This is a genomic window from Desulfovibrio sp. TomC, assembly GCF_000801335.2.
Classification (GTDB): Bacteria; Desulfobacterota; Desulfovibrionia; order Desulfovibrionales; family Desulfovibrionaceae; genus Solidesulfovibrio.
In genome coordinates, this window is record NZ_JSEH01000007.1 from 1 (window position 1) to 55,206 (window position 55,206).

The 55,206-nt window shown below is 63.8% G+C and carries 58 protein-coding genes and 1 tRNA gene; 29 read left to right on the plus strand and 30 right to left on the minus strand.

Translation table 11 applies throughout. The annotated features are described in order from the left end of the window. The 5 genes from NY78_RS07955 to NY78_RS07975 all read right to left on the minus strand — a co-directional run. Positions 1–959 (minus strand): GDP-mannose 4,6-dehydratase (locus tag NY78_RS07955; protein ID WP_043634119.1); only part of this gene is annotated, 959 nt, incomplete at its 3' end. 48 nt (positions 960–1,007) lie between these two features. Next, on the minus strand, positions 1,008–1,496 hold the full coding sequence (locus NY78_RS07960) for a Fur family transcriptional regulator (protein ID WP_053062159.1): 489 nt from the start codon (positions 1,494–1,496) through the stop codon (positions 1,008–1,010). 4 nt (positions 1,497–1,500) lie between these two features. Continuing rightward, positions 1,501–2,316 carry a metal ABC transporter permease gene (locus tag NY78_RS07965; RefSeq protein WP_043634120.1) on the minus strand — a complete coding sequence of 272 codons (816 nt, stop codon included), beginning with the start codon at positions 2,314–2,316 and terminating at the stop codon, positions 1,501–1,503. Further along, on the minus strand, positions 2,313–3,104 hold the full coding sequence (locus tag NY78_RS07970) for a metal ABC transporter ATP-binding protein (protein WP_043634121.1): 792 nt from the start codon (positions 3,102–3,104) through the stop codon (positions 2,313–2,315). The genes NY78_RS07965 and NY78_RS07970 overlap by 4 nt, the downstream gene beginning before the upstream one ends. Continuing rightward, on the minus strand, positions 3,101–4,081 hold the full coding sequence (locus tag NY78_RS07975; RefSeq protein ID WP_043634123.1) for a metal ABC transporter solute-binding protein, Zn/Mn family: 981 nt from the start codon (positions 4,079–4,081) through the stop codon (positions 3,101–3,103). The genes NY78_RS07970 and NY78_RS07975 overlap by 4 nt, the downstream gene beginning before the upstream one ends. A 140-nt stretch (positions 4,082–4,221) precedes the next feature. Between NY78_RS07975 and NY78_RS07980 the strand changes: the two genes are divergently transcribed. The 4 genes from NY78_RS07980 to NY78_RS08000 all read left to right on the plus strand — a co-directional run bounded on the left by NY78_RS07980 (position 4,222) and on the right by NY78_RS08000 (position 8,785). Then, positions 4,222–4,728 (plus strand): hypothetical protein, encoded by a 507-nt coding sequence (locus NY78_RS07980; RefSeq protein WP_043634126.1) that lies wholly within the window; start codon positions 4,222–4,224, stop codon positions 4,726–4,728. Between the two features lie 9 nt (positions 4,729–4,737). Next, a complete protein-coding gene (locus NY78_RS07985) occupies positions 4,738–5,874 on the plus strand; it encodes an acyltransferase family protein (RefSeq protein ID WP_082139922.1) in 1,137 nt (378 codons plus the stop codon). Positions 5,875–6,303: 429 nt separating this feature from the next. Continuing rightward, positions 6,304–7,182 carry a 4-hydroxy-tetrahydrodipicolinate synthase gene (dapA, locus tag NY78_RS07995; protein WP_043634132.1) on the plus strand — a complete coding sequence of 293 codons (879 nt, stop codon included), beginning with the start codon at positions 6,304–6,306 and terminating at the stop codon, positions 7,180–7,182. Between the two features lie 91 nt (positions 7,183–7,273). Then, complete coding sequence (locus tag NY78_RS08000; RefSeq protein WP_043634135.1) at positions 7,274–8,785, plus strand: ATP-binding cassette domain-containing protein; 1,512 nt, start codon at positions 7,274–7,276, stop codon at positions 8,783–8,785. Here NY78_RS08000 and NY78_RS08005 read toward each other — a convergent pair. The 7 genes from NY78_RS08005 to NY78_RS08035 form a co-directional block, all read right to left on the minus strand. Further along, on the minus strand, positions 8,751–9,638 hold the full coding sequence (locus tag NY78_RS08005) for a mechanosensitive ion channel domain-containing protein (RefSeq protein ID WP_043634138.1): 888 nt from the start codon (positions 9,636–9,638) through the stop codon (positions 8,751–8,753). The two genes, NY78_RS08000 and NY78_RS08005, sit on opposite strands and share 35 nt — an antisense overlap. A gap of 112 nt (positions 9,639–9,750) precedes the next feature. Continuing rightward, positions 9,751–10,347 carry an O-methyltransferase gene (locus NY78_RS08010; protein WP_043634141.1) on the minus strand — a complete coding sequence of 199 codons (597 nt, stop codon included), beginning with the start codon at positions 10,345–10,347 and terminating at the stop codon, positions 9,751–9,753. A gap of 33 nt (positions 10,348–10,380) precedes the next feature. Beyond that, the gene (locus NY78_RS08015) at positions 10,381–10,827 is read right to left on the minus strand and encodes a flagellar basal body-associated FliL family protein (RefSeq protein WP_043634144.1); all 447 of its coding nucleotides are present in this window, start codon (positions 10,825–10,827) and stop codon (positions 10,381–10,383) included. 157 nt (positions 10,828–10,984) lie between these two features. Further along, positions 10,985–13,156 carry a malate synthase G gene (locus NY78_RS08020; RefSeq protein ID WP_043634147.1) on the minus strand — a complete coding sequence of 724 codons (2,172 nt, stop codon included), beginning with the start codon at positions 13,154–13,156 and terminating at the stop codon, positions 10,985–10,987. Positions 13,157–13,279: 123 nt separating this feature from the next. After that, positions 13,280–13,900 (minus strand): nitroreductase family protein, encoded by a 621-nt coding sequence (locus NY78_RS08025; RefSeq protein WP_043634149.1) that lies wholly within the window; start codon positions 13,898–13,900, stop codon positions 13,280–13,282. Positions 13,901–14,053: 153 nt separating this feature from the next. Further along, the gene (locus tag NY78_RS08030; RefSeq protein ID WP_043634151.1) at positions 14,054–14,812 is read right to left on the minus strand and encodes a TlyA family RNA methyltransferase; all 759 of its coding nucleotides are present in this window, start codon (positions 14,810–14,812) and stop codon (positions 14,054–14,056) included. Between the two features lie 75 nt (positions 14,813–14,887). Next, positions 14,888–16,225 carry a sigma-54 interaction domain-containing protein gene (locus tag NY78_RS08035; RefSeq protein WP_043634154.1) on the minus strand — a complete coding sequence of 446 codons (1,338 nt, stop codon included), beginning with the start codon at positions 16,223–16,225 and terminating at the stop codon, positions 14,888–14,890. A gap of 229 nt (positions 16,226–16,454) precedes the next feature. Between NY78_RS08035 and NY78_RS08040 the strand changes: the two genes are divergently transcribed. Beyond that, positions 16,455–17,024, plus strand: coding sequence for a hypothetical protein (locus NY78_RS08040; RefSeq protein ID WP_043634156.1), 570 nt, complete (start codon positions 16,455–16,457; stop codon positions 17,022–17,024). A 512-nt stretch (positions 17,025–17,536) separates the two neighbouring features. Here the strand turns inward: NY78_RS08040 and thrC are convergent. From thrC to rpsF, 7 genes are all read right to left on the minus strand, one after another. Continuing rightward, a complete protein-coding gene (gene thrC / locus NY78_RS08045) occupies positions 17,537–18,988 on the minus strand; it encodes a threonine synthase (protein WP_043634158.1) in 1,452 nt (483 codons plus the stop codon). 13 nt (positions 18,989–19,001) lie between these two features. Then, positions 19,002–19,508 carry a DUF456 domain-containing protein gene (locus NY78_RS08050; protein ID WP_043634161.1) on the minus strand — a complete coding sequence of 169 codons (507 nt, stop codon included), beginning with the start codon at positions 19,506–19,508 and terminating at the stop codon, positions 19,002–19,004. Next, entirely contained in the window at positions 19,505–20,803 is a 1,299-nt protein-coding gene (locus NY78_RS08055) for a phenylacetate--CoA ligase family protein (RefSeq protein WP_043634164.1), read from the minus strand. The genes NY78_RS08050 and NY78_RS08055 overlap by 4 nt, the downstream gene beginning before the upstream one ends. 303 nt (positions 20,804–21,106) lie before the next feature. Further along, on the minus strand, positions 21,107–22,564 hold the full coding sequence (gene dnaB / locus NY78_RS08060) for a replicative DNA helicase (RefSeq protein WP_043634167.1): 1,458 nt from the start codon (positions 22,562–22,564) through the stop codon (positions 21,107–21,109). Then, positions 22,536–23,063: a 50S ribosomal protein L9 gene (rplI, locus tag NY78_RS08065; RefSeq protein WP_043634170.1), complete on the minus strand. Its 528-nt coding sequence runs from the start codon at positions 23,061–23,063 to the stop codon at positions 22,536–22,538. Before rplI ends, dnaB begins: the two co-directional genes overlap by 29 nt. 12 nt (positions 23,064–23,075) lie before the next feature. Then, complete coding sequence (gene rpsR / locus NY78_RS08070) at positions 23,076–23,333, minus strand: 30S ribosomal protein S18 (RefSeq protein ID WP_024826324.1); 258 nt, start codon at positions 23,331–23,333, stop codon at positions 23,076–23,078. 3 nt (positions 23,334–23,336) lie between these two features. Then, positions 23,337–23,651 (minus strand): 30S ribosomal protein S6, encoded by a 315-nt coding sequence (gene rpsF / locus NY78_RS08075; RefSeq protein WP_043634173.1) that lies wholly within the window; start codon positions 23,649–23,651, stop codon positions 23,337–23,339. A gap of 210 nt (positions 23,652–23,861) precedes the next feature. On the opposite strand from rpsF, the gene NY78_RS08080 reads away from it, so the two are divergent. After that, a complete protein-coding gene (locus tag NY78_RS08080; RefSeq protein ID WP_043634175.1) occupies positions 23,862–25,892 on the plus strand; it encodes a SpoIIE family protein phosphatase in 2,031 nt (676 codons plus the stop codon). 5 nt (positions 25,893–25,897) lie between these two features. On the opposite strand, the gene NY78_RS08085 is transcribed toward NY78_RS08080, so the two are convergent. Next, positions 25,898–26,680, minus strand: a complete 783-nt coding sequence (locus tag NY78_RS08085) for a nitroreductase family protein (RefSeq protein ID WP_043634177.1) — start codon at positions 26,678–26,680, stop codon at positions 25,898–25,900. A 215-nt stretch (positions 26,681–26,895) separates the two neighbouring features. Here NY78_RS08085 and NY78_RS08090 point away from each other — a divergent pair, with 215 nt between their 5' ends. Together NY78_RS08090 and NY78_RS08095 are read left to right on the plus strand one after the other, a co-directional pair. Next, entirely contained in the window at positions 26,896–27,291 is a 396-nt protein-coding gene (locus NY78_RS08090; protein WP_043634179.1) for a response regulator, read from the plus strand. A gap of 104 nt (positions 27,292–27,395) precedes the next feature. Then, a complete protein-coding gene (locus NY78_RS08095) occupies positions 27,396–27,797 on the plus strand; it encodes a thermonuclease family protein (RefSeq protein WP_043634181.1) in 402 nt (133 codons plus the stop codon). A gap of 307 nt (positions 27,798–28,104) precedes the next feature. Here NY78_RS08095 and NY78_RS08100 read toward each other — a convergent pair whose 3' ends face one another. From NY78_RS08100 to NY78_RS08115, 4 genes are read right to left on the minus strand one after another with little or no spacing between them, the layout of a single operon-like run. Beyond that, positions 28,105–29,814 carry a dynamin family protein gene (locus tag NY78_RS08100; RefSeq protein ID WP_043634184.1) on the minus strand — a complete coding sequence of 570 codons (1,710 nt, stop codon included), beginning with the start codon at positions 29,812–29,814 and terminating at the stop codon, positions 28,105–28,107. 23 nt (positions 29,815–29,837) lie between these two features. Next, entirely contained in the window at positions 29,838–30,482 is a 645-nt protein-coding gene (locus NY78_RS08105) for a hypothetical protein (RefSeq protein WP_043634187.1), read from the minus strand. 22 nt (positions 30,483–30,504) lie between these two features. Then, positions 30,505–30,840 carry an STAS domain-containing protein gene (locus NY78_RS08110; RefSeq protein ID WP_043634190.1) on the minus strand — a complete coding sequence of 112 codons (336 nt, stop codon included), beginning with the start codon at positions 30,838–30,840 and terminating at the stop codon, positions 30,505–30,507. Between the two features lie 19 nt (positions 30,841–30,859). Beyond that, the gene (locus NY78_RS08115) at positions 30,860–31,276 is read right to left on the minus strand and encodes an ATP-binding protein (RefSeq protein WP_043634193.1); all 417 of its coding nucleotides are present in this window, start codon (positions 31,274–31,276) and stop codon (positions 30,860–30,862) included. Between the two features lie 247 nt (positions 31,277–31,523). Between NY78_RS08115 and NY78_RS08120 the strand changes: the two genes are divergently transcribed. The 3 genes from NY78_RS08120 (at position 31,524) to NY78_RS08130 (ending at position 33,533) form a co-directional block, all read left to right on the plus strand. Next, positions 31,524–32,330, plus strand: a complete 807-nt coding sequence (locus tag NY78_RS08120; protein ID WP_043634197.1) for a YkgJ family cysteine cluster protein — start codon at positions 31,524–31,526, stop codon at positions 32,328–32,330. Continuing rightward, the gene (gene rfaE2 / locus NY78_RS08125) at positions 32,320–32,811 is read left to right on the plus strand and encodes a D-glycero-beta-D-manno-heptose 1-phosphate adenylyltransferase (protein WP_043634200.1); all 492 of its coding nucleotides are present in this window, start codon (positions 32,320–32,322) and stop codon (positions 32,809–32,811) included. The genes NY78_RS08120 and rfaE2 overlap by 11 nt, the downstream gene beginning before the upstream one ends. Before the next feature lie 242 nt (positions 32,812–33,053). Next, positions 33,054–33,533 (plus strand): hypothetical protein, encoded by a 480-nt coding sequence (locus NY78_RS08130; protein WP_043634203.1) that lies wholly within the window; start codon positions 33,054–33,056, stop codon positions 33,531–33,533. A gap of 1 nt (position 33,534) precedes the next feature. Here NY78_RS08130 and NY78_RS08135 read toward each other — a convergent pair whose 3' ends face one another. Next, on the minus strand, positions 33,535–34,668 hold the full coding sequence (locus NY78_RS08135; protein WP_156180888.1) for a hypothetical protein: 1,134 nt from the start codon (positions 34,666–34,668) through the stop codon (positions 33,535–33,537). Between the two features lie 116 nt (positions 34,669–34,784). Beyond that, positions 34,785–35,291 (minus strand): hypothetical protein, encoded by a 507-nt coding sequence (locus NY78_RS08140; protein ID WP_043634206.1) that lies wholly within the window; start codon positions 35,289–35,291, stop codon positions 34,785–34,787. Between the two features lie 230 nt (positions 35,292–35,521). Here NY78_RS08140 and NY78_RS08145 point away from each other — a divergent pair, with 230 nt between their 5' ends. The 5 genes from NY78_RS08145 to NY78_RS08165 all read left to right on the plus strand — a co-directional run bounded on the left by NY78_RS08145 (position 35,522) and on the right by NY78_RS08165 (position 41,213). Continuing rightward, the gene (locus tag NY78_RS08145) at positions 35,522–36,067 is read left to right on the plus strand and encodes a chemotaxis protein CheW (protein ID WP_043634209.1); all 546 of its coding nucleotides are present in this window, start codon (positions 35,522–35,524) and stop codon (positions 36,065–36,067) included. A 124-nt stretch (positions 36,068–36,191) separates the two neighbouring features. Continuing rightward, on the plus strand, positions 36,192–38,285 hold the full coding sequence (locus NY78_RS08150; RefSeq protein ID WP_043634212.1) for a HAMP domain-containing methyl-accepting chemotaxis protein: 2,094 nt from the start codon (positions 36,192–36,194) through the stop codon (positions 38,283–38,285). Between the two features lie 53 nt (positions 38,286–38,338). Continuing rightward, positions 38,339–40,504: a chemotaxis protein CheA gene (locus NY78_RS08155; RefSeq protein ID WP_043634214.1), complete on the plus strand. Its 2,166-nt coding sequence runs from the start codon at positions 38,339–38,341 to the stop codon at positions 40,502–40,504. A 21-nt stretch (positions 40,505–40,525) separates the two neighbouring features. Beyond that, the gene (locus NY78_RS08160) at positions 40,526–40,858 is read left to right on the plus strand and encodes an STAS domain-containing protein (protein WP_043634217.1); all 333 of its coding nucleotides are present in this window, start codon (positions 40,526–40,528) and stop codon (positions 40,856–40,858) included. After that, on the plus strand, positions 40,851–41,213 hold the full coding sequence (locus NY78_RS08165; RefSeq protein ID WP_043634220.1) for a response regulator: 363 nt from the start codon (positions 40,851–40,853) through the stop codon (positions 41,211–41,213). The genes NY78_RS08160 and NY78_RS08165 overlap by 8 nt, the downstream gene beginning before the upstream one ends. A gap of 135 nt (positions 41,214–41,348) precedes the next feature. Here the strand turns inward: NY78_RS08165 and NY78_RS08170 are convergent. Further along, a tRNA-His gene (locus tag NY78_RS08170) sits at positions 41,349–41,424 on the minus strand. Positions 41,425–41,578: 154 nt separating this feature from the next. Here NY78_RS08170 and murA point away from each other — a divergent pair. The 3 genes from murA (at position 41,579) to NY78_RS08185 (ending at position 44,284) form a co-directional block, all read left to right on the plus strand. Beyond that, positions 41,579–42,829 (plus strand): UDP-N-acetylglucosamine 1-carboxyvinyltransferase, encoded by a 1,251-nt coding sequence (gene murA / locus NY78_RS08175; protein WP_043634223.1) that lies wholly within the window; start codon positions 41,579–41,581, stop codon positions 42,827–42,829. A 20-nt stretch (positions 42,830–42,849) separates the two neighbouring features. Further along, on the plus strand, positions 42,850–43,236 hold the full coding sequence (locus NY78_RS08180) for a hypothetical protein (protein WP_043634226.1): 387 nt from the start codon (positions 42,850–42,852) through the stop codon (positions 43,234–43,236). Positions 43,237–43,480: 244 nt separating this feature from the next. Next, positions 43,481–44,284: a 2-amino-3,7-dideoxy-D-threo-hept-6-ulosonate synthase gene (locus NY78_RS08185; protein WP_043634228.1), complete on the plus strand. Its 804-nt coding sequence runs from the start codon at positions 43,481–43,483 to the stop codon at positions 44,282–44,284. A gap of 211 nt (positions 44,285–44,495) precedes the next feature. Here the strand turns inward: NY78_RS08185 and bioD are convergent, their stop codons facing one another. Together bioD and bioA are read right to left on the minus strand one after the other, a co-directional pair. Further along, positions 44,496–45,092, minus strand: coding sequence for a dethiobiotin synthase (gene bioD, locus NY78_RS08190; RefSeq protein WP_043634231.1), 597 nt, complete (start codon positions 45,090–45,092; stop codon positions 44,496–44,498). Next, positions 45,089–46,432, minus strand: coding sequence for an adenosylmethionine--8-amino-7-oxononanoate transaminase (bioA, locus tag NY78_RS08195; RefSeq protein WP_231583848.1), 1,344 nt, complete (start codon positions 46,430–46,432; stop codon positions 45,089–45,091). The genes bioD and bioA overlap by 4 nt, the downstream gene beginning before the upstream one ends. On the opposite strand from bioA, the gene bioF reads away from it, so the two are divergent. Genes bioF through NY78_RS08210 form a run of 3 tightly spaced genes read left to right on the plus strand, consistent with a single transcriptional unit; the run spans position 46,431 to position 48,978 of the window. Next, a complete protein-coding gene (gene bioF, locus NY78_RS08200) occupies positions 46,431–47,609 on the plus strand; it encodes an 8-amino-7-oxononanoate synthase (RefSeq protein ID WP_043634235.1) in 1,179 nt (392 codons plus the stop codon). The genes bioA and bioF overlap by 2 nt on opposite strands. Further along, positions 47,606–48,208 carry an alpha/beta fold hydrolase gene (locus NY78_RS08205; protein WP_043634237.1) on the plus strand — a complete coding sequence of 201 codons (603 nt, stop codon included), beginning with the start codon at positions 47,606–47,608 and terminating at the stop codon, positions 48,206–48,208. The genes bioF and NY78_RS08205 overlap by 4 nt, the downstream gene beginning before the upstream one ends. Next, on the plus strand, positions 48,208–48,978 hold the full coding sequence (locus NY78_RS08210; protein WP_043634559.1) for a methyltransferase domain-containing protein: 771 nt from the start codon (positions 48,208–48,210) through the stop codon (positions 48,976–48,978). Before NY78_RS08205 ends, NY78_RS08210 begins: the two co-directional genes overlap by 1 nt. Here the strand turns inward: NY78_RS08210 and NY78_RS08215 are convergent. Next, positions 48,953–49,402 carry a hypothetical protein gene (locus NY78_RS08215; RefSeq protein ID WP_043634239.1) on the minus strand — a complete coding sequence of 150 codons (450 nt, stop codon included), beginning with the start codon at positions 49,400–49,402 and terminating at the stop codon, positions 48,953–48,955. The two genes, NY78_RS08210 and NY78_RS08215, sit on opposite strands and share 26 nt — an antisense overlap. A 140-nt stretch (positions 49,403–49,542) precedes the next feature. On the opposite strand from NY78_RS08215, the gene NY78_RS08220 reads away from it, so the two are divergent. The 7 genes from NY78_RS08220 to NY78_RS08250 all read left to right on the plus strand — a co-directional run bounded on the left by NY78_RS08220 (position 49,543) and on the right by NY78_RS08250 (position 55,059). Continuing rightward, positions 49,543–50,961, plus strand: a complete 1,419-nt coding sequence (locus tag NY78_RS08220; protein ID WP_043634241.1) for a sigma-54-dependent transcriptional regulator — start codon at positions 49,543–49,545, stop codon at positions 50,959–50,961. Between the two features lie 36 nt (positions 50,962–50,997). Then, entirely contained in the window at positions 50,998–51,333 is a 336-nt protein-coding gene (gene cutA, locus NY78_RS08225; RefSeq protein ID WP_043634244.1) for a divalent-cation tolerance protein CutA, read from the plus strand. A gap of 14 nt (positions 51,334–51,347) precedes the next feature. Then, positions 51,348–52,280 carry a carbohydrate kinase family protein gene (locus tag NY78_RS08230; protein WP_043634247.1) on the plus strand — a complete coding sequence of 311 codons (933 nt, stop codon included), beginning with the start codon at positions 51,348–51,350 and terminating at the stop codon, positions 52,278–52,280. A gap of 75 nt (positions 52,281–52,355) precedes the next feature. Next, positions 52,356–53,318 (plus strand): thiamine-phosphate kinase, encoded by a 963-nt coding sequence (thiL, locus tag NY78_RS08235; protein WP_043634250.1) that lies wholly within the window; start codon positions 52,356–52,358, stop codon positions 53,316–53,318. Between the two features lie 3 nt (positions 53,319–53,321). Continuing rightward, complete coding sequence (locus NY78_RS08240) at positions 53,322–54,173, plus strand: DMT family transporter (RefSeq protein ID WP_043634253.1); 852 nt, start codon at positions 53,322–53,324, stop codon at positions 54,171–54,173. Between the two features lie 196 nt (positions 54,174–54,369). Next, the gene (locus NY78_RS08245) at positions 54,370–54,675 is read left to right on the plus strand and encodes an SAM-dependent methyltransferase (RefSeq protein WP_231583849.1); all 306 of its coding nucleotides are present in this window, start codon (positions 54,370–54,372) and stop codon (positions 54,673–54,675) included. Positions 54,676–54,798: 123 nt separating this feature from the next. Further along, positions 54,799–55,059, plus strand: coding sequence for a hypothetical protein (locus NY78_RS08250; protein WP_043634255.1), 261 nt, complete (start codon positions 54,799–54,801; stop codon positions 55,057–55,059). Positions 55,060–55,206: the final 147 nt, after the last annotated feature.

Here is a 55,206-nt window from a genome sequence, read left to right on the forward strand (position 1 = left end):
AGGATCTCCTGTTGTTCGTGGACAGCCATGGCCCGGGCCACGTCAGCCGGGGACATGGTCGCCTTCCAGCCGAGATCGCGTTCGGCCTTGGCCGGATTGGCCCGGCTGACGGCGATGTCGGCGGGCCGGAAAAGTTCGGGATCGACAAGCACATGTTCACGCCAGTCGAGGCCAAGGGCGGCAAAGGCCTCGGCCACAAATTCGCGCAGGGTGATGGTGTGGCCGGTGGCGATGACGTAATCCTCGGGCGTGTCGCGCTGGAGCATGCGCCACATGGCCTCGACATACTGCGGGGCGTAGCCCCAGTCCCGGGCCACGTCGATGTTGCCCAGGCCAAGGGTCTCCCCGGAGCCGGCGGCAATGCGGGCGGCCGCAGCCACGATCTTGCGGGTGACGAAGCGCTTGGGCCGCAGCGGCGACTCGTGATTGAACAGGATGCCGTTGCAGGCATAGAGATTGTAGGCCTCGCGGTAGTTGCCCACCTCGAAATGGGCGGCGGCCTTGGCCACGGCATAGGGACTGCGCGGGGCAAAGGGGGTCAGTTCGGTGGCCGGCTCCCCGCCGGTGTCGCCGAAGCAGTCGCTGGAGGAGGCGTGGTACAGCCGGGCCGGCACGCCGAGAAAACGCACGGCTTCGAGCAGATTGAGCGTGCCCACGCCAATGGACATGAAGGTTTCCACGGGCTGGTCAAAGGACAGCCCGACCGAGGACTGGCCGGCCAGATGGTAGATCTCGTCGGGCTTGACCGTGTTCAGCACGGTCAGCACGCTGCGAAAGTCGGTCAGGGTCACGGAATGCACCGCCACCCGCTCCCGGATGCCCAGGGCGGCGAGGCTGCCAAGCGACGCCATCTGGGCGTCCCGGGACGTACCGGCCACCTCGTAGCCCTTCTCCAGCAGCAGTTGCGCCAGATAGGCTCCATCCTGGCCTGAAACGCCGAAAATGAGGGCTTGCTTCATAAATTTTGTGAAAGGCATCCAGGGAGCAGTATAGCGTGAACCGGGAATTTAGGAGTTTCCCGCGCCAACGTCAACAGCCGCGCCATCCGGGGAGGATTGTCGCCGACAACTGGCACACACGCCGTCGATACGCACTTCCACGGCCATCACGTCCATGGCCAGCATCGGCCCCAGGGCGGCCACATCCACCACCCCAAGAGCCGCCGGCAGGCACTCCATGCGGCCGCAACGCACGCAGTAGGCATGGCAGTGCGGCCGGTCGGAGAAGCCCGGCTCCAGGCAGTACCGCAACGCCCGATCGCCGGAACTGTGGCGTCTGGCCAGTCCTTTTTCCACAAACAGATCCAGAATGCGATAGAGCGTCACCTTGTTGGCCTGGTGCTGCCGACGAACAAGCGTAAGGATATCGCCGGCCGGCAGCGCCCGGCCCTCCCCGGCCAGCACCTCGGCTACGGCCAGCCGCAACGGCGTGGGGTCGATGCCGGCCCGCGTCAGCATGGTCTTGCCCCCGATTGTTCCCAGGTTGTCCATGCCCATACCGTCAGGCTCCCTGCCGCCGACGGGCAAGGCCCGGGGCCAGGGAAACAAAAAAGACCGTGGCCGCCACGGCAATGATGGCCGCGCCGGAAGTCAGATTGAATTGGTAGGCCAAAAGCAGACCGGACAAGCAGAAGACGGTATTGAGCAAGGAAGCCCAGACCATGGCCCGTCCGAGCGAGGCCGAGCGGCGGACAGCCAGACTCGGAGCCACTGACAAAAGCGCAATGATGAGAATAAGCCCGGCCACCCGAATAAGCAGTACCACCGCAACCGCAGCCAGGGCGGTCAGCAGACAGTGCAAAAAGCCCACCGGCACGCCGCGCACCGCGGCAAACTCCCGGTCAAAGGCCATGGCCACAAACCCATTGTAATGACGAAGCGTGGTTCCCAGAAGCACCACGTCCAGACCGGCCAGGGCGTAGAGGTCGGCCGTCGGCACGCTGATGATGCTGCCAAAGAGGTAGCTCATGAGATCGGGCTTATACCCCGGGGTCAGGTCGAGCAGAATGATGCCAAAGGCCATGCCGGCAGCCCACAGGACACCGATGACCGTGTCGGTATCCTCAATGTGGCGCAGGGTGATGGCGGCCATGGCCAGGGCGGCGGCCACGGTAAAAACCACGGTGACCGGCAGGACAGGGAGGGCCAGAAAATAGGCCAGCCCCACGCCGCCGTAAGCGGCATGGGCCGCGCCGCCGGCCAGAAAGACCATGCGGTTGGCGACCACCAGGGTGCCGACAATCCCGCAGCACACGGCAGCCAGCAACGCCGCCAGCAGGGCGTTTTGCATAAACGGCAGGGCCAGATCCTCAATCATCGCGTCTCCAACGGGGTCAGCCCGGCCAAATCAGGCGGCATGCGGCGCAAAAAGGCGTCCATGGGACAGGTGTGGCGGTGGATGCCATAGAGCAGGTCCATCATGTCCTGGTTGAGCCTCGGTTCAGGGGCATAGGCCATACGGCCGTTGACGCAGGCCACTGCCGTCACCCCGGCGGCCAGGATGCTCAAGTCGTGGCTGACCACCAGCGAAGTGACGCCCTCGCCGATGCGGGCCAGGACTTCGTAGAGACAGAACTTGCCCTGAGGATCGATATTGGCGGTCGGCTCGTCGAGAATGAGCAGCCCCGGATCGGCCACCAAGGCCCGGGCAATGAGCGTTCGCTGCTTCTGGCCGCCGGACAGTTCGCAAAACCGTCGATGGGCCTGCCCGACCATCTCCACCCGGGTAAGCGTTGCCTCAGCCCGGTCGATCTCCTCGGCCGTGTAGCGAAACCCGCGCCGTCCCGGGGACAGCAGCCCCATGAGCACCACCTCGCGCACCAGCACCGGCAGGTCCTTGCGCTCGGCCACGCCGTCCAGGCGCTGGGGCACATAGCCAATGCGAGCGCTCTGGCGGCCCGGGGCCTCGCCAAACACCCGGATAGTCCCGGTGGTCGGGGTCAGGATGCCAAGCAACAGCTTTAAAAGCGTGGTTTTGCCCCCGCCGTTGGGACCAAGGACCGCCAGACGCTGCCCGGCGGCAACGGCCAGGGTGATGCCCGAAAGCACCTCCTGGCCGTTGTAGGCAAAGGTCAGCTCACGAATATCGATGACCGGTTGCGTCACTTGGCCTCCGTTTGGCCGACAAGTCCCTGGTGAAGCGCCGTGGCTGCGCCGAGCAGGCCGGCCGGCCAGTCCTCGGCCAGAGGATCAAGGGACGCCGTCGCGCCGCCAATGCCCTTGGCAATGCTCGCCGCCTGGGTCGCACTCATTTGGGGTTGGACGAAAACGACCTTGACCCCGTCGGCCTTGGCCTCTTTGACCAGGGCAGCCAGGACCTTGGGTCCGGGTTCACGGCCAAGCTGCTCAATTGGCTCTTGGGTCAGGCCGTAGTCCCGGGCGAAATACCCCCAGGACGGGTGAAACACCATAAATTTATGTTCCCCGGCCGGCAGATCAGCAAAGATTTTTTTGATATCAGCGTCCAGGGCGTCGCACGCGGCGGCAAAACGGGCATAGCCGGCGGCATAGGCCGACGAGCCCTGGGGATCGGCCTGTATCAGGGCGTCGCGCATGGACGCGCCAATGACCTTGGCCAGCTGTGGCGACAGCCAGACATGGGGGTCTGGTTCGCCGTCATGATGCTCGTGCCCCTGGCCGGCCTCGGCCTTGTCGTGGCCGGCCTTTGCAGCGGCCCCGGCCGCATCGTGGTCCTTGCCGGCCTTGGCGTTGTCATGGCCATGTCCCTCGGCCTCATGGTCGTGGGCCGTCATGGGAATCTTCTCGATCCCGGCGTCGGTGTGGACAATGGCCATCTTTCCATTGACCGCTGCGAACCGGGGCAGCCAGGCGTCTTCGAAATCCATGCCCACGGCGAAATAAACGGCCGCCTTGGCCAGCTCCGCCAACTGTCGGGGTTTGGGCTCATAGGTGTGGGCGTCGGCCCCGGCGGGCACCATGACCACCACATCGGCCCGGTCCCCGGCGATCTGCCGCAGAAAATAGGCCTGGGGGGCAATACTGACCGCAGCCAGAAGTTTGGCCTGGGCCGGGCCGGCAGCCATGAAAAGCAATCCCAGGATCAAAAGGGTCACGCGTTGCATAGGTACAGCTCCTTGCCGTCGCTTGGGACGGCGCAGCCGGCAATGCAACAAAGTTGCACAACGAAGTCAAGCGCGCCTGTTCGCCGGGCCGGCATAATATCCTTGTCTTCTCCGGACAACCCTTCTACTCCTAGGCCTCCATGTCTGAGGTATCGTCCACCAAACTCTCCAGCCAGGGGTTCACGCGCCTGATCGGGACAGTGCTCGTCGTCCTGGCGGCCCTGGCCGTCTGGCATTATCTGGCCGTCTTTCGACCCTGGTACACGACCCAGCGCGCCGGCCTGTACCAGCAGCGCCAAAGCGACCTGGCCGCCATGCGCCAAGCCCTGGCCGCCTACCACGCCAAGTTCGGACGCTACCCGGCCACGCCCGGTTTTACCGGGGCCGTGACGGCCGCCGGGACCCGGACCAACGACTGGTTGCCGGGACTGGCCGGGGAATTTCTGCCCCAGCTGCCGCGCGATCCGGCCCAATCCAACGATCCCAACAAACAATACCTCTACTACTCCGACGGTACAGATTACAAACTCCTGGCCCATGGCTCCGGCGATTGCGCCCTGGCCCGCAAAGACCACCCCGAACTGGTCGATCCGGCCCGCAACTGCTGGGCTTATGGCTACTGGACTCCGGCTGCCGCCGCCTGGTGATTTGCCCGTATGCCCCACGCAGACACCTCTTCTTCGGCCATGGCCCGCCTGCGCAGCTTCCTTGCGGCCTTTGGCGACGTCTTCCAACTGCAGGCCTCACGCATCCCGGCCCTGGACGGCATTCGCGGCTGGGCCATTCTCATGGTGTTTAACGTCCATTTCTTCGCCCGCTACCAGCCGCAGTTCTATTTCACCGAACCGGACAGCCCCCCGTGGACCATGCTCACCATCCTCCACGCCGGCAGTTTCGGCGTGGATCTGTTTTTCTTTTTAAGCGGCCTGCTGGTGTACAAGAGCATCACGGCCAAGAAACCCGGTGCGCTGCACTTTCTCTACGACCGGTATCGCCGCCTGCTGCCGGTCATCATTTTCATCACCCTCTATGTGGCTGCCGACACAAAGCCCGCGCGCCTTTTTGACAATTTATTCTTTCTCAATATCTTCGATTTGCCGCCCATTCACTTTTTCACCTGGCCGCTGGTCTATGAGATGTATTTCTACGTCCTGTGTGCTGGCGTCTTCATTGCCTTGCGGCGTTTTCGACTCGTTTCGGGCTGGCCGTTTTTTTTCGTCCTGATCCTCGCCTGCGTCGTTTGCGAGTTTGCGTTTCACTTTCGCATTTCGTTCAGCCGATTTCTGGGATTTTTCTGGGGGGTGGCCCTGGCCCGGTTGCTTGGCACTGCCACCGGTCGCGATTTCCTCCAGCGCCTGCCCGGCTGGACCTGGATGCTTGGACTTGGCCTGTTCCTCTATTGCCGCTGGCTGTGGGGATCGGGTTATTTCATGGCTGCCGGGGGCAATGAACACGTCAAAAACCTGCTCTTTTTCGGGGCCGTCGATGCTTCGCTCTTTTGCATCGTCGCCTCGGCGCTGACCCGGGAATCGATCCTGACCCGGATTTTTTCCTTCCCGCCGCTGCGCTTTCTCGGCATCATCAGCTATTCCCTGTTCATGACCCATATGTTGTCCATGCAGATCGCCCAGAATGTGCTGGGCATTTCGGTCACCGGAGTCTGGTCCATGCTGGCCAACCACGCCGCCACCCTGGTTTTCGCTCTGGGACTGGCCATGTTTTCGTTTTACTATCTGGAGCGTCCGTACTTCGCGCGCCCGGCATCCCCCACCCCAATGGCCCCTCCTCGGTAACGGGGCCGTCAGGAGCAATCGCATGACGACTACGGCGATTCCCGGCTTGACCACCGGTCAAGCAGCCAATCTGCTTGCATTCTGAGTTCCCTGGCCTGCATCGGCTGCGGCTGGTGCTGTCTGTCGGACCCGTGCGTGGAGTCGCATATCCGGTATGGCTATCTGCCGCGCTGCCCGGATCTCTACTGGGATGATGGCACAGGCTGTTACCGCTGCCGGCTGGCGGAAGATCCCGAACACGGGGAGCGGTTCCGCTTTTTGCTCGGCGTCGGACATGGCTGTTGCGCCCCGCTCAACTCCTTCCGGAACAATCTTCGCTGCCGCGACGCGCCAGAGCCTCCCCGACACGCGTGTGACAATTTGCCGCACTTGCCGCCGCGCCAAAAACATTCTAGGAAATGACGGGGTTTCACTTCCAAGGAGGATCGTATGGAGTTTCGCGGCGCAATCACGGCGTTGGTGACGCCATTTCGAAACGGCGAAGTCGATGAAGAGGCATTTCGCGCGTTTATCGAATGGCAGATCGAGCAGGGCATCCACGGGCTTGTCCCCTGCGGTACGACAGGCGAATCCGCCACGCTGTCCCACGAGGAGCATAAACGGGTCATCCGCATCTGCGTCGACCAGGTCAAAGGCCGCGTGCCTGTCCTGGCTGGGGCCGGCTCCAACAATACCCGCGAGGCCATCGAGCTGACGCAAGACGCCAAGGATGCCAAGGCCGACGGCGCACTGCTCATTACGCCCTACTACAACAAACCCACCCAGGCCGGCCTGGTGGCCCATTTCAAGGCCATCGGCGAGCGGGTGGACATGCCCTTTATCGTCTACAACGTGCCGAGCCGCACCGCCGTCAACCTGCTGCCCGAGACCCTGGCCATTCTCAAAAAGGAAATCCGGCAGGTCATCGGCGTCAAGGAAGCCACGGGCGACCTCAATCAGGTATCGCGGGTGCTGGAATTTTGCGGCGAGGATTTCCAGGTCCTGTCCGGCGACGATTTCACGGCCCTGCCCACCATGGCTATCGGCGGACGCGGCGTCATCTCGGTCGTTTCCAACTTCGTGCCCAAGATGATGTCCGACATGTGCGAGGCGGTCTTTGCCGGCGACCTGACCGCAGCCAAGGCCCGACATTATGCGATGAGTCCGCTCTACCGGGCGGCCTTTATCGAAACCAACCCCGTGCCCGCCAAGGTCGCCCTGGACCTTATGGGCCGTTTCCCCTTTGAGGCGCGCCTGCCCCTGGTTCCCCTGGAGCCGGGCAACAAGGCCAAATTGCAAGCAGTCCTTACCGCCGCCGGCCTCATCTGAGCCGACCGGGTATGCCTTTCGCCACGGGCCTTCCAACCGGAAGGCCCGTCTGTTTTTGCCCACTCCGCAACCCAGCCGGAAAGCCACGCCCATGCCCATCAACCTTACTCATGCCAGCGTCACCCTTGGCGGCGTCAAAGCCCTGTCCGACATCTCGCTGACCCTCAACACCGGCGAGACGCTCCTGGTGCTCGGGGCCAACGGCTCGGGAAAATCGACCCTGCTTCGCCTCCTTCGCGGCGACATCTGGCCCGATGACGACGGCCGGGGCAGCCGGACCTACCGCTCCGGCGACGGTCCCGGCCGGGCCTCGCCCATTGGGCTGCGCCACCGTTTCGGCATCGTGTCCCCGGAAATCCAGCGGGCGACCAAACGCATCTGGGGCCATCTCGAAGCCCAGACCGTCATCCTGTCCGGTCCCCGCGACGCCATGTACGTCCAGGGCGGCCCTACTGCGGCCGAATCCGCCGTCCTCGCCGACGTTGTGGCCCGGCTCGGCATCGGCCACCTGCGCCATGCCGCCGTGGCGTCGCTTTCCAACGGCCAATTGCGGGCGGTGCTCCTGGCCCGGGCCTTGGCTTGCCGGCCGGCGGTCCTTTTTCTCGATGAATTTCTCGATGGACTCGACGCCGCCGCCACCGTGGCCGCCACCCGGGCCATGGCCGAAGCGGCCGCCGGCGGCGCGTCCATTGTCCTGACCAGCCACCAAGGCGACTCCCTGCCCCCAGGCGAGTCCCAGGGCATTGTTCTGGCCGGCGGCCGGCTTGTCCACGCCGGGACGGCCGCATCGGCCCGGGAGCACTGCCGCAAGACCCAGGCCTCCCAGGTCTCCGCCCGGAAGGTCGAACTGTCCGGGCGCCCGGAGACCGCGCCGGTCCTGGAAGATGCCGCCGGCTATCAGGGCCTGCCCCTGGTCGTCATCGAACACGCCTCGGTTTTTCTGGAACGCCGGGAGATCCTCCATGATGTCCATCTGACCGTGCCGCCCGGGGGACACCTGGCGGTGCTTGGCCCCAACGGATCGGGCAAATCCACGCTGTTTAAGCTCATCGCCGGGGAACACCATCCGGCCCTTGGCGGGCGGGTCAGCCGGCCGGGGCTGACTGCGCCCGAAGGATTGACCGATCTGCGCGACATTCGCCGGCGCATCGGCCTGGTGTCTTTTGAGCTGGAGGCCGACTACGACAAGGCCATTACCGCCCTGGAAGTGGTGGTATCCGGCATCCAGGCCAGCATTGGCCTGTATGCCGCGCCAACAGACAAGGAATTGGCGGCCGGGAAACGGTGGATGGAATTTTTCAGCGTGGCCGCTGTGGCGGACAGACAGCTTGGAGCGCTTTCCGCCGGCCAGACGCGACGGGTTTTTCTGGCCCGGGCCATGGTGGCCGAACCCCGGCTGTTGCTGCTCGACGAACCTTTCTCAGGCCTGGACGCGGCCTCGCGGCCGGTGGCAATGGCGGCTGTGTCGGCAGCCGCCCGCTCCGGGACGACGATCTTGTGCGCCGTGCACCATGCCGGCGACATCATCCCGGAAATCGAGACGATTGCCAGCCTGGACCAGGGGCGGCTCAGTCTCGATGCGACCGCTTGCCGGCGTTCTTAGTCCCGGCCTTGGCCACCACGACAATCTCGCCGGCTGCCTTGGCATTGGGAACGAACACCGTTTCCCCGGCCTCGGAGCGAATGGCCACGTAACAGCCGCCAATCCCCTCCACCCGGCCAGCAATACCGGCCAGCATCACCGCATCGCCGGGACGAAACGGCCGCAACACCCGCAACGTCAGCCCGGCAGCCAGATTCCCCAGCACGCCTTGCAAAACAAGCACCAGGGCCGCGACGAGGCCAACACCTCCGACAATACCCCAGACCGGCCAGCCCGGGGCAACCGGCGGCATCGGTCCGGCCTCCCGATCCCGGCGCGGATCGGCCTCGTTGGCCGGCGATGCCTGGGCTGCGGGTTTGGCTGGTTCGGGCTGGGCCGCGTCCCGGGGAGCCGGTGTAACGGCGGTCTTGGCCGGCCCATCGACGAGATCATGGGATTTGAGGCCGCCGCCAAGCGGCGGCGTGGCTTGTGGGGCCTTTTCGGGACGCAATTCGAGACCGCCGGCGGCCGGTGTCGACGACACGACGGCCGGCACGGCAACCGTTGGCGCAGCCGGCGCTTCGGTCCCGGGCTTGGTCGCGACAGGGATAATGATTTCCTTGCCCAGAGGCATCCGGGCAGGGTTGAGGCCCGGATTGGCCCGCAAAATGGCCGCCGCGGGCACGCCGTGACGAAGGGCCAGAAGATTGACCGTATCGCCGGCTTTGATGACATACTTGCCGGGACCGACAGCCAACACGATCACCGGGGCCGGCTCGCTCGGGCGCGAATGGCAGGGTCCGGCCTCGGCCGTCAGCAGACAGGCCGCAAGCACCAGGGTCAGGCCCAAAAACTTCGCAGCATCGCCGACCATGCTCACCTCCGGGAACCGCCGTGCCTTGGGCGCTGGCGGTCGGGGAAAGCTAGCACAGACCGTCTTGAAACGCCAAGGCCGGCCACGTGTTACGTTTTGAAAGTCCTGCGCTTCAGGCTCTGGTGCGTCGGGCCGTCAACACCCCGGAACCAATGGGAACCACCACGGCATCGAACCTGGGATCGGCCAGAATTCGCTCCGCCACGCCCGGAATCTCGGCGGCGTGGCTGATGACGTTATCGGCGGCCAACAGGCCCCCGGGAACAAGGCGGTCGGCCAAAAGTTCCACACATTGGGCCAGGACGTCGCGGTTGGCGTCAATAAAGGCAAAGGCCACGTTGTCCAGGCCGGCCACAATCTCCAGGGCGTCGCCGCAGACCAGTCGAACCACATCGGCCGTTCCTGTCGTCTCCAGCGTTTGCCGGGCCAGGGCCAGCTTGTCCGGGTCGCGGTCGATGGAGGTCAGCACGCCGCCCCGCTCCCGGCAGGCCAGCGACAGCCATAGGGCGGAATAGCCGGCGCTGGTCCCCACTTCGACCATCTGTCCGGCCGGGGCGCTGGCGGCCAGGATGGCCAGATACCGCCCGGTATCCGGCGGAATCTGGCGCAGCCGCCGGCCATGGGGCGTGCCGTCGGCGCGGTCAGCCGCGTCAATGGCTTCCAGTTCGGCCATGCGGGCCAGCATGGTCGGCGTCAGATCATGAAACATATACCCTCCCGGGGACCGCAACGGTCGCGCGCGTTATTGAAAAACAAACTCGGAAAAATAGAGGTTTTTCACCTTGCCCGCGCCAGCGTATTTGGAAAACAGGTCAATAAGTTCCTTGCGCAAAATCATCTTGCCGGAATTGCCCAGCAGGTCATCCGCCACCTTGCTCGACAGCAGGAGAATGAGGTCTTCCTTGGCATCGGCCTTGACCAGCCGTTCGGCCGCCTCGTTGTCCCCGCACTCGACGATCATGCTCAGACGGAAAAACCGATAGCCCTTGTTGCTGAGGATGTTGACCACCAGCGGGCCGATGGTGATAACGCCGTTTTCGGCTTTGCCCGCTTCTTTCTTTTCACCTTTCTCCTTTTTCTTGGACTCCCCGCCGCCGTGCCCGCCTTCATCAGAGGAAGCCTGTACGGAAATGGGGCAGGCCAAGGAAACGATCAGGAGAAACACCATCAGTTGCATCAAACGCCGCATCAACGATCTCCTTGCCCGCCGGGCCAGGCACAGCGAGTGTTTTCCCCGTAGGCCAGACACGGCAGCATCGGTTGCAGCCGTGTCGCGTCCACGAATTGTGTTTCCGTAACCGCTCAGCCTGAGCGTCGGAAACAGTGATCAGGCCGGGAATGCCCCACTAGGCCCGGGCCTTGGCCTGACGACGCCTCGCGGTCAAAATGGGTTCGGTATAGCCGTTTGGCTGCGCCCTGCCGGCTACAATCAGCTCCTTGGCGGCTGTAAAGGCCAGGGAAGAAGCGAAATCCGGGGCCATGGGACGGTACGCCGGGTCCAGGGCGTTTTGGCGATCAACCACCGCCGCCATGCGTTCCAGGACGGAGAGCACCTCAGCTTCGGTGCAGATCCCGTGACGCAGCCAGTTGGCGATGTGCTGGCTTGAGATGCGAAGCGTGGCCCGGTCTTCCATCAGCCCGACATCAGCCAGATCCGGCACCTTGGAACAACCGATGCCCTGGTCCACCCAGCGCGACACGTAGCCGAGAATGCTCTGGCAGTTGGTCTCCAATTCCCGGGTCACCGCCTCCCGGGTCGGGGGGGAGTCGCCAAGCAACGGCAAGGTGAGCAGCACCTCGCGCGCAGCCCGCATGCGGCCGGCCAGTTCACGCTGGCGGGCAAAGACGTCCACGGCATGGTAGTGCATGGCGTGGAGCGTGGCCGCCGTCGGCGAGGGCACCCAGGCGCAGTTGGCCCCGGCCCGGGGATGATCGATCTTGGCCGCCACCATCTCGGCCATCTGGTCCGGCTTGGCCCACATGCCCTTGCCGATTTGGGCTTTGCCGGAAAAGCCGCAAGCCAGCCCCACATCCACGTTGCCGTCCTCATAGGCGGCCATCCAGGGCTGGGAACGCATGTCGTTTTTGCCGACCACCGGCCCGGCTTCCATGACGGTGTGAATCTCGTCGCCCGTGCGGTCGAGAAAACCGGTATTGATAAAGATGATGCGGTCCCTGGCCGCGCGCACGCATTCCTTGAGATTGAGCGACGTGCGCCGCTCTTCGTCCATGACGCCGATTTTAAGGGTCAGCGGCGGAAGGCCAAGGACCTGTTCCACCCGGGCAAAAAGCGCGCAGGCAAAGGCCACTTCCTCCGGCCCGTGCATCTTGGGCTTGACGATGTAGACGCTGCCGGCCCGGGAATTTCGTTTTGCGCCAAGTCCTCGCTGGTCATGCAGGCCGACCAGACCGGTGACCATGGCGTCGAGCATCCCTTCGGGGATCGCCTCCCCCTCGGCGTCCAGAACCGCGTCGGTGGTCATCAGGTGCCCGACGTTTCGCACGAGCATAAGACTGCGTCCGGGCAGAGAGTGCGCCGCGCCGTCCGGGGCGGTATAGGTCCGGTCCTCGGCCAACCCGCGCGATACGGACCGTCCGCCCTTGTCAAAGGAAGTCGTCAGTTCGCCCCGAAACAGCCCGAGCAGGTTGTGGTAGGCCAGGGCCTTGTCCGGGCCGTCCACCACGGCCACGGAATCCTCGCAATCGAGAATAGTGGTGAGCGCCGCTTCCAGGACCACGTCTTTGAGTCCTGACGGGCTGGCCGCACCGACCGGATGGGCGCGGTCGAACAGGAGTTCAATATGCAGGCCGTTTTTGACCAGACAGACCGAGGTCGGGGCCTGGGTTGGGCCGGTGTAGCCGACAAGCTGGTCGAGCCGGGCCAGACCGGTCATCTGGCCGGCGGCAAAGGTCACGGTCAGCACACCGTCGAGAATGGCATAGCCGGTCACGTCGGCGTGGCGGCCAAAGGCCAGCGGCGTGGCCATGTCCAGGAAGGCGGCGGCGTAGGCCACGACCGCCGCGCCGCGCACCGGGTTGTATCCAGGCCCCTTGGTAGCGCCATCGGTTTGGGGGATCACGTCGGTGCCGTACAGGGCGTCGTAAAGGCTGCCCCAACGGGAGTTGGCGGCGTTTATGGCGTAGCGGGCGTTGGTGATGGGGACCACGAGCTGGGGACCGGCAACGGCGGCAATCTCCGGGTCCACGCCGGCCGTTTCAATGGCGAAATCCGGGCCTTCGGGGAGCAGGTAGCCGATGCCGGCCAAAAAGCACTCGTAGGCTTCGGAATCATGGGGCTGGCCGCGCCGTTCGTTGTGCCAGACGTCAATGGCGGCCTGCATGACATCGCGCTTGGCGAGGAGTTCACGATTTTTCGGGCCAAGATCCGCGACGAGGGCGGCCAGACCGGTGAAAAAGACTTCGGCGTCAAGGCCGGTTGCGGGCAGGATTTCGCCCACAATGACGTCATGGAGCGTTTTTTCGACGGACAGGCCGGCAATGGCGATACGCTGCGACATGGGGCACTCCTTGCAACTTCCGGTGCTTCCCGCCAGGCGGGCAGATTTCCGGCAGTGTACGAGATTTGCCAGGGAGTGCAACGGTGGACCGGCTCGGACCGGCCCACCGGCTGCCATGCTGCACTATTTGCTCACGATCTCTTCCAGGCTCTTGCGCTTTCTGGGATAGACCACCGGTTCGTCCGGCCGGCCGACAGCCAGCAGGTTGACGATGCGCCAGCCGTCCGGGAGGCCAAGGCGCGCCTTGATGTTAGCCTCGACAAACATGCCGATCCAGCAGGAGCCAAGGCCCATCTCCACGGCCCGCAGCATCATAAACGACACGGCCAGCCCCACGTTCATGGCGCAGGCCCCGAACTTGGCCGCCTCGGTGGCGGCGGCTTCCCGGGCCACGTAGGCGTCGATGCCGTCCATGGGCTCGCCGTCGATAATCTTGTTGTCGCGGTAGAAAAAGGCGGCCGACTGGGAATCCTTGACGTAGTGCTCAAGATCGGCGCAGCAGACAATAATGGCCGGGGCGGCGGACAACCAGCCCTGCTTGCGGGTGGCTTCCGAGGTGCCAAACCAGGCTAGATCGGCCGGATCAGTCACAACTTTGAAGCGCCAGGGCTGGGAATTGAGACTGGAGGGGGCGTTGCGGCCGGCTTCCAGCAGTTCGAAAATCTCCGCTTCGGTCAGCGGTTCCTTGGTAAAGGCGCGCACGCTGTGGCGCGCGGCAATGGCATCCTTGACGGTCATGGACATGATGGCGACTCCTTTGGTTCTATCGAAGGCGCGGTTGACGCGGATTCCGGACCGGTCGGTCCAACCGGGGAGAACTGAAGCCTGTGTCGCAAGGATCGCAATTTCCCGCAAGGCCGCAAGCGATTGCTTTCCCAAAAGTCCTTCACTATCGGCTTACCCACCAGCCAGCGCAAACACCGCCAAATATTCCTGATTGCCTTTCGGCCCCTTGACCTTGGACGGGACCACGCCGCGAAGGACGAGGCCCAGTTGGTCACGGGCAAAGGCCGTCACCATGTCCACGGCTTCCCGCTGGTGGGCTACGTCGCGCACCACGCCGCCCTTGGCGATCTTGTCCGGCGAGACCTCGAACTGCGGCTTGACCAGGGCCACGACCAGGCCGCCCGGGCGTAATAAGGGCAAACACGACGGCAACACCTTGGTCAGCGAGATAAAGGAAACATCAGCCACGATGAGGTCCACCGGCTCCGGCAGCAGGTCAGGCGGCGCATGGCGCAGGTTGACGTTTTCCATGGACACGACCCGGGGATCGGCCCGCAGCTTTTCATGCAGCTGGGCCGTGCCCACATCCACGGCATAGACGCGCACCGCACCGTGCTGGAGCAGGCAGTCCGTGAACCCGCCTGTGGAGGCCCCGGCATCCAGGGCCGTCATCCCGGCGACATCCAGACCAAAGGCCTCAAGGGCCGTCTCAAGCTTGCCGCCGCCCCGGCTGACGTAGCGGTCCCCCTGCTCCAGCCGAAAGACCGTGCCGGCCGCAAACATCCGCCCCGGCTTGTCCACCACCGTCTCCCGGCCTTTTTCAAGGACGCGCACCAGACCGGCCATGATAAGGCGCATGGCCCGCTTCTGGTCCTCGGCCAGTCCGAGTTCGTACACGAGTTGATCGGCCCGGGCCTTCAGTTTGGCCATGGCCTCTCCCCTGCCTTCGCGGTTGCCAGCATCAGAGGCAGCATTTTTCGTCCACCAGACAGACCAAAAGACGCATTAGTCGTCCTCGTCGCGCCGCCCCAGGATGCGGCGCAAGGTATCCTTGGAAATCCCCAGTTCACGGCAGGCGGCATTGCGATTGCCGCCATGGCGTTCCACGGCCTCCCGGGCCGCATGCAATCGGATTTCGGTCATGGTCCGCGCGCCCCGGGCCGGGCAAGCCCCGGATTCGCCGCGCAGATGCTCGGGCAGATGACACAACTCGATGGCTTTGCCCTGACAGAGTATGGCTGCGTATTCAATGATATTTTCAAGTTCGCGGATGTTGCCGGGATAGTCGTGGGCCATGAGCCGGGCCATGGCTTCGGGAGCAACGGTCTCGATGTTTTTACTGACCGCCATGCGACAGCGCCCCAGCAGGCGTTCGATCAAAAGCGGCACATCGTCAAGCCGCTGGCGCAGGGCCGGGATGCGGATGACCACCACATTCAGGCGATAATAGAGGTCCTGGCGAAACGTGCCCTCAGCCACCATGCGGCCAAGATCACGGTTGGTGGCGGCCACCACCCGCACGTCGGCCGGGATGGTCTCGACGCCGCCAAGCGGTTCAAAAGCGCGTTCCTGCAGGGCGCGCAGGATCTTGGCCTGCATGGCGTAGGGCAAATCGCCGATTTCATCGAGAAACAGCGTGCCGGCCTCGGCCAGGGCGAACCGGCCGGGCTTATCCCGGCGGGCATCGGTAAACGCCCCGGATTTATAGCCAAAAAGCTCAGACTCCATGAGCTGCTCCGGCAAAGCGCCGCTGTTGACGGCCACAAAGGGTCCGGCGTTTCGCTGGGAGAGCTTGTGGATGGCCCGGGCAAAAAGCTCCTTGCCCGTGCCGGACTCGCCAAGGAGCAGGACGGTTGAGTCACTCTGGGCAATTTGCGGCAACATGCGCACAATTTCAGAGAGTTGCGGATCACGGGTGCCAAAATCGTCCAGCGGTTGGAGACCGGCCAGACGACTGACAAAGCCCCCGCCGGACAGGTCTCGAAAGACCTGCACCCCGCCGATGACCGTCCCGCCCATGGCCCAGATGGGGGCGGCGCTGATGCTGACGGGCACATCGGGGCAGCTCGTGCGTTTGAGCGTCACAATGCGGTTGGCGATGGGCTTGGCTTCGTCCATGCTCTGACGCAACACGCAGACATTGCGGCAATTTTTAACGCCAAACACCTCACGGCAGGTGCGGCCCACGGCCTCGGCCGGGGCGCAACGGGCGATCTCGGCAGCAGCCAGATTGCAGTAGCGCACGATAAAATCCCGGTCCACGGCAAACACGGCATCGGCCACGTTCTCCAGGGCAAAGGCACTGGCTTCATCGCCGGGAAAGGGGTCATGGGGTCGTTTCATGGAATTGTGCTCCGAGCCAGGGTCGCGCGGGTGGAGTGTGCTTCGGATGCCCTGGCCGGGTCAACCGTATCGGACGCAAAAATCGTCCCCAGAAACCCAGATACACGAGTCTGAAGAGATATCTTGCTTGAATAACTTACAAAAATATTCGGCACGAAAAGTGCTTTTTTTCTCAATCAAACGGGAGCCCAATGCAATCCCCAGAATCCAACTCCCAAGGAGATTTTATATGAACCTGACCCTGACCATCACCGGTTCTTGCTGTGATCTGGCCTTGCATCCAGTCAGTGCGGAAACTGCAGCTCGCGTCTGCACCCTTGGCGAGGACCTCTACAAGACCAATTCCATTGAATGGTGGCGGGCCAACAGCAACAACACCTGCGGCATGCGCCTGACGGCCGATGCACGCATTGAAGCCACTCTGGGCGACGCGCCCGTGGCTCTCGACGTCAACCGCATCGCCACCTCGGCGGCCATGCTCACCCAGCGTGCCTTTTTGGAAACCCCGGAGAAGGATCTGTGCCTGCTCGGCTACGACGACGAAGCCTGTTCCCGGACCTGGACCTGGCACAACGTCACCGCGTATGATGCCGCCCTGTTTGAATTTTTCGTCCAGCGCTGGGACGGCGTCCTTGGAGTGCGGGACTACCTGGTCATCGACGATATCTGTTACGACGGCCGTCCGGCCGATGTCGCCGAGTGGGGCCAGAGTCAGGGCTTTACCTTCATGACGCCGCAGGTTGTCCGGGCTGATGTCGTCCGCGCCCAGTTGGCTCCGATTGTCAGCCGGGCCGCCTAAGACGCCGCTGCGTCAACAACAGTGTTCTTGCCCGGGAGGGCGATGCCCTCCCCCTCCCGGCCCGCCGACCCGTTCCTGCCATGTTCCCGGTCCAAGCAATGCTGCCGCCGGTCTGGAGAAGGTCCCCCTCCAGACCGGCGGTCTTTTGTAGCGGAAGCTGGCCGACGACGGCCGGGGAGCAAGATGAAAGATGGGCCTCCGGCGGTCGGAATGAAAGACGGAAGAGGCCTCCGGCGGGCAAGGGAAGAAGCCCTCGGCGGCTGGGGGAGGAAGCCCCCGGCCGCCGGCAAAGGGGACAGTTTTTCCAAGGGGTACTTGGACTGGCCGATAAGCCGGACGGCGCTGGATCGGGACAAACAGGCCTTTGCCCCAGAGAGGAACCACCGTTGCTTCGCCGGCCGGGGGACAAGTCCCCCGGCCGGCGGCAAAGACGGAACTGTTTGCAACAGGTGGGTTATCCATGCGTGGGATCCACCCGACCGGGGGAGGCTGTGCGGCGCGCGGCCAAAAAACTATTTCCGGGTCAGCCCCAGAGAGGCCACAATGGCCTCGGCCGCCTTGGCCGTATAGGCTTCGGGGGTCAGGGCCGCCTTGTCGGACTCGGTGAGAATCGCCCGGGGCCGGTTGACGTATTTGGCGTCGGAAGTCACGCCGTATTCGGCCGGGAAGCTGTCCTCGAAATACATCTGCTGGAAGCCGATGAATTTGAGGTGATGGGCCGTGGCGTCCAGGATCGAGACTTCCGAGGCCTCGACCAACCCCTGCTCCCGGGCCTTGATAAGGCCGGCCAGACACTCGCCGCCCTGAGTGCAGCTGATGTGCCCGTGGCGGTTGGCCAGGAGCATCCCTTCGACAATGGCCTGCTCGGTCACCTGGATCACCTGGAAGCTGCCGGGACCGCCGATTTTTTCGTATTCCTTGGCAAAATGGGCCACCCTGGGAAACGAGACCGGATTGCCGATCATGGCCGCCTGGGCCGCGCTCGGGGTCACGGCCACCGGCTCGAAATGCCGTTTGGCCGGGTCGGCTTCGTCGTAATACTGGAAGACCGGGTCGGCGTGATGGGACTGCACCCCGAAAATGCGCGGCAGGGAGCGGATGATGCCGAGCTTTTTGAGTTTCAAAAAGCCGCCCATGATGGCTGTCACGTTGCCGGCGTTGCCGATGGGCACGAACACGCATTTGCGGTAGGTGTCCCAGCCAAACCACTGGGCCACTTCAAAGGCGTAGGATTCCTGGCCGAGGATGCGCCAGGCGTTTTTGGAATTGAGCAGGGCCACCCGGTAGTTGTCGGCCAGAAGCTCGACCACCTTCATGCAGTCGTCAAAGACCCCGGGCACCTCGATGACGGTGGCGCCGCTGCCCAGCGGCTGGGCCAGCTGCTGCGGCGTCACCTTGCCCTTGGGCAGGATCACCACCGACTTGATGGGACCGCCCACATAGGCGGCATAGAGCGCAGCGGCAGCCGAGGTGTCGCCGGTCGAAGCGCACACCGTCAGCACCGAATCCCAGCCGTTGACCCGGACCAAGTGCTTTAAATAACTGAATGCACAGGCCATGCCCCGGTCCTTGAAGGAGGCGCTGGGGTTTTGGCCGTCGTTTTTGTAGTAAAACGGCGCGCCGACCAGCTCGGTCAGGGCGTCATTGGCCGCCACGATGGGAGTGTGGCCCTCGCCAAGGTAGACAATGTCTTCCTCGTCCATGACCGGGGCCATGAGTTCGTAAAAGCGCAAAACGCCGCGAAGGGCCGTCACCCGGGTGGAGGCGCGCTTGTCAAAGAGTCCCTGCCAGTAGCTGGCCGGATATTCGAGCAGGCTGTCAAAGGAAGTGTCTTCCAGAATGAACACCCCGCCGCAATGGGGGCAGGTGTAGTAAAGCTCGTGAATGTCGAACCGGGCCTGACAGCCCAGGCAGACATATTCCATCGTACCCCGGTATTTGGGGAAATCGCTGACCGTAATCATGCCGCTTCCTTTGTTAAGCAGGCCACAGTTCCCGGGCGCTGGCCGTCCACATGACGACGCCGCAGGCCACCTTGGCCGTCAGCCCGAACACCTTGCCGTACATGGCTCCCAAAGCGGCGCGCCGGGCCTCGGCGTCGTCGCGTCCGTGCAGCCGTTCAAACATATAACAGCCGAAAAAGGCCCCGGCAACGGCCCCGAAAAGCGCCCCCAGGCCCAGGAAAAACGGCGCGCCGCACAGCGCGCCGCCAAGAGCCCCGAGAAAACCGCCCAGATTGCCTTTGCCCGTCGCCCCGTAGCGTTTGGCTCCAAAGAGCTGGGCAAAAAGCTCGACCGCCTCTCCAGCCAGGGCCACACACACCAGCAAGGCGTAAAACCCGAACCCCAGATGGAGCGTCGGATGGAGTACGTCCCACAGGACCACCAGCCCAAGCATGGCCCAGTTCCCCGGCAATCCGAAGACATGCAGGGCCAGACAGGCGAGCAAGACCAACAGGAACACCGTCAAAAGGACAAGGCTCACGCGCCGACTCCACGTTTATCGAGGACGCGGGTTGCCTTGCCCTCGGTCTTGGGCAGGCTGTTGCGTTCGACCAGCTCCACCTTGGGCGTGACCAGCAACTCGTCGCGAAGCCGTGAGGCGATGCGCTTTTGCAAGGCCCCGAGCTGGCGCATGTCCTCAACGAAAAACTCGTCGCGGATCTCCACCTTGACCCGGATGTTGTCGATATAGCCGTCGCGCTCAAGGACGATCTGGTAATCCTGCCCTACTTCCGGCATGGCCAGCAGCACCCGTTCGATCTGCATGGGGAAAATATTGACGCCTTTTATTATGATCATGTCGTCGCAGCGCCCGTGCAGCCGGTCGATGCGGCGATGGACCCGGCCGCAGGGACAGGGACCGGTCAGGAAACGGGTCATGTCCCGGGTGCGGTAGCGGATGACCGGCATCCCCTCGCGGCCAAGGGTGGTCATAACCAGCTCGCCCAGTTCGCCGTCAGGCACAGGCTCGCCCGTGACCGGATCGACGATCTCGGCCAGATAGGCGTCCTCCCAGACATGCATCCCGTGCTGCTCCTGGCATTCGAAGGCCACGCCCGGACCGTTCATCTCGGAAAGACCATAGGAGTTGTAGGCCTTGAGGCCGTAGAGTTCCTGCAGCCGCTGGCGGGCTTCCTCGGTGTAGGGTTCGGCTCCGACCAGAGCGATGCGCAGGGAAAGGGACTTGGGATCGAGGCCAAGCTCGGCAAAAATGGCGGAGAGGTACAGGGCATAGGACGGGATGATATGGATGCCCGTGACCTTGAAGTCGGTCAAAAGCTTGATCTGGCGGTGGCTGTTGCCGGCCCCGGCCGGGATGGTCAGGCAGCCAAGGCGTTCTGCGCCGTAGTGGATACCAAGGCCCCCGGTGAAAAGGCCGTAGCCGGACATGTTCTGAAACACGTCGGTGCGCCTCAGGCCAGCCATGTGCATGCACCGGGCCATCAGCGAGGCCCACCAGTCCAGGTCGTTTTGGGTATGATATATGACCGTGGGGGTGCCGGTGGTGCCGGAGGAGGCGTGCATGCGCACCATCTCGGACACGGGCATGGCCAGCATGGCGTCGGGGTAGCTGTCGCGCAGATCCTGCTTGGTGGTAAACGGAATGCGGGGCACATCGGCCAGACTGGCGACCGAGGCAGGATCAAAACCGACCTCGGCAAACCGCCGGCTGTAAAACGGCGATTTGGTCGCCTGGGTCAGCGACCAGCGCAACCGCGTGAGTTGCAGGCGCTCTATCTCAAGTCTGGAAAGCGTTTCCGCAGCATCGTAGTACACGACAACTCCTTGGCGGGATGTAAGGCGGTGGGGGCACGCATCTGTGTGTCAGGCCTCAACGGCCACCCTTGGAAACAGGCTGCCGGCACACCCCAAGGGGAGGGGTCCGGGGGCATCATGCCCCCGGCGGGGTGCAGGGGCAGCGCCCCTGCTTATCAGCCCTGCGCCCAAACGCCCGACGCAGGCTATACCCCTGCAAGCGCTTGGCTTCAAGGGTTGGCGGAGCAGAAAGCAGAAAAAGCCGCCGCCAGGGATACCCCCGGGGACGCACGGCGAAAAACGTCAAACGGAGGGGAAAGCCGATCAGCCCATGCCGAATTCAGACGGGGGCGGGATGTCGGAAAGATTCTCGAAGGCCGTTGATTCCTTGAGGAAAAGAAGCTTCACCATGCCTGTCGGACCATTGCGCTGCTTGCCGATGATAATTTCGGCCACGTTGTCCTCAGGGGTGAGTTCCTCTTTTTTCTTATAGGCCGCACCGCGATAGAGAAAGATGATGACGTCGGCGTCCTGCTCGATAGCGCCGGATTCCCGCAGGTCAGACATCATGGGGCGTTTGTCGGCGCGCTCTTCGACCTTGCGGTTAAGCTGCGACAGGGCCACCACGGGCACATGCAGTTCCTTGGCCAGGGATTTGAGGCTCCGGGAGATTTCGGAGATTTCCTGTTCGCGCGAATCAATGCGCCGCGAGGCCCGCATGAGCTGGAGATAGTCCACCATGATAAGCCCCAGGCCATGTTCGGCCTTGAGCCGGCGGCAGCGGGCGCGCAGGTCCATGGTGGTGATGGCCGGGGTGTCGTCGATGAAAATCGGCGAGGCAGACAAGTGGTTGGCGGCATCATACAGCCGCGACCAGTCCTCGTCATCAAGCCGCGCCCGGCGCAGCTTGGCCAGATCGACCTTGCCCCAGCAGCACAGCATGCGTTGCATGATCTGCTCCATGGACATTTCCAGGGAGAAGATCGCAGTCGGAATGGCGCTCATGGCTGCCGCGCGCATGGCCACGTTCATGGCAAAAGCGGTCTTGCCCATGGACGGACGACCGGCCACGATGATGAGGTCGGAGGGTTGCAGGCCGGCAGTATATTCGTCGAACTGGTAGTAGCCAGACGGCACGCCGGTGACCAGTTCCTGGTTCTCCATGCGCTGCTCGATCTGCTCAAAAACCCGGGTGATCAGGTCTTTGGAAGAGCGGAAGCCCTTGGTCGAGCGGGAGTCGGCAATGGCGAAAATGGCCTGTTCGGACTCATCGAGCAATTGCTCGGTTTCCTGGCCGCCGTCGTAGCAACGGGTGATGATATCGACGGCCGTGCTGATGAGCTTGCGCTGAACGGATTTTTCACGAACGATCTCGGCATGGTGCAGGGCATTGGCCGAGGACACCGTGGACGAGGCCAGATCGCCCAGATAGGCCGGACCGCCCACTTCGTCGAGACGCCCGGAAACCCGCAACGCTTCGGCCAGGGATACGAGATCAATGGGAGCGTTTTTGCGCGACAGGTCGAGAATGGCCTGAAAAATATAGCGGTGGGCCGGGGAGTAGAAATCATCCTCATCGACCAGGTCGACGAGATTAAACAGAATGGAATTCTTGAGTAATATCCCCCCCAGAACCGACTGCTCGGCTTCGAGATTCTGGGGGGGGACTTTTCGCAGGACGTCTGAGGAGACCCGCTCCAGGGCCTGCCCGGTCAGCGGTTCGCCGCTCCCGGAAAGGCCGGAAGACTTGGAGTTACGCGGTTTCTTCCTCGGGCTGTCCATTGGCTTCGACCTGTGCCCCGGCAGGGGTGACGACGACATCTTCATCTTCAGCGCCGCCCTGACGGACAACGGAGACGCGAACCGTGCCGCGCAGTTCCGGCATGAGCTTGACTTCGACATCGTAGTGGCCAAGCGACCGGATGGGGTCGGCCAGGACGATTTTCTTGCGGTCGATGTCAAATCCCTGCTCGGCCAGCTTGTCGGCGATGATGGCGGAGGTGACGGAGCCGTACAGCTTGTCGCCTTCACCAACGCGGACTTCGATCAGGACGGTGGCAGCGGCCAGCTTGTCGGCCAACGACTGGGCATCGGCCACCTGGGCGTCACGCTTGGCTTGCAGTTTCTTGCGTTCGTTTTCAAAACGGCGCAGGTTGGACTCGCAGGCCAGCATGGCGAGCCCCTGGGGAATCAGATAATTGCGGCCGTACCCGGGTTTGACGGAGACCTTGTCGCCGAGGCGGCCGAGGTTTTCCACGTCCGCGCGCAAAATAAGTTCCATGGCTTCCCTACCTTACATTTTCTTCAGATGCTCGGCGCTGTGCGTGGCCGTATAGTACAACATCGCCATCTGGCGGGCGCGCTTGATCTCAAGCGTCAGGCGGCGCTGGCACTTGGCACAGGTGCCGGTGATGCGCCGGGCAATGATCTTGCCGCGATCCGTAATGAAATCCTTAAGGATATCCGGACGCTTGTAATCAACGGGAAGGTTCTTGTTGGCGCAGAAGCGGCAAAACTTCTTTTTCGGGGTGAACTTTTTCTTAAATGCCATGGCTTAGGCCCCCTCAACAACAGGCACGTATTTGTCGGCAAGCTTGACGGTGATGAACTTCATGATGCCGTCGGTGATGCGCACGATACGTTCGAATTCAGCGATGGCCGTGGCCGGAGCCGCGAACTCGAAACGGGTGTAATGGCCCCGGGTCTTCTTCTGCACCGGATACGCCAGTTCCTTCATGCCCCATTCGTCAACAGCCAGCATCGTGGCGTCCTGACGCTCGAGCACCCCTTTGAGGTTCTCGAGAATCTCCTGCCGATTGTCGGTTGCCAGCTCCGGAGAGAGCAACAGCAAGGCTTCGTACTTCCGCATGGTTCCTCCTTTTGGTCCATGGCCCATCCTCCGGGACGTGTGTCCTCCGGGAAGAGCAAGGTGAAGGGGAGTCGTTACCCGCGCCGTCCTGGTCTGTCAAGGACTAAGGCCCATCCTTGCCAATATCGACCCGCCCGTCTACAGAGTTGGCTGGCCGGAAACCTTCTTTCGCCTTCCGCTCCACCCCAGCCAGCCGCAGCCGAGGTCTCCATGCGCATCCGTACCAAGCTTCTCATCATCCTGCTCGCGCTGGTTCTGCCCCCACTTGTGGCCATCAGCATCTACGCCCTGCGCGAAGCCCGGCTGCTTGGCCACGAACTGGCCCAACGAGCCGCAGTTTCCTATAAGCACGCCGCCGAGTCCGAACTGGCCCTTATGGTGGATCTGATCGGCGAAGACGTGGCCGACAACCGACAGATGCTCGAACTGGCCCTGGCCATGCTTGCCGGCGATGCCGCCCGCATCCTGGAGACAGCGCCGGACCGCCTGGACGGGAAGCAGCCCGCCGACACGCCCCGGCCGTCCCTGGACGGTCCCGGCGCGATGTCCCGGGAGCAGGCCGAGCAGGCCGGGGCGGCGCTGCTGGGTCTGGCTCCGACCTTTGACACGCTCAAACACAAGCTTGGCGACAGCATGTTGTGGGCCTACATCGCCCGGCCAGACGGCATCATTGCCACGGCCCCGGCCCATGGACCCATGCCCCCCGGCTACGACGCCCGGGAGCGCCCCTGGTTCCGTGGGGCCGTGGAAACAAACGGCGTGGTCTGGCGTGTTCTCATTGACGCCACCACCAGCCGGCTAACGGCCACTGTCTCGGCCCCGATCCGCAGCCACGACGGCCAGCTGCTCGGCGTTGTCGGCATCGACGCTCCGCTTGAGTCACTCCTGCCGGAAAGCGACCTGTCCCGGCGATGGGGCGACGGTGTTCGGGCCTGCTTCGTCCAGATCAACGGGGACCACCTCGAAATCATCGGCAACCGGGATTTCCTCGACCCGAAACTCGGTTGGAAGACGCCGGTGACGCCAACCCCGCTGGCCATCGACGATCCGGCCGGACTGTCCAGGCTCCAGACAGCCATGGAATCCCGGCAGGCCGCCCAGCTGCACCTGACGCTTGGCAATGAGGACTATTTCGCCGTGTTGCGGCCCTTTTCCCTGGCCCCGGCCGGACTGCTCGTGCTGGTCCCCAGGCAGGCGGTGCTGCATCAGGCCGATTCCGCCGAGTCAGCCATTTTGGCGCGCACCCAAAGCATGATGACCGTGGTGGTCTTCTTTGCCCTCCTGGCCGTGGCTGCGGCGGCGATCCTGGCCTATTACGGCTCCCGGGCGGTGACCCGGCCCCTGACCGGCCTGTCTGCCGCCGCCGCCCGGCTGGCCGAGGGCGATTTCGAGGCCCGGGCTCCGGTCACCGGGCAGGACGAGCTGGGCCTGTTGGCCCAGACCTTCAATACCATGGCCCCCAAGCTGGCCGAGCGACTGCGGCTCAAGCAGGACATGCAGCTGGCCAAAGAAGTGCAGCAAAACCTGCTGCCCAAGGCCCCACCCCACTTGCCCGGCCTGGATCTGGCCGGGGCCACGATTTTTTGCGACGAGACCGGCGGCGACTATTTCGACTACCTGTCCTTTGCCCCGGCCCCGGACGGCGGCTGCGACATCATTGTCGGCGACGCGACCGGCCACGGCATTGCCGCAGCCCTTTTTATGGCCACCGGCCGGGCGCTCTTGCGTGGGGGGCAGGGCGCAGGCAGCGGCCCGGCCGCCCTGCTCACCCTGGCCAACGTCCTTTTGTGGCAGGATACGGCTGATTCGGGGCGCTTTATCACGCTCTATTTCCTGCGTCTGGAAGGCGGCGGACTGGCTCCCAAGGGCCGTCTGGTCTGGTCGCGGGCCGGGCATGACCCGGCAATGGTCTACGATCCGGCTACCGACAGCTTTGTCGAACTCCTCGGCCCGGGGCTGCCGCTTGGCGTCCTGCCGGACTACAGCTACGAAGAGCAGTCCTGTCCGGGACTGTCTCCCGGACAGCTTCTGCTCCTTGGCACGGACGGCATCTGGGAGGCCCGCAATCCGGCCGACGCCATGTACGGCAAGGACCGGTTCCGGGAGGTGGTGCGCCGCCACGCCAACCTGTCTGCCGAGGCAATTGTGGCGGCCGTCCACGCCGATGTGGCCGCTTTCCAGGAGAGCGCCCCCCGCGACGACGACATCACCCTGGTGGTCCTCAAGGCAACAGCTGCCTAAGGCCGTCAGATCCAGGAGAGCCGGGCCGGATTGCGCGGCGGCACGCCGGCATAGCGCACCTTGGGATAGCCGAGCATCAGGCCGCCTTCGACGATCTGGCCCTGGGGCAGGCCAAGGGCCTGGCGAAGCGGCGCCGAATGCTTGGCCGCATGGGTGAGCAGACCGGCCCAGCAGGTCCCAAGGCCCCGGGCCACGGCGGCCAGTTCCATAAAGGTCAGGGCAATGCCGCAATCCGCCGCCCCGAACGGGGCGTCGGCCGGCACATAGGACACGGCCAGGGCCGGCGCGCTGCGCAGAAAATAGTCCAACCCCTGCTCCCACATGGCCGAGTACTTGGGGCGGGTGCCCTGTTGCGCGAAATAGGCGGCAGTCAGACCGGCCAATTCCCGGACCTTGGCCGGGTCGCCAGTGACGATCCAACCCACTTCCTGGACATTGGACGCGGTCGGGGCAAATCGGGCCACATCCACGAGTTCGGCCAGGACCTCGCGGGCAACCGGCGTGTCCTTGTAGGCCCGGATGGAGCGACGCCCGCGCAACATGGCGTCCACCACGTCCGGGGCCGGCCAGGAGCGGATGTTCTTTCGCATCTCGGCCGCAGGGACGCGGCTGTGGGCCAGGGCGTCATGGGGACAGACAGCCACGCAGTGCCCGCAGGCGTTGCACACGGCGGCATCGGCCACAACCGGCCCGCCGTCCTCGCCCGCACCCAGACAACCGCTTGGGCACACGGCGACACACAGACCGTCGTGCTTGCAACGCGCGGCATCGACTTCAATGAATTGCATCACAGTCCTCCTGTTCCCCCTGAGGGGAGGCAACATCCCCCCGAACATCCACTATGCCCGGGGTCAGGACTGACTACTACCCTGCTGCTCCGCTTTGGCAAGAGGGCACGCGCAAGTGCCGCAGGCACCGGCAGGATACCGGCTGATCCGGGTTTCCCTTGAGCATCGGGCCACCTTGGGATAGAAGTTCCCGGAAGACAACTCACGGAGGCGTCATGCGGGTTTTGGTTGTGGATGACGATCCGGCCAGCCGTCAGGTGCTGTCGGCCCACCTCGGCAGTCTGGCCGAATGCGTCCTGTGCGGCTCAGGCCCCGAAGCCGTGGAGGCTGTGGCCCGGGGCATTGTCGAAGGCGAACCGTTTGACGTGGTGTTTTTAGACATCATCATGCCCCACATGGACGGCCATGAAACCCTGGCCCAAATTCGGGAGACCGAGGAAACCGCCTGCCTGCCCCCTGAATGCCGGGCCAAGGCGGTCATGGTCACGTCCATGGACGACGAAGCCAACACCCTAAACGCCCTCTTCGACGGCCAGGTGGCCGCCTATCTCATCAAACCGGCCAGCCGGTCGGAACTGCTCAACAAGCTCTCCGTACTCGGCCTCATCTGAGTCCGCACCGTCGGTCCCGGCCCTTGCTGCCGGAGCACTGATATTTTTGAGTCTATATATAAATTTCTATTCTCTTTCGCCGGGCATTGCATTAGCATTGCTCTATGCGATTTCCCTCTGTCGCCTGTCTGCTCCTGCTGCTGCTCTGGTCGTGCTTCGGCCCGGCCTTGGCCGGCGGCCCGGATTTCGGCCAAGCCAGGGGCGTGGTGGTGCGGGTTTGCGACGGAGACACGGTGGTGGTGGATATTCCGGAGTATCCGGACATTATCGGCAAATCGATCCGGGTGCGGCTGGCCGGGGTGGACGCGCCGGAGTTGCGCCATCGCGATCCGGCCGTGCGGCAGTCGGCCCAGGCGGCGCGCCAAGCCCTGGCCGCCCTGCTCCCGGCGGGCACGACCGTGACCCTGACGCAGCTCAAACGTGACAAGTATTTTCGCCTGGATGCCGTGGTGCTGGTGGACGGCCGCGACGCTGCCGCCGTGCTTGGCCTGCCGCCCTCGCGGTGACAGCCCGCCCCTGGCGCAGCGCACTTAAAGCCCGACCGGACTTCAAGCGACCGCAGGCAATTCGTTTGCGCACCCTCCCCGTTGCCGAGGGTTTGGGACTCCATTTCCTCGGCCGCCGGAGCAACGGTGGTTCCCGTCAAGCGCCCGTTGCGACTATCCCGATCCACGGCCATCGTTTCTGGCGAGCTTCCGCCCATCGACGTAGCAACACCCCCGTCACAGCAAACGAACCCCAGGTGGGATTCCAAAGGGGTCACCCCTTTGGCCGCCGGAGGCACTCTTTACTCTTCTTGACTCCCTCAACCGACTAGCGCGGCGTAAAATCGCGTAGCGTCGTTTCCAGGTCGGTCTGGCGGGTCCGGCAAGCGGCCAGGGTCTGGCTGCGGGTGGCGATGTCGGCAAAAAACGGCTCGAACCGGCTGGCCAGTTCCCGAAATATCCGGTCCAGGCGGGCGGACAGGCGTTCGTTTAATTCCTGGCGCAGGGTTTCACCGCCAACGGCCAACCGCCGGCGCATCTCCCGCAGAACCCTCGGTCGTTGCCAGTACAGGGCGCTGCCGGCCAGCAAGGCCCCAAGGGCCGCCACCACGCCGCCGGTGACATCGATGACCGCGCTTTTGACCGACACGGCAAAAATGGTCCCCAAGACCACCAGCGCCCCGCCCATGGCCGCGCGCGGGTCCATGGCCGTGACGGTTTTGGGATCGATGCCGGCCATGGGGCCGCCCTCGGCCAGAAGCGACTCCACCCGGCCGGCCACCTCGGCCAACACCCGGTCCCGTTCCCCGGACAAAGGATCGCCGTCAGGCGTTGCGAGGGCCAGCCGCCGCTGGCGCAGCTCGTCCAAAAGCATCCGGGCATAGCCGGACACGCTCTCAAAAATATGGGCCGCGCCCTGGTTGGCAATGGATTCCACCTCGCGCTCCAGGTCCCGGGCAAAGGCTTCGCCCAGTTCCTTGAGACGCGCCGACGGTCCCCCGTTGCCCTTGCCGCGCCGCCACAGGCCGGCGATGGAGCGGCCAAGCATCCCGGACAGGGTCAGTTCGGCGGCAAAGGCTGCCTCAAACTCCCCGGCCAGCCGGGCATAGGCGGCCTCGACCCGGGTGCGCAGCACTTCGGCCTCGCGCCCGGCGGCCTGCCGGGCTGCGTCCAGACGATGGCGAATGCGCCCGGCCTCGGTCTCATCCGCAGCCAGTTCCTGCATCCGCCCCTCCATCATCCGGCCAAGCTCGGCCAGCAGATGGAGGGCGGAACGCCGGGTGGCATCAAGCTTGCCGGCAAAATGGCCGCCGCCGGCCGTCAGTTCCCGGATGTGGCGGCGAAGGGCCTCGATGCCCCCGGCCTCAGGGTCTGTGGCGCTCCTGGCCGAGGACACCAGAAATATCTTCGGCTCGGCCAGCCCCCGGTCGCGGGCCAGTTCCCGCAGCCGGCTGGTGTTGACCTCTATCTGTTCCGAACTGGCCAGATCGGCCATGGTCAGGGCAAAGGCCACGTTTCGGCCCCAGGTGTCGGCCACCAGATCAAAAAATGTCCAGGCCGAGCGGGAATAGGGATTGAGCGCGGAAAAGCAAAACAGCACCAGATCGGCGCGGGGGATGAAATGCTCGGTGATTTCCTGGTGGCGGTCGATGATGCTGTCCACGCCCGGGGTGTCCACGATGGACAGGCCGTCAAGCAGCCAACTGTCCACGGTCGCCCGCACCACCAGGTCACCGGCCGCAGTTTCGCCAGGGGTCCCGCTTCGGCCGATGATGCGGATACGGTCGGTGCAGGGGTCCGGGGCCACGTCCGTGACCGTTGTCCCGAGCAGGGCGTTAATGAGGCTGCTTTTGCCGGCCTTGACCTCGCCCACCACCACGAAGAGAAACGGTTCGGCCACATGGGCCAACAATTCCTTGGCCGCAACGACGGCTTCCGGCCGGCCGCAGCCGGCCAGCAACTCGCACAACCGGCCAAGATGTCCCGACAACTCGGCCTGCAAGGCCAGATAGCGCGTTTCCAGCAGAGTCGTAGTCACAAGGCTCCTTTCAAGGGCCGGGATCAGCGCGGCAGATACCAGTCAAGGCCCAGGTCATCGATGCTGGTTCCATCGGTTGGCAGCGACTGGCCCTTTTTCCCGTCGGCCGGACCGGTATGGCAGACCTCTTCGGCCCGGACCAGATCGGTGGCGGCAATGCGAATGGAGTTTCCGTCGGTAAATGCCCCGTCGTCGCCGACATAGTGCATGAGAATGAGACTCACCGGCCCGACGGCCTTGGATTGAAGGCTCCATTTCCAGGTGCGCAAGGTGCCAAAGGCGTTGCCGCGCCATTCCTTGGGTTCGCCGTAGCGTTTGGTGAGCGCTTCGAGGATACGGTTGAAAAACTCCAGAGAATCGTCGCCGTAATTCATCTTGACGCGCACCACCCGCCCCTTGGCGGCGCACAGGCCGTAGTCCACGTAGCCGCTGCGATAGCCTTTGAGCGCGGCCACGGGCATGACGCCAAGATAGGGCCGGTGAAAGGCCCGGTCGGCCTCGGAGGACAGGAGCTTGGCGGATTGTTCTTCCACCGTCAGGCCGAGTTTGACCCCGGCCAGGGAGTCGGGACCGTCGCCAGCCCGGACCTCCCAGGCAGCCAACACGAGGACGACAACAAGCCCGGCAGCCAGGATCGCCCGACCCGGCCCGGCAAAATGTCTGCGCATCACGACAGCCTCCCCAAAGCCATCAGGAAAAATTGGCCAGAGCCTCTTCCTGAGTCGTAAAAATCGGAAAAATCTCAGTATATCCGGATATTTCAAAAACTTCCTTCATGTAATCCTTGATTGATGACAACACGAGGCGTCCCTGAATCTTTTTGAGCTGCTGCAAGGCCAGAAGCAGCACCCGCAAACCTGTGGAATTGATATAATCCACGTCCTTGAAATCCATGAGCACCTTCTTCTTGCCCTGGCCAAGAATCTCCATCACCTTGTCTTCCAGCACCTTGGACGTATTGCTGTCGAGCCTGCCGCCAAGCTCCAGCACCGTCACTTCGCCGCTCTCCTTCTCCACCAGTTGCATATCGCCCCCTTTGTCAGTGTCAGATGATATCTTTTTCCAGTAGCAGGCGGTTGAGTCCACCCACGTGTTCATACGCCACGCGGTCCATAATCGCTCGCACCAGATGAATGCCCAAACCGCCTATGGCCCGGTCGTCGGCAGCGGCGGCGATATCGGGCGCTTTGGCCGTCAGCGGATCGAAGGGCCGAGCGTCGTCCTCCAGGAGAAAACGCAGGCGCTGCCCGTCCTGGCTCATGGTCACGCTGATGGCGTGCTCGCCGTCGTCCGGATAGCCGTAACTGATCGTGTTGGTGAGAAGCTCATCCAGAACGAGTCGGATCTGGTAACGCAGTTTGGCCGGCAGGCCATGGGCCTCGCCAAAGGCTTCCACGGCATCGGCCACGCGGTCCAGTTCCAGCAGACGGTTTGTTATGCGCAAGGAAAAACCCGGCAGCATCCTGTCCCCGGCGCGCGGCGCATGTCTCGCCTGTCCGCTGCGCTTGAGCTTGGCCGTTGGGCGGGAGTAAGGGTCCTATGACCCGCGCCGGCGGCTCGTCCTCTAGCCGGCCATGCGGCAAAATCCCATGACCGATTGCTTCAAGGTCCCTGTTTTTAAAGGCCCTGTCAAGGCGGGACGGCGGCGTGCCCGGTTGCCAAGGGACGGCCAGGGGCGCTAAAGGCTCCTGGCAAGGAGCACTGCCGCCATGAAAGACTTGAACTCCGCGCTGGCCGAAAACGAGGCCGACGCCACCGAAGCATTTCTCAAGTCCCTGCCGGAACTGAAAGCCGGCGAGACCTTCCAGTTTGCCTGCCATCCCGAGGTGCCGTGCTTTAATGCCTGCTGCTCGGACCTGACGCTCATGCTCACGCCCTATGACGCCCTGCGCCTGCGCCGGGCCCTCGGCGTGTCGCCGGCCGATCTGATCAACCACTTTGCCCGTCGCTTCGAAGCTCCGGATACCGGCTTTCCCATGCTGCACCTGAAAATGCGCGAGGAACGCCAGAAGCGCTGTCCCTTTGTGTCGCCCGAGGGCTGCAAAATCTACGGCGACCGCCCCGGGGCCTGCCGCACCTATCCTCTGGGCCGGGCCACCAAGCTCGACGACGACGGACAGGTCATCGAACAGTTTTTCGTCGTGCGCGAACCGCATTGCCAGGGCTTTGAGGAAACGAAGGACTGGAGCAGCGCCGGCTGGCTGGCCGACCAGGATCTGGCCGTCTACAATCGGTTTAACGACCGCTACATGTTTCTTATGGCGCTGACCCGGGGCAAGGGCGTCGGACTTTCGCCCAAACAGATCCAGATGGTCTGGCTGGCCCAGTATCTGCCCGACGAATTCCGGGACCTGATCGGCAAGATGGGCATTTTCAATCTCGTGGAGATTGATGCCGCCCGCCAGGAGCGCATCATGGCCGATGAGGAGGAGACGTTGCTCTTTGGCCTGGACTGGTTGGAGCTGGTCTTTTTCGGCCGCCAGGAACGCCTACGCCGCAGACGCCATGACATTTGAGCACGAAAAAATTCTGCCCCGGGAGGCCCTGGTCGCTGCCCTTGCCCGGGTGCGGCCGGGGCGCACGGTCGTTTTCACCAACGGCTGCTTCGATCTGCTCCATGCCGGCCATGTGGACGTGCTGACCCGGGCCAGGACCCTGGGCGATCTGCTGGTGGTCGGATTAAACGACGACGCCTCGGTGGTCCGCCTCAAAGGCGCGCGCCGGCCGATCACGCCTGTAGCCGAGCGGGCCTACGTCCTGGCCGGGCTGGCCTGCGTGGATTTCGTGTCGCCTTTTGCCGAAGACACGCCGCTTGAACTTATTGAGGCCGTCCTGCCCGACGTGCTGGTCAAAGGCGGCGACTGGCCGGTTTCGGCCATTGTCGGCGGCGATGTCGTCACCGCCCGGGGCGGCCGGGTGGCGAGCCTGCCCCTGGCGCCGGGCCTGTCCACCACAGCCGTCATTGAGCGGATCATCGCCCGGTATACTGCGTCCTGAACGCACCGGCGGTACGATTTGCCCCGCCTTCGCGGCCAGACTCACGGCCTGGCGTCCGCACTTCCTTTCCACAACGACTCCCGGTCCAGTTGACGCCCTCGCCCTCCGGAATGTTCCGGCAAGGGCCTGGCCGTCCAACCGCAACGCCACGCCTTCCTGCTCAAAATAGATGGAATATTTCTTGCTTGGTTACGCCGGCAGGATTTTTTTACCCACCCATCAAGCCAAGGGAAAGGTCAGCCATGCTCGCCACCGCCGATGCCATTGCCAGCACCCTTGCAACAGCCCGCGATCTCGCCCGAACCGAACCAAACAACACCGCTGCCGCATCTGCCTCGCAATTTGCCGCAGTGCTTGCAGACAATGCCCTCGCCGCAGCCCCGGACACACAAGCAAACGCCACGACCACCGGGCGCAGTGCCGCCTGGGAGGATTTCTACAGCCACCCGGTCATCGGGACCAGTGAAGACGGCCTCCCCATCGTCGGGGAAACCGAAGCCGAACTGGCCAACACCCAGGCCGTCTATGCCAAAATGGCAACAGCCCATGGCCTTGACCCGCAGCCCACCGCGACGTTGCAGGCCAGGATGCCGGTCACTGACGGCCTTTTGGGTCCGAAACTCGGCTATCACCAGATGACGGCCTTGGCCCTGCCGGTCGCTTTGACCCAGGCTTCGCTGCACTCCGCCCCTTCCTGGCTGCCGTCCGAGGCCGAGGCGTGAGTTACGGCAGTCCCCAGGCGGCCGCCAGGGCGCGGTATTCGGCTTGGGGCAAAACGGCCAAAAGCGGCTTGGCCCCGGGATCGAGCCAGGCGACCAGGGCGGCGGCCTGGTCGGACGGGATGGCGATGCTGCCGCCGGTCGGCGGGCCGTCGGCCGGGCGCACGTTGACAAACAGGCAGGTTCCGCCTTCGGGGTCGATGGTTTCGCTGTTGTGCCCGATGACCACGCCCCAGACGTTGGCAGCATCGTCACGGACCATGCGGTCCTGGCGAAGTCCCCCTTCGGGGCGCTCCTCCGGGCCGACGACACGGCCGAAGAGCGGCGACCCCGTGTCGGTCACGCAGGAAACGCGGTCCGTCACGGCGACATAGGGCAGACGGACCCCGGCAGCCGCAGCCGTCTCTGCGCCGGCATAGCCAAAGGCCGCCGGCAGGGCAAAAAGTCCGGCCGGGGTGCGGCCGTCGCCCTGACGCTTGACCGGTCCGCCGGACAACACCTGCCCCAGCCCACGTCCCAGGCCAAGTCCCTTGCGGCCCAGCTGGCACGGCACGGGCGGCCCGGTTTCGGTCCAGGGCGACCCCGGGCCGCTTCGCGTCAACCGCCGCAGCGTCCCCCGGGTCGCTTGAAAATCTGCGGCCGTCACCAGCACGAGCTGACGGGAATCGGCCGCAGGGAATCCTGTCGAGGCCCGACCCGTGGCCCCCGTGGCCCCAGAGGTTCCAGAGGTTCCGGAGGTTCCGGACGCCGGCATCGTCGCCGGTTGCTCAGCCGGCGTTGCAGCCACGGTCCGGCCCGGTTGCTGCGTCGGCGACAAGGCCGCCCCCCCGGTTGCCGGTTGGCCAGATGAGGACGCCTTGTCCGCGATCGCTCCTTTTCCCGAGGCAACGCCAGGGGCCATGGGGGCAGGCGTCGACGACGCGCCAGGAGCCGGGGCGGGGTTGACGGCAAAAAGCCGTCCGGCAGCTGGCTCCCCCGCCGTCTCCCGGCCGGACGGCCCCGGTCCGACGGCCGCCACGGACCCGGCAGCCGGCCCCGGCGTCATGTCCTGACGATAATCCGGAGACAGCACCGCCGCCCGGCCGCCGTTTGGACCATAGACGTCTTCCGGGCGCACCACCGGCGTCTTGCCGGTCACGCGCCCTCCGTCGTCTCCGGCCGGCTCGTCGGAACACCCGGTCAGGACCAGACACACCAAGCCCGCCGCTGCCGCCCGGCGCAACCAGCAAAAAAACCTGCCGCCCCTCGCGATTATCATGCCTCAGGGGAGGCCGCAGCCTCGGCCGGAGCGTCTCCGGCGTCGGCTTCGGCCGACTTGTCTCGTCGTTTTGGTCGTTTGCCGGACTGGATCAGGACAGCAAGCTTTTCAGCGGCCTTGTCGGTTTCCTCCGCCTTGCCCAGATAATGCATCTCGCCGCGCGGCGAGATCCAGTGCCAACCGGCCGGCTTGACCAACTCGTTGGCCCCGTGGCGCTGGAGATATTCCAGGGCCTTGGCGGCATCCAGTTCCCGGGCGCAGGTGGCCAACATGTCTTCGGCATCAAAAACCGAAGCGGCATGGCGAAAAATCTCAAAAGCACCGTGCACCACATCAAAAGGAGAAAAATCAGCCTTCCGACGCCGTCCCGACAGAACAGCCTCCAGGGTATTTAAATCGTTGCGCAGGGCTTTCAGTTCCTTAAGCGCGGCTTCACGGGCCTGATCACGCCGATCTTCCAGTGTTTTGCCGACAGCGGCCGCAGTGGCGTTTTTCGGGGGCATGGCTTCCTCGCTCGTTTCCGCCAGCCTAGAAGAAAATCGCGGGAAAGTGGAGTACAAAGAAACGGGGTCGCCCTACATTTTGACCAACAGGCAGTATGGTGCCAATATGGCCCCAGACGTGTGAAATACGAATAAAGGCGTTGTCTTTGTCGCAAATTACCTGTATCGAACCAACTAGATAGCATTCATAACAAATCACACCACGGAGCAGGAACCAAAGGGAGCATCATATGGCCCAGGACGCCCAATACGGCAGCCAGCGCTTTCTCACGTTGACCCTCGGGGACGAGCTCTTCGCCATCGACATCTTCTCGGTCCGGGAAATTCTCGACTATACGGATATCACCCGTATCCCCCAGACCCCGGAATACATGCGCGGAGTGGTCAATGTGCGCGGCAGCGCCGTTCCTGTCGTCGATTTACGGATGAAATTCGGTTTGGGACAGGTTGAACGCACGCTCAACACGCGCATTGTCATCGTGGAAATCAAGAAGGACGACACCCTGTCGGTCATGGGCGCCCTGGCCGATTCGGTCAAGGAAGTCCTGGAACTGGAAACCGACCGCATTGATCCGCCGCCGCGCATGGGAGCCGCAGTCCGGGCCGATTTCATCCGAGGCATCGGCAAACATGGCGAGCGGTTTCTACTGGTCCTTGACGTCGACAAGGTCTTCTCCAGCGACGAGGTCCAGGATCTGTCCCGCATGATGGGGGATGCAACGCAGCCACCCCCAGAAGCGACGCCAACCGGATCGGACGAAGATTTTTTCCGGTAGCATTCCCGCCGGCCCGTGCCAGCGAGGCCCAATCGGCGACATCGCCAATGGACGCCAGCCTTGCTGGGTACGCTTGCCCCAATGGATGAGACTCTCGTTTACAACACGAACCTGGAAGTGCGTGATGTTTCGAAATCGTGGTCTTGCCTTCAAACTTGGATCGGGATTCGCCCTGCTGATTGTCTTCAGCATCACTATATCCGTCATTTCCTATCTGAGCCTTGGGGATATGCTGTCACGCGTTGACAAAACGGACACCGTCAACACCATCAGCGACGGCGTTACCAATGCCCGGCTGGATATGCTTTACTTCGTCAACTACAAAGATGCGTCCAAGCTCGACAGTTTTCGCAAACATCTTGGAAATGCCCGGGAGAGCGCCCAAACTCTCAAGCGATCTCTGAAAGATCCGAAAAATATCGAACGCATGGAAAACTTTGTAGCGGCGGCTACTGCCTATGAGACCGGACTTTCACGCTATCTTGAGAGTGAAAAGAATCGAGAGGAAACGTTGAAGGTCGTTGTCGAATCCGCCAACTCCCTGCAAAAAGTCACTGAAGAACTTATCAACCGGCTGAGCGAACAGCAAAAAAAGACTTCTGATTCCGGCAGTGAGAATATAAACCGGCTCGGGAGCCTTCGCAGCAAGCTCGATGCCATTGAGCAACAGTTTCTGCGCGCCCGGATCGAGGTGCTGTATTATCTGTGGCGCGGCGACAAGACGCGCATGGACGCCGCCCACTCCATCCTTGACAAGCTCGTGGCCGTCTCCCGCGAAACATCTCCCCTGCTGACCACCGCCGAAGATCGGACCCTCATGGCCGAACTGGTATCCAAAGCCGAGGCCTACAAAAACCGGATGGACGGTTTTGTCCAGGCGGCGGATGCCCAGGCGGCCGTGGTCAAGGACATGGCTGCCGCTGCCGACAAGGCCGGCAAGATGGCTGACGAAGCCGTGGAATCCCAAAAAGCCAGCATGGCCGACGAAGCCCGCCTGGCCAATCTGGAAAGCCTCGGCGTTTCGGCCGCAGCTGTGCTGCTTGGCATCCTGTTCGCCGTCCTCATCACCCGGGGCATCCTGCGTGGCATCCGTGGCGCCATCACCGTGGCCGAGGCCGTCTCCCACGGCGATCTCGACGTGGACGTGGTCATCGACAGCCGCGACGAAATCGGCACGCTGCTTGCCGCCATGGAGCGCATGATTGCGGCCGAACGCATGGCCGCCGCCGTGGCCGGCAGCCTGGCCGACGGCGACCTGAGCGTTGCCGTCACGCCCCGGTCGGACAAAGACGTTTTGTTGCGTAGTATGCTTGAAATGATTGAACGCCTGCGCGACGTGGTGGGTGAGGTGCAATCCGGAGCCGAAAATGTCGCCTCGGGCAGCGAGGAAATGAGCGCCTCGGCTGAGTCGCTTTCCCAGGGGGCCACCGAACAGGCCTCGGCCGTGGAAGAATCCTCCTCAGCCATGGAAGAAATGGCCTCCAGCATCAGCCAGAACGCCGACAACGCCAGCCAGACCGAATCCATCGCCATCAAGGCTGCCGGCGACGCCCGTGAATCCGGCCAGGCCGTGACCCAGGCCGTGGCCGCCATGAAGGAAATCGCCGGCAAGATCTCGATTATCGAGGAAATCGCCCGGCAAACCGACCTGCTGGCCTTAAATGCCGCGGTGGAAGCGGCCCGGGCCGGCGAACACGGCCGGGGTTTTGCCGTGGTTGCCGCCGAAGTCCGCAAACTGGCCGAACGCAGTCAGGCGGCGGCCTCGGAAATCACCCAACTGTCGCGCTCCTCCACCAGCGTGGCCGAACGGGCCGGGGAGCTGCTTGGCAAACTCGTCCCGGACATCCAGCGCACCGCCGATCTCGTCCAGGAAATAAACGCCGCCAGCCAGGAACAATCCACCGGCTCATCCCAGGTCAACAAGGCCCTGCAGCAACTCGATCAAGTCATCCAGCAAAATGCCTCGGCCTCCGAGGAACTGGCCTCCACTTCCGAGGAGCTCTCCGCCCAGGCCGAACAACTCCAAGCCAGCATCTCCTATTTCCGCCTCGACAACACGGCACGCCCGACCTCGCTCCGTCCCAAGGCCGTAACAGGCCCCAAACGCGCCAAGCCGGCCCCGGCGCGCCCCACCGCGAGGCCTTCGGGACAAAAAACCAAGGCTGCCGCCCTATCCATCGACATGGAGGGTGAAGATGAGCAGTTTGAGCGCTTTTAAAACACCGGACCATAACGCCGCAGTGGCGACAGCGGACGTCATGGAGGCAGCCCATGTCGGATTTTGATCCGTCCATTGGACTTTATGTCGAGGAGACCCGGGAACTGCTGGGCGAACTTGAGCGCGGTCTGCTTGAACTGGAAACCAGTCCCGGCGATGCGGAACGGCTGGACGCCTGCTTTCGGGCCATGCACACCATCAAGGGCGGCGGCGCGATGTTCGGTTTCGACGAAATATCCCGCTTCACCCACGATGTCGAAACCGTCCTGGACCGGGTGCGCTCCGGCGAACTGCCCATGACCAAAGAGCTTTTGACCCTGACTCTGGAGGCCAAGGACCATATTCTGTCCCTGCTCGAAGCGCCCAGGGACAGCGCGGGGACGGAGTTGCGCGCAGCCTCCGATGCCCTGCTCGCCTCCTTTGCCGCCTACCTGCCTGCCGGCAGCCACGCAGCCGAAGCTGCCGAAGCTGCCAAAACCGCCCAGCATGTTCACCTGCCGAGCGAAACCGATATCTATGCCTGTCCGTCCCTATCCGGCCCCCCCGGCATCTACTGGGTGCGGCTTCGCCCTGCGCCGGCCATGTTGCATACCGGCAACGATCCTGTTCGTCTGCTGGCAGAAATGGACACCATGGGCCTGATACGCGTCCTACGTCACGGTCCCATCCCTGGCCTCGACGAAGCCGACTACGACCCCGAGGCCGTTTATGGCGTTTTCGACCTGCTTGTATGTACCCCCTGCAGCAGCGAAAGCCTGCGGGATGTCTTCATCTTCGTGGAAGGCGATTCCGATGTCTCCATCCACCGCGTATACACCGGCACCCTTCGCAGCAGCGACCTTGACGAACTGTTGGCAACGCTCATCGGTCAGGATGCAACCGACAGCGACACGGTCCGCCGCCACCTGGAGGCCGCTTTTGCCGCCAAGGCAGCAGTTATCGAAACCGCTAAGCTCAAAGCCCAGACGCAAAATATCCAGCACGACCCGGGCAAACCCGCTCCTGCGCGACAGCCTGCAGCGGCCGCTGCGGCCACCTTGCGCGTGGACGCCGGCCGGCTGGACAGTCTGGTGAGCATGGTCGGTGAACTGGTCATCCTGCAATCCCGTTTGCGGCAGGCCGCCAAGGCCCGGGACCTGACCACCGTGACCGAGGTGGATGAGGATCTTGAGCGCCTGACCGACAACCTGCGTGATGTGGCCCTGGGCCTTCGCATGCTGCCCATCGGCTCGGTGTTCAGCCAGTTCACCCGGCTGACCCGCGATCTGGCCGAGAGTCTCGGCAAGGACGTGGAATTCGTGGCCCATGGCGGCGAAACCGAGTTGGACAAGACTGTGATTGACCGCATCAAGGACCCGCTCGTCCATCTGCTGCGCAACAGTCTTGACCATGGCCTGGAGCCGCCCGCCGACCGGGAGGCTGCCGGCAAGACCCGGCGTGGACGCATTACTCTCTCGGCCGCGCACTCGGCCGGCAATGTGGTCATCACCATTGCCGACGACGGGCACGGCATTGATCCGGCGATCGTGCGCCGCAAGGCCATCGAGCGCGGGCTGATCGCCGCGGACGCCGAACCCACGGAAAAAGAACTCCTCGACTGTATCTTCATGCCGGGCTTTTCCACCGCCGCCACAGTGTCCGACGTGTCCGGCCGGGGCGTGGGCATGGATGTGGTCAAACGCAACATCGAGGCCCTTCGCGGCACCGTCGAACTCGACAGCGTTCTGGGCAAAGGGACCACCGTTACCATCCGGCTGCCCCTGACCCTGGCCATCATCGACGGCTTCAACGTCATGGTGGGCGGCGATTCCTTCATCGTCCCCCTGGTCAACCTGCGGGGCTTCCAGGAACGGTTCGTGGCCAATGCGGTGCGCACGGTGGAAACCCTGGAACGTATGGGTGAAATGGTGCCGGTGGTCAGCCTGCGCCGGCTGTTTGCCGTTCCCGGTGAGCAACCAGGTTACGAACGGGTGGTCATGACCGAGACCGAAGGCGAGATGGTGGGGTTTTGCGTGGATCGGGTCATCGGCCGGCAACAGGCCGTCATCAAGAGCCTGGACGACTGCTACCGCCATCTCAAGTGGATTTCCGGCACAACCATCAATGGGGACGGCAGCATCTCGCTTATCCTCGATGTCCCCCAACTCGTCCGATTCGTGCGCGCTCGTGAAGAGAGCCGCTTGCATGGAAGCGAACCCTTTCGTACACTCCCGCAGTAGGCGGGTTTTCGAGGAGTGGCCATGGAACTGACCCAACGCACGGACGGCACAAGGCTCGTCCTTGGCATTGCCGGAAAATGCAGTGTGGAACACGCTGCCGCCCTGCGAGACGCCCTGCTGGCAGCACTGGCCACGGCCCCAAACCTGGCCCTTGATATTTCTGCAGTCGAAGAAGCTGACATCACCTTCCTGCAACTGCTGCTGTCCACGGCGATCACCCTGGAACAAAACGGCGGCGTCCTGACCCGCCACGGCCCCGTATCCCAGGCAGCCCTAGCAGCCGCCCGGGTCTCAGGATTCATGCAAACGCCCCAACTCACAAACTTTTTTTCCGATGAGGGACGAAATGGCTAAGCGTATCATGACTGTGGATGATTCGGCCAGCGTCAGGCAAATGGTGGCCTTTACGCTGAAAAAGGAAGGCTACGACGTCATCGAAGCTTGTGACGGCAAAGATGCCTTATCCAAACTCACCGGCACCATTGACATGGTCCTCACCGACCTCAATATGCCCAATCTTGACGGCATCGGTCTGATCAAGGGCATTCGGGCTCAGGCTGCCTACAAATTTATCCCGGTCGTCATGCTGACCACCGAATCCCAGGCCGGCAAGAAGGCCGAAGGGAAATCCGCCGGAGCAACCGGTTGGATCGTCAAACCATTCACCCCGGACCAGCTCCTGGCCGTGGTCAAGAAAGTGCTGCGCTAACCCGCGTCCGCCCGAAACCATGGCCCCGGCTCGTCCGGGGCTTTTTTATGTGCCCCTGATTATCCCTTCTGTCCGTCAGCCATGCCGAAACAAAAAGGCCCGGCGGTTAACCGGGCCTTTTTCAAGGAAAATTACTGGGGTGACTGATGGGGCTCGAACCCACGACAACCAGGGCCACAACCTGGGACTCTACCAACTGAGCTACAGCCACCACTGACGAAGAAGGAGGTATTTAACCAGCAGCCGGTTCATTGTCAACAGGTTTTTCCCTCACTTGCCCAAAAGGGCCGGCCGCGCTATCGTTGCTTGGCAAGCGACCCCGCCGTTTCTTGCCACTCCTACCCAAACCAGCTAAGGATCGTTTTATGGATAAACTGCTCATCCGGGGCGGCAAGCCCCTTCATGGTCCCATCCGGGTCAGCGGCTCGAAAAACGCCGCCCTGCCCATCCTCCTTGCCGCGCCGCTGCTCACCAAGCAGGCTGTGGTCCACAATGTGCCCCGCCTGCGCGACATCCATACCACCCTCAAACTCAACGACATCCTCGGCTGTCCCTCCACCTTCGAGGGCAATACCGTCACCATGGAACCGTCCACGACGTTAAATCCGGAGGCCCCCTACGATCTGGTGCGCACCATGCGCGCCTCGGTGCTCGTCCTTGGTCCGCTTCTGGCCCGCACCGGCCACGCCCGGGTCGCCCTGCCCGGCGGCTGCGCCATTGGCGCCCGGCCGGTCAACCTGCACCTGACCGCCCTGGAAAAGATGGGAGCCACCTTCACCCTGGAGGCCGGCTATATCGAAGGCCGTTGCGACGGCCTGACCGGGGCGGATATCATTTTCGACTTCCCGACCGTCGGCGGCACGGAAAACCTGCTCATGGCCGCCAGTCTGGCCCAGGGCACAACGGTCCTGGAAAATGCCGCCCGTGAGCCGGAAGTGGCTGATCTGGCCGATTTCCTTAACGCCATGGGGGCCAGGATCACCGGGCACGGCACCTCGGTCATCACCATTGAGGGCGTTCCAAGCCTTGGCGGCGGCGTCTACAGCGTCATGCCCGATCGCATCGAAGCCGCCACCTACATGATCGCGGCAGCCATCACCGATGGCGAACTGCGCCTGGAGTGCTGCCCGTTTATGGAACTCGACGCCGTGGTCTCCAAGCTTAGGGAGATGGGCGTTGCCATCGAGGCCACCAATGCCGGCGTGGTGGTGCGCCGCCGCGAACAGCTCATTGGCGTGGATGTGGCAACCCAGCCCTATCCCGGTTTTCCCACCGACGTACAGGCGCAGATCATGTCGCTTATGTGCGTGGCCATGGGGTCCAGCTCCATCCGCGAAACCATTTTCGAAAACCGCTTCATGCATGTCCAGGAACTGGTCCGCCTGGGCGCGCAGGTCCGCACCTCCTCCCAGACCGCCTTTATCCGGGGAGCCAAGGGCCTCACCGGCGCGCCGGTCATGGCCTCCGATCTGCGGGCCAGCGCCTCGCTGGTCCTGGCTGGTCTGGCCGCCCAGGGCGAGACGCTCATTCAGCGCGTGTACCATCTGGATCGGGGCTATGAGGCCATGGAAGTGAAACTTCGTAACGTCGGGGCGGATATCGAGCGCATTGCCTGACATCCGCCACGGAGGTCGCCATGCCGTCAGTTTTTCGTGCCTTGGTTGTTATCGCCTGCCTGGCTCTGGCCGGGCCGGCCCAGGCCTACGGCCTTTTCTCCTGTGTGGACGCCGCCGGCCATGAGGTCTGCGTCATCGACACCGGAACGGCCACCGACATCGTGCCCAGCCAGCTCTGCAACGCCTCCTGCCCGCCTTGCGCCGGCCGCTGCGATGCGGCCAGGCGTTACGAGGGCCAGGCCGGACACTGGCAGAAAGGCTGGCAGGTGGCCCCGGGCATTGACGGCAACAACCGCATGGTTCCCGGGGCAGGTCCCCAGGAAGATGCCCGGACCATCCTGAACGAAGGGCTGGTTGCGCCCCAGTCGCCGCCGGTGCTGCCGCCGTCGGGCTACACCGGCTCTTGACGGGCCGCCCGGTTTGCGCTTAGATTCGGCCCATGCAGACTCGTCAGACCGCCACGCGCCTCGCTTTTTTCGGACCGTATTATTATTACGGCCTTCGCGCTCGCGGCTTGGCGGGTGGTGGGGCCAGATAGGGCCACACCGCAAAACTCCGCCGACAAGGGCCGCGGGCAACATGCCCGGCGGCCCTTTTTCATAAGCGCTGCCGGGTCCCGGCTCCAGGCGACAACCGCCAGGGAGAACCACCATGACCATCGGCAAATCCATCCGTCTTGAGCGCATCATCAACCGCGACACCGGCCGGACCATCATCGTGCCACTCGATCACGGCGTCACCGTCGGTCCCATCGCGGGCATCGCCGACATGCGCGAGACCGTGACCAACATTGTGGCCGGCGGAGCCAATGCCGTGCTCATGCACAAGGGCGTTGTGCGCTGCGGCCACCGGGCGCGCGGCCGCGACGTCGGGCTGATCATCCATCTCTCAGCCAGCACCAGCCTGTCCCCCTTCCCCAACGCCAAGACCCTGGTGTGCACGGTGGAAGAAGGCATGCGCCTGGGGGCCGACGCCGTCTCGGTCCACGTCAATCTCGGCGACGCCACCGAGGCCCGCATGCTTGACGACATGGGTCGGGTCACCGAGGCGGCCGTGTCCTGGGGCATTCCGGTGCTGGCCATGATGTACGCCCGGGGGCCGAAGATTTCCAACGAGTTCGACGCCGACGTGGTGGCCCACTGCGCCCGGGTGGGCAACGAGCTTGGGGCCGACATCGTCAAAGTGCCCTACACCGGCGACCCGGACAGCTTTGCCAAGGTGGTGGCCGGCTGCTGCGTGCCGGTGGTCATTGCCGGCGGTCCCAAGACCGACACCACCCGCGGCTTCCTGACCATGATCGCCGACAGCGTCATGGCCGGCGGCTCCGGCCTGTCTGTTGGCCGCAACATCTTCCAGGACCCGGACCCGGCCAAACTGCTGGCGGCGGTGACGGCCATTGTGCACGAAGGGAAAAGCGTCGATGCGGCGATGGAGATGCTCGGGCGGGGGGAATAAGACGATTCCGGGGGCCTGTGCCATCTGGTCCCAGGCCCCCGGATTTCACATTGCGGCTTTTGCAACAAAGTACGGACCCGGCCTCTCCCCGTCTTGTCTTCTCCAACTTCAGTTCACCGACTGGGCAGTACACCCGGTCAAATCAAACGCACCCCAGGTGGGATTCCAAAGGGGTCACCCCTTTGGCCGCCGGAGGCTTCTTTCCCTCCCACTACATAAATGCCGCGTCAAACCGATACATCGTCTGGCTCGTATAATGCTCGGCAATGACTGCCGCGTTGCGGTCGGCCTCGCGGGCGTTGGCTGCGAAATGGTCGTTTAGGGCGATGGCCGACAGCGCCAGCTTGTGGCGCTTGGCGAAATGGCCGTAGACGATGGCGTCGGACAGGCAGCCCAGGCGGTTGGGCACGACCAGGATCACTTCCAGGCCCAGTTCCAGGGCGAAATGATAGTTGTAGCGCCGCTGGCCCAGGGGCACGGCCAGCCCGCCGGCGCTTTCGACCAGCACCGCGTCGCGGTCCGCGCTTAAGGCCTCGATCCGGCCCACGCATTCGGCAAAGGGAAACGGGTCAAAGACGAAACACGGCGAGGCCGGTTCGGCGGCCGTGTAGAGTGTCACCGCGTCTGCGGCAGTAAGTCCCGCCTGCTTGGCCACAAAGGCTGCGTCATCATCCTCGGGAAACCCGGTGGCCACGGGTTTGATGTAGCGCACCGTCTGGCCCTCGGCTGTGAGCTTTTGGGCGAAAAGGGCCGAAAAATACGATTTGCCGATGCCGGTTCCAGTTCCGGTAATGAAATAGCGCGTCATCCGAGCACCGCCTCGACCGCATCGAACGCGATGTCGGTCAGCTTGTCGATTTCTTCCAGAGTAATCACATACGGCGGCATGAAATAGATCATATCGCCGAGATTTCGCAACCAAGCCCCGCGCTTGATGGCCTCGCGGTAGATGCGAAAGCCGGTGCGCTCCCGCCCGTCAAAAGCCGTGCCTTTTTCCGGGTCGGCGGCCAGGGAGACGGCCGTGATCCAGCCGGTGGACCGGATGTCGGACACGTGGCGATGTCCGGCAAAACGCTCGCGCACGGCCGCCTGCAAATGGGCGATCTTGGGCTTGTTGGCCGCGATCACGTCGTCTTCCTCAAAAATGCGCAGGGTCTCGCAGGCGGCGGCGCAGGCCAGCGGATTGCCCGTATAGCTGTGACTGTGCAGGAAGGCCTTGTCCTCGGCGTAGTCGTGGTAAAAGGCGTCAAAGACTGCGTCGGTGGTCAAAACGCACGACAGCGGCAGCGTGCCACTGGTGATGCCCTTGGACAGGCACAGGAAATCCGGCGACACGTCGGCCTGCTCGCAGGCGAACATGGTGCCGGTGCGACCAAAGCCCACGGCGATCTCGTCGGCAATCAGATGGCAGCCGGCGGCCGTGGCCGCCCGACGCAGCCTGGACAGGTAGGCCGGCGGGTGCATGTGGAAATTGCCGGCGCACTGCACCAGCGGTTCGATGATGATCCCGGAGAGTACCTCGGCGTTGGCTTCGATGGCCGCCTGCATGGGACCAAAACACTCGGCCTGGCAAGTCTGGCGGGTTTTGCCGCAGGGACAGGCATGGCACACCGGCCCGGCCACCTCGATTTGCGGCACAACCAGCGGGGCAAAGGGCGCGGCATAGAGCGCATCGCCGCACACGCCCAAGGCCCCGGCCGTCTCGCCGTGGTAGCCGTTGGTGAGGTAGATAAACCGGCACTTCTCCGGATGGCCCAGGTTGCGCCAGGAGGCGTGGCTCATTTTGAGCGCCGCTTCCACGGCGCAAGAGCCGTTGTCGGCAAAAAAGACCCGGGAAAGTCCGGCCGGGACCACGGCCAAAAGGCGCGTGGCCAGTTCTTCGGCCGGGCCGTGGGTGCAGCCGGCGAAAATGACATGCTCGAGACGAGCCAGTTGCTCACCCACCGCCCGGGTGATGCGGGGATTGGCATGACCAAAGAGGTTGACCCACCACGAGGAAATGGCGTCGATATAGGCCCGGCCCTCCCGGTCATAGAGGTAAATCCCTTGACCCCGGTCGATAAAGACGGGAGGATAATTCTCGTGGTCCTTCATCTGGGTGCAGGGATGCCAGATCCGCATGGCCTCCTTCCCGACAACGTGAGACATGAGCACATCCTTTTTCGGTAAATATATCGTCCCCGAAGCAGCCACGCTTCGCAACTCGGACAGCTATCGGACCATCCCGCCAGTCGATGACGGTGCGGCCCGGGAAGTCCTCTATTCGGGCACCCGGCTGTTAAATCTCGCCTCCAACAACTACCTGGGGCTTTCCAGCCACCCCGAACTCATTGAAGCCTCGGCCAAGGGACTGGCCCGTCACGGCTGCTCGTCCGGGGCCTCGCGGCTGATCACCGGCAACTTCGCCCTGGCCGAAACCCTGGAAGCGGAACTGGCCACCTTCAAATACCAGGAAGCGGCCCTGGTCACCGGCAGCGGCTATGCCGCCAATCTGGCCGTTTTCTCTGCCCTGGCCGACCGCCGCACCGCGGTATTCTCCGACCGCCTCAACCATGCCAGCATCGTCGACGGCATCCTGCTGTCCGGGGCGCGGATGGTGCGCTACCGCCACCTGGACATGGACCACCTGGAGCGGTTGCTGCAACGTGAGGCCCTGGTCGAAAAAAAGATCATCGTCACCGACACGGTGTTCAGCATGGACGGCGACGTGGCCCCCTTAGCGCGATTGGTCGAGCTTGGCAAAGCCCACGGGGCGCTCATCGTGGTGGACGAGGCCCACGCCATGGGGGTGCTGGGTCGGGGGCGTGGACTGGCGGCGGCCCTGGGGTTGTCCGACGATGTGGACGTCCATGTGGGGACGCTCTCCAAGGCGCTGGGGTCTCTTGGCGGCTATGTGGCCGCCCGGATCGAGACCATCGAACTTCTTCGCAACCGGGGCCGCTCGTTCATTTTTTCCACGGCCCTGCCGCCGGCCGTACTGGCCGCCTCCCTGGCCGCCCTGCGCCACATCAAGTCCAACCACGGCCTGGGCGCGCGGCTTATGCGCCTGTCCAAGGAAGTGCGCGACCACTTAATCAGCCTGGGCTTTGACACCATGGGCTCCACCACCCAGATCATTCCCGTGGCCTGCGGCCGAAACCGGGTGGCCCTGCATGCCCAGGCCTTGCTGCGCGGCGAAGGATTGCTGGTCGCCGCCGTGCGTCCGCCAACCGTTCCCCAGGGCTCGGCCCGGCTTCGCCTGTCGCTTCGGGCCGATCTGACCGACGACGACCTCAAACGCATCCGCCTCGGTTTTTCCAGGCTCCGGGTTTCCTTTTTCCCATGACCGACACGCTGTTTTGTTCCGGCTTTGCCGGTCCCGAGACGCTTTTTCCCGGCCTCTCGGGGCGCTGGCGCTTTGCCGCGCCGTTTCTCGATGGCGACGAGGCGGCCATCGTGGCCTTTTTGCGCGCCTCCCCGGGCCGCGTTCTCGGCGGCTGGTCCACCGGGGCGCACATCATCCTCAAGCACGCCCCCGAACTATTGCCGCGCTTTGAACGGGTGGTGCTTCTCTCCCCGTTCCTGCGCTTTGCCGACTGTTTCCCGCCGCGCCTGACCCGGGCCATGGCCGCTGGCCTGGCGAGAGCCCCCGAAGAGACCGTGCGCGGCTTTTGGACAAACTGCGGCATCAAAGGCTCCCCAGCCTGGAATCCGGCCTGGGCCGCACCACTCGCCGCTGCCCTAAACTATCTGCTGAGTTCCGAGGCCAACCCCACACCCGTGGCCGCCGGCCATGTCATCGTCGTCTCGGGCGAAACCGACCGCATCGTGCGCCCGGCCGCCGTGGACAACGTCCTGGCCGCCCTGCCCGGGGCGACGCACGTGGTCCATCCCGGCGGCCATTTCCCTGCGGTTGCCCTGCTGGCGAGCCTGCTGTGGCCCTGATGTCTGCCGATATCCGTCGCCGTTTCGACCGGGCCGGGGCCAGCTACGAGGCCGCCGCCGTTGTCCAGGCCCGGGTGGCCGAGGGTCTGGCCGGGCTGTGCCCCGAGCGCCTGACCGGCCGGGTGCTGGAGATCGGAACCGGCAGCGGCCTGCTCACCCGCCTGCTCGCCCCGCGGCTGGCTGCCGGCGGTCTGTACGTAGCCCTTGACCTGTCGCCCGGGATGCTCAGCCATGCCGCCCTGCCGGCAGATGTGGGCCGGCTGGCCGCCAATGGCGAGGCCGTCCCCTTTGCCCCGGGGACGTTTGATTTCCTGGCCTCGGCCTCGGCCATGCACTGGTACGCCGATCCGGCCGCCTCGATTGCGGCCAATGTGCGGCTCTTGCGGCCCGGCGGCGGCTTTGCCCTGGCCGTGTACGTGGCCGGAACGCTGGGAGAGCTGGAAGAGGCGTCGCGGGCCACGGGCTTTGGCTCGGTCTATCCCATGCGCCCGGCGTCGTATTACCGGGACATGCTCAAAAGCCTGCCCGGCGTGGTCTGGCAGATGGAGGAGACGCGCCACACGGTTGTCCACGACAGCGTGCGGGCACTCTTAAAAAGCCTCAAGGGTGCTGGCGTGACCCACACGGCCGGCCGGCGCGCGGCCAGTCCGGGGCGGTATCGGGAGTTCGTGCGGTATTATGAGGCGCACTTTGGTGCGGATGGGGGCGTGGCGGCGAACTACCACGTGGCCGTGGTGACCGGCTCTAGGCCAGCAGCCCCCGTTTGTTGAGTCGCCAGGAGTAGAAGACCACCAGCCCAAGCATCCCAATGCCAAGGGCCTGGGCAAGTAGCCCGGTCGGGCTGGTCACCGCCGCCGGGTCGGTCTTAAACCAGACCACGGCGGTGGAAAAGAGATTGAGGGCAAAGGCCAGGGCCAGCACGTTGACCGCTTGCTTGCGCAGGGAAAATAAGAGCGTCACGCCGACCAGGGTGATCCCGGCGTTGGCGTAGCCGATGACCCGATCCATGGCTGTGAATTTCGCCAGATAGGCCTGCTGCTCCGGGGCCATGTCCACGCCGCCGGCCGAGACAAAAAACATGGCCACGATCACCTGCACACAGCTTATCAAATAGAATAAAAAGATGATCCAGACCAGAATGGGACGCTTGCGCACTGGGGCCGCATCGGTCCGGGTCGGGGTCGCGTCGGTCATGGCCGCCTCCTTGCTTGCCCGGCCACTGTATGAATCGACCGAGCCTGCGTCAAATACCGCCGGACCAAAATCCGGCCCTGTCTCGACAAAACCCTCGCTACACTTTACAGCTTTGACGTTTGCTGCAACAGGGAGGGGGCATGGCGAAGATTTTAGTCATCGACGACGACACGCATATCCGTGAGGTATGCAAACTGGTCATCGAAAGCATGGGCCATGAGGTGACCACCCAGCCAACCCTGGCCAAAGGCCTTGATGCCCTGGACCATGAATTTTACGACGTCCTCTATCTCGACGTTGATCTGCCCGACGGCAACGGACTCATTGCCATCCCCAAAATCACCGAACGTGAACGCGCCCCGGAAGTCATCATTTTCACCGGCGCGAGCTACCCCAACGGCGCGGAACTGGCCATTAAAAACGGGGCCTGGGACTACATCGAAAAGCCGGCCACGGCCGAGTCCATGACCCTGCCGCTCATTCGCGCCCTGCAGTACCGCAAGGAGAAATTCGCCCACCGCCCGCCCACGGTGGCGCTCAAACGCGAAGGCATCATCGGCAACAGCCCGCGCGTGGCCAGCTGCCTCGATCTGGTGGCCCAGGCCGCCAATTCCGACGCCAACACGCTCATTACCGGCGAAACCGGCACCGGCAAGGAACTCTTTGCCCGGGCCATCCACGACAACAGCGAACGCGCCGAGGGGCCGTTTGTCGTGGTCGACTGCTCCAGCCTGACCGAAACACTCATCGAATCCGTACTCTTTGGCCACGCCAAGGGAGCCTTTACCGGGGCGGAGAAAAAGCAGGAAGGCCTGATCAAGCAGGCGGACAAGGGCACGCTTTTTCTCGATGAAGTGGGCGAGTTGCCCATTTCCCAGCAAAAGGCCTTTTTGCGCGTGCTCCAGGAGCACCGCTTCCGGCCGGTCGGAGCCAAGGAAGAAGAGACCAGCGATTTCCGGCTGGTGGCCGCCACCAACAAGGACCTCGAAACCTTGGTGGCTGCCGGCGACTTCCGAAACGACCTGCTCTTTCGCCTGCGCACCATGCACTTGAATATCCCGGCCCTGCGCTATCGCGGCGAGGACATCCGGGAGCTGGCCATTTACTACATGAATGCCTTCTGCAAGAAGTACAAGGTGCCGCTCAAGGGCTTTTCTCCGGAATTCCTGGACAGCCTGGAAGAATACGACTGGCCGGGCAATGTGCGCGAACTGGTCAATCTCATGGAAAATATCATCGTGCGCGCCCAGTACGAGCCAACGCTGTATCCCAAGCACCTGCCCCCTGAAATCCGCATCCGCATCATGAGCGGCCGGCGTCAGGAAGGGATCACCGCCCAGGACAACGAGTTGCTCCCGGTCCAGGAACAGGGCGGAGCCGGCCCGGAACTGGTGCTGACTCCCTTTGACGATTACAAAAGGGACGTGGAGCACCGCTATTTCAAACTGCTCATGCAGACCGCCGGCGGCGACATCCACAAGGCCTGCGAACTGTCGGAACTTGGCAAGCAGAGCCTGTACCGCTACCTGCGCATCCACGGCATCCCGACCCGGGCCTAAGTCCGGCCGCGCTGCGCCAACGTCCCCGGAGTCGTTATGGCTGTCGTCCTCGCCTATGTCACCACCGAGTCCGTCGAGCAGGCCGAGCGCATCGGCCGTGCCCTGGTGGCCGAACGTCTGGCCGCCTGCGCCAACATCCTGCCCGGGATGCGCTCCATCTACCGCTGGAAGGGGACGGTGGAGACGGCCGAAGAGACCGTGCTCATTGCCAAGACCCGCGATACCCTGGCCGAGGCCCTGACCGCACGGGTCCGTGAGCTCCACTCCTACGAAGTCCCCTGCATCGTCATCCTGCCCATCACCGGCGGGCTGCCCGATTTTCTGCGCTGGATCGACGACGAGACAGCCCCCAGCGACAACCCAACCGCATGAAGGAGACGCCACCCATGCGCATTCTCGTTTCCGGCTCCCTGGCCTATGACCGCATCATGAGCTTTCCGGGCAGCTTTGCCGACCACATCCTGCCCGACAAAATCCATATCTTAAACGTCTGCTTCCTGGTCGATGGCCTGGAAGAGAAGTTCGGCGGCACGGCCGGCAACATCGCCTACTGCCTGCGTCTTTTGGGCGAAACGCCGACCATTGTGGCCACGGCCGGCAAGGATTTTGCCGCCTACGAAGCCTGGCTTCGCCACTGCGGCCTGTCCCTGGAGGGCATTCGCCGGGTCAACAGCGAATTCACGGCCGGGGCCTACATCACCACGGACAAGGCCGACAACCAGATCACGGGCTTTAATCCCGGGGCCATGAAGCATCGGGCCGAATACCCGGTCGACGACTGCGATCCGGCCGACGCCTTTGCGGTCCTCGCCCCGGGCAACCTCGAAGACATGCAGGACTACGCCCGCCGTTACAAGGCCAAGGGCATTCCCTGCATGGTCGACCCCGGCCAGAACATCCCGGCCTTTTCCGGCGAGCAGTTGACCGAAATGCTCACCGGCGCAACCTATCTCATCTCCAACGACTACGAGTTGCAGCTGATCCAGAATGCCACGGGCCTGACCCAGGCCGAGATCGTGGCCCGGGCCGGCTCAGTCATCACCACCCTTGGCGAAAACGGCTCGGTCATCCGCCAGGGAGCATCCGAAATCGTCATCCCGCCCTGCCCCGTGGCCGACGTCAAAGACCCGACCGGCGCCGGCGACGCCTTCCGGGCCGGCTTTATCAAGGGCCTGTCCCTGGGCAAGGCCCCGGCCGACGCGGCCCGACTCGGGTCGGTGTCGGCGGCCTATGCCGTGGAAAAGCACGGCACCCAGGAACATCAATTCACCTGGCAGGAATTTTGCGACCGCTACGCCGCCGCCTTCGGCCCCCTGTAGCCCGCCTGCCACCGCTCCACGCCGGGGACGTCGCGCCGTCACGCCGCCCGTCCCCGGCCAAAGGACCCCACTTTCATGGCCCGCATCACTTCCGAAGACGATTTTCTGGCCCTGTTGGACAGCCATTTTCCCCGCGCCGGAGACGGCATTGTCCTGCCGCGCGGCGATGACGCCGCTATCATTGCCTGTCCACAACAGTTGTGCGTCACCACCGACCTCTTTGTGGAAGACATCCATTTCCGACGGCGCTATTTCACCCCCGGCCAAGTCGGGGCCAAGGCCCTGGCCGTCAATATAAGCGACGTGGCGGCCATGGGAGCCGTGCCGACCGGTTTTGTCCTTGGTCTGGTCTGTCCCGACGACGCTGACCGCGACTACTGGGACGCCCTGCTGGCCGGCATGGCTGCCCTGGCTGCCCGCCACAAGGTGCCCCTGGTCGGCGGCGACCTGTCCAAGGGAGACAAAATCGCCGTGTCCGTCACGGCCTGGGGCGCGCCTGGTCCGTCGGGACGCCTGCTTACCCGGGGGAGCGGCGCGGCCGGCGATGTGCTCGTGTCTGTGGGCGACCTGGGGCTGGCCCGAGTGGGGTTGGCCGTCCTGGAAAAGGACGGCCTTCGTGCCGCAGCCGACTGGCCCGCCGCCGTCGCTGCGCATCTGTCCCCGGTCCCGCGTCTGGAAGCCGGCCTGGCCCTGGCCGCCATCCCCGGCGTGACCTCTTGCATGGACGTGTCCGATGGGCTGGCCCAGGATCTGCCGCGCCTGCTTCCCTCGGGCTGCGGGGCAGACCTCTTTTTCCCGCCGACCACCCTGCATCCGGAGGTGACGGCCCACGCCGCCGGCCATGGAAGACCGCCGGAAAAGGTGGCCTTTTTTGGCGGCGAGGACTATGCGCTGCTGGCAACAATCACTCCGGCCGCCCTGCCGGCCCTGCGCACGGCCCTGCCCGAGGCCAAACCCATCGGCCGCCTGACCGCCACCCCCGGGTATACGCTCAACGGCGCACCCATAAACGAACGCGGCTTCGACCACTTCGGCTGATTCATGGGACAACTTCTTTTCGGCGCGATCATTATCAGCTTTTCGGCTGTGTTCGTGAAGCTGGCCGGCGTCCCTCCGGCGGTGTCGGCCTTTTACCGCATGTTTTTTGGCGGCCTGACCTTGCTCGTCATGCTGGCCGCCACGCGAAACCTGTCCGCTGTACGTCGGAGCCTCGCCTGGCCGGCCCTGGCCTGCGCCGTGTTCTTCTGCGCCGACCTGCTGTGCTGGCACGCCAGCATTAACAACATAGGACCGGGACTGGCCACGCTGGTCGCCAATTTCCAGGTCTTTCTCATCACCCTCGTGGCCGCGATCCAGGCCCGCCGCCTTCCCCGGCCCGTGTTTCTGGCCGCCATGGGGCTGGCTATTGCCGGCCTCTATCTCGTCGTTGGCCACGGCTTTGCCAGTCAGACCCCGGAATTCCGTTTGGGCATCGGCTACGGACTGTCTGCCGCCGTATTCTATGGCCTGTTCATCCTGACCCTGAAAAAAGCCGTCACCGACGGCGGCCGGGCCGGCCCCATGGCGGCCATGGCCGTATTGTCTCTGGCCGGGGCCGTCCTGCTTGCTCCAGTGGTCCTTTTGGGGGGCGACAGTCTGGCCCTGCCGACGGCGACCAGCTTTTTTTCCCTCATGGGCCTTGGCATCATCGGGCAGGGCATCGGCTGGCTGGCTATTTCAACCGGGCTGGCCGGCGTCCGCCCGGCCCTGGCCGGGCTCATCCTGCTCTTGCAACCCACCTTGTCCTATGTCTGGGACGTGAGTTTTTTCGGCAAGACGACCGGCCCGGTGGAACTGTGCGGCGTGGCCCTGGCCCTGGCCGGCATCTACATCGGCTCCACCCGACCCAGCTGACCCTGCCTCGGGTCCCCGGAATCGCCATGGACGCAAGAGAAGGCTCATGACCTGAATTCCTTTTATGAAAAAACCGTCAGCCCAAGGAGGCTTCCATGGATCTTGGCCTCACCGTCATCGGCGTGGTGCGCTCGCCGCTCACCGACAAAGCTACGGCCCCGAAATTTGAAACCGACAACGCCCCCCGGCCGAGATCGTGCTCGACCCGGCCTATGCGCCGGCGGCCAAGGACTTGGCCGTGGGCCAGGAGATTCTCCTTTTCACTTGGCTGCATCAGGCTGACCGCACCTGTCAGGCCGTCCATCCCCGCCGCGACCTGAGCCGGCCGCTGACCGGCGTTTTTTCCACCCGCTCTCCGGACCGCCCCAATCCCATCGGCCTGCACCAGGTGCGCGTGACGGGCATCGCCGGCAACGTCGTCAGCCTGGACGCCCTGGAGGCCCTGAACCAAACACCGGTCATCGACATCAAACCGCTGGCGGATCGAGGCGGCAAAGACTGACGGCATAGTCGTCGCCATTGCCCTCCAAAACGGTTGTTTTTCGACCCAAGGCTTGCTATCAAAAGAAAATATTTTCGTATTGCACGATCACATCTCCACGCTTGCATCCACAAGGAGTCGTCCATGCCGAAGAAAGAACATGTGAAAAAAGTCAACGCCGTCATCTGCGCCTATTTCGCCCACACCGGCTATCTGACTCGGGAAGAAGCCAAGGAACTGTGCGGCCTGGAAGACAGTGGCTTCGAGGAAGCCTACAAAAAGGCCGGCAACATCTTTGCCAAGGTCGGCTCGGAGCCGGACAAGGGCGTCAGCAAACTGTTTACCCACCTGTCCCACGAAGTCGACGAATACATGAAGCACATCAGCGGCTACGGCATCGCCTAGTCCGCCTCCTCCAGGAAGCCCCGGCCCGGCCTTGTGCCCGGCCGGGGCTTTTTTATGACCGGCCCCGGTGCATCCGAAGAGCAAGCGGACTGTCACAGCGACGCAACGTGGACGCCAACCCTTTTCAATGCCGGCCTATTCCGTTAC

Bases quoted from the DNA above. Each gene is read 5' to 3' on its own strand.
- NY78_RS07960 (WP_053062159.1), bottom strand. From the start codon at position 1,496: ATGGGCATGGACAACCTGGGAACAATCGGGGGCAAGACCATGCTGACG.
- NY78_RS07965 (WP_043634120.1), bottom strand. From the start codon at position 2,316: ATGATTGAGGATCTGGCCCTGCCGTTTATGCAAAACGCCCTGCTGGCG.
- NY78_RS07975 (WP_043634123.1), bottom strand. From the start codon at position 4,081: ATGCAACGCGTGACCCTTTTGATCCTGGGATTGCTTTTCATGGCTGCC.
- NY78_RS07980 (WP_043634126.1), top strand. From the start codon at position 4,222: ATGTCTGAGGTATCGTCCACCAAACTCTCCAGCCAGGGGTTCACGCGC.
- NY78_RS07985 (WP_082139922.1), top strand. From the start codon at position 4,738: ATGCCCCACGCAGACACCTCTTCTTCGGCCATGGCCCGCCTGCGCAGC.
- dapA (WP_043634132.1), top strand. From the start codon at position 6,304: ATGGAGTTTCGCGGCGCAATCACGGCGTTGGTGACGCCATTTCGAAAC.
- NY78_RS08000 (WP_043634135.1), top strand. From the start codon at position 7,274: ATGCCCATCAACCTTACTCATGCCAGCGTCACCCTTGGCGGCGTCAAA.
- NY78_RS08005 (WP_043634138.1), bottom strand. From the start codon at position 9,638: ATGGTCGGCGATGCTGCGAAGTTTTTGGGCCTGACCCTGGTGCTTGCG.
- NY78_RS08010 (WP_043634141.1), bottom strand. From the start codon at position 10,347: ATGTTTCATGATCTGACGCCGACCATGCTGGCCCGCATGGCCGAACTG.
- NY78_RS08015 (WP_043634144.1), bottom strand. From the start codon at position 10,827: ATGCGGCGTTTGATGCAACTGATGGTGTTTCTCCTGATCGTTTCCTTG.
- NY78_RS08020 (WP_043634147.1), bottom strand. From the start codon at position 13,156: ATGTCGCAGCGTATCGCCATTGCCGGCCTGTCCGTCGAAAAAACGCTC.
- NY78_RS08025 (WP_043634149.1), bottom strand. From the start codon at position 13,900: ATGTCCATGACCGTCAAGGATGCCATTGCCGCGCGCCACAGCGTGCGC.
- NY78_RS08030 (WP_043634151.1), bottom strand. From the start codon at position 14,812: ATGGCCAAACTGAAGGCCCGGGCCGATCAACTCGTGTACGAACTCGGA.
- NY78_RS08035 (WP_043634154.1), bottom strand. From the start codon at position 16,225: ATGAAACGACCCCATGACCCCTTTCCCGGCGATGAAGCCAGTGCCTTT.
- NY78_RS08040 (WP_043634156.1), top strand. From the start codon at position 16,455: ATGAACCTGACCCTGACCATCACCGGTTCTTGCTGTGATCTGGCCTTG.
- thrC (WP_043634158.1), bottom strand. From the start codon at position 18,988: ATGATTACGGTCAGCGATTTCCCCAAATACCGGGGTACGATGGAATAT.
- dnaB (WP_043634167.1), bottom strand. From the start codon at position 22,564: ATGGACAGCCCGAGGAAGAAACCGCGTAACTCCAAGTCTTCCGGCCTT.
- rplI (WP_043634170.1), bottom strand. From the start codon at position 23,063: ATGGAACTTATTTTGCGCGCGGACGTGGAAAACCTCGGCCGCCTCGGC.
- rpsR (WP_024826324.1), bottom strand. From the start codon at position 23,333: ATGGCATTTAAGAAAAAGTTCACCCCGAAAAAGAAGTTTTGCCGCTTC.
- rpsF (WP_043634173.1), bottom strand. From the start codon at position 23,651: ATGCGGAAGTACGAAGCCTTGCTGTTGCTCTCTCCGGAGCTGGCAACC.
- NY78_RS08080 (WP_043634175.1), top strand. From the start codon at position 23,862: ATGCGCATCCGTACCAAGCTTCTCATCATCCTGCTCGCGCTGGTTCTG.
- NY78_RS08085 (WP_043634177.1), bottom strand. From the start codon at position 26,680: ATGCAATTCATTGAAGTCGATGCCGCGCGTTGCAAGCACGACGGTCTG.
- NY78_RS08090 (WP_043634179.1), top strand. From the start codon at position 26,896: ATGCGGGTTTTGGTTGTGGATGACGATCCGGCCAGCCGTCAGGTGCTG.
- NY78_RS08095 (WP_043634181.1), top strand. From the start codon at position 27,396: ATGCGATTTCCCTCTGTCGCCTGTCTGCTCCTGCTGCTGCTCTGGTCG.
- NY78_RS08105 (WP_043634187.1), bottom strand. From the start codon at position 30,482: ATGCGCAGACATTTTGCCGGGCCGGGTCGGGCGATCCTGGCTGCCGGG.
- NY78_RS08110 (WP_043634190.1), bottom strand. From the start codon at position 30,840: ATGCAACTGGTGGAGAAGGAGAGCGGCGAAGTGACGGTGCTGGAGCTT.
- NY78_RS08115 (WP_043634193.1), bottom strand. From the start codon at position 31,276: ATGCTGCCGGGTTTTTCCTTGCGCATAACAAACCGTCTGCTGGAACTG.
- NY78_RS08120 (WP_043634197.1), top strand. From the start codon at position 31,524: ATGAAAGACTTGAACTCCGCGCTGGCCGAAAACGAGGCCGACGCCACC.
- rfaE2 (WP_043634200.1), top strand. From the start codon at position 32,320: ATGACATTTGAGCACGAAAAAATTCTGCCCCGGGAGGCCCTGGTCGCT.
- NY78_RS08130 (WP_043634203.1), top strand. From the start codon at position 33,054: ATGCTCGCCACCGCCGATGCCATTGCCAGCACCCTTGCAACAGCCCGC.
- NY78_RS08140 (WP_043634206.1), bottom strand. From the start codon at position 35,291: ATGCCCCCGAAAAACGCCACTGCGGCCGCTGTCGGCAAAACACTGGAA.
- NY78_RS08145 (WP_043634209.1), top strand. From the start codon at position 35,522: ATGGCCCAGGACGCCCAATACGGCAGCCAGCGCTTTCTCACGTTGACC.
- NY78_RS08150 (WP_043634212.1), top strand. From the start codon at position 36,192: ATGTTTCGAAATCGTGGTCTTGCCTTCAAACTTGGATCGGGATTCGCC.
- NY78_RS08155 (WP_043634214.1), top strand. From the start codon at position 38,339: ATGTCGGATTTTGATCCGTCCATTGGACTTTATGTCGAGGAGACCCGG.
- NY78_RS08160 (WP_043634217.1), top strand. From the start codon at position 40,526: ATGGAACTGACCCAACGCACGGACGGCACAAGGCTCGTCCTTGGCATT.
- NY78_RS08165 (WP_043634220.1), top strand. From the start codon at position 40,851: ATGGCTAAGCGTATCATGACTGTGGATGATTCGGCCAGCGTCAGGCAA.
- murA (WP_043634223.1), top strand. From the start codon at position 41,579: ATGGATAAACTGCTCATCCGGGGCGGCAAGCCCCTTCATGGTCCCATC.
- NY78_RS08180 (WP_043634226.1), top strand. From the start codon at position 42,850: ATGCCGTCAGTTTTTCGTGCCTTGGTTGTTATCGCCTGCCTGGCTCTG.
- NY78_RS08185 (WP_043634228.1), top strand. From the start codon at position 43,481: ATGACCATCGGCAAATCCATCCGTCTTGAGCGCATCATCAACCGCGAC.
- bioD (WP_043634231.1), bottom strand. From the start codon at position 45,092: ATGACGCGCTATTTCATTACCGGAACTGGAACCGGCATCGGCAAATCG.
- bioF (WP_043634235.1), top strand. From the start codon at position 46,431: ATGAGCACATCCTTTTTCGGTAAATATATCGTCCCCGAAGCAGCCACG.
- bioA (WP_231583848.1), bottom strand. From the start codon at position 46,432: ATGTCTCACGTTGTCGGGAAGGAGGCCATGCGGATCTGGCATCCCTGC.
- NY78_RS08205 (WP_043634237.1), top strand. From the start codon at position 47,606: ATGACCGACACGCTGTTTTGTTCCGGCTTTGCCGGTCCCGAGACGCTT.
- NY78_RS08210 (WP_043634559.1), top strand. From the start codon at position 48,208: ATGTCTGCCGATATCCGTCGCCGTTTCGACCGGGCCGGGGCCAGCTAC.
- NY78_RS08215 (WP_043634239.1), bottom strand. From the start codon at position 49,402: ATGACCGACGCGACCCCGACCCGGACCGATGCGGCCCCAGTGCGCAAG.
- NY78_RS08220 (WP_043634241.1), top strand. From the start codon at position 49,543: ATGGCGAAGATTTTAGTCATCGACGACGACACGCATATCCGTGAGGTA.
- cutA (WP_043634244.1), top strand. From the start codon at position 50,998: ATGGCTGTCGTCCTCGCCTATGTCACCACCGAGTCCGTCGAGCAGGCC.
- NY78_RS08230 (WP_043634247.1), top strand. From the start codon at position 51,348: ATGCGCATTCTCGTTTCCGGCTCCCTGGCCTATGACCGCATCATGAGC.
- thiL (WP_043634250.1), top strand. From the start codon at position 52,356: ATGGCCCGCATCACTTCCGAAGACGATTTTCTGGCCCTGTTGGACAGC.
- NY78_RS08240 (WP_043634253.1), top strand. From the start codon at position 53,322: ATGGGACAACTTCTTTTCGGCGCGATCATTATCAGCTTTTCGGCTGTG.
- NY78_RS08250 (WP_043634255.1), top strand. From the start codon at position 54,799: ATGCCGAAGAAAGAACATGTGAAAAAAGTCAACGCCGTCATCTGCGCC.